This window comes from Streptomyces sp. NPDC093568, from assembly GCF_044764945.1.
Lineage (GTDB): Bacteria > Actinomycetota > Actinomycetes > Streptomycetales > Streptomycetaceae > Streptomyces.
The window spans coordinates 1-56,314 of sequence record NZ_JBIWJD010000017.1; the positions used below are offsets into that span (position 1 = coordinate 1).

General features: G+C 71.7%; 50 protein-coding genes and 2 pseudogenes (1 of these 52 cut by a window edge). 18 read left to right on the top strand and 34 right to left on the bottom strand.

All coding sequences use genetic code 11. The features are described 5' to 3' along the window. Nucleotides 1-492 precede the first annotated feature (492 nt). The gene (locus ACIRD7_RS38990; protein WP_403460739.1) at nt 493-681 is read right to left on the bottom strand and encodes a hypothetical protein; all 189 of its coding nucleotides are present in this window, start codon (nt 679-681) and stop codon (nt 493-495) included. A gap of 266 nt (nt 682-947) precedes the next feature. On the opposite strand from ACIRD7_RS38990, the gene ACIRD7_RS38995 reads away from it, so the two are divergent. Further along, nucleotides 948-2,432, top strand: coding sequence for an alpha/beta hydrolase (locus ACIRD7_RS38995; RefSeq protein ID WP_403460741.1), 1,485 nt, complete (start codon nt 948-950; stop codon nt 2,430-2,432). A gap of 31 nt (nt 2,433-2,463) precedes the next feature. Here ACIRD7_RS38995 and ACIRD7_RS39000 read toward each other — a convergent pair whose 3' ends face one another. Further along, nucleotides 2,464-2,781 carry an ankyrin repeat domain-containing protein gene (locus ACIRD7_RS39000; protein WP_403460824.1) on the bottom strand — a complete coding sequence of 106 codons (318 nt, stop codon included), beginning with the start codon at nt 2,779-2,781 and terminating at the stop codon, nt 2,464-2,466. Between the two features lie 218 nt (nt 2,782-2,999). Between ACIRD7_RS39000 and ACIRD7_RS39005 the strand changes: the two genes are divergently transcribed. Together ACIRD7_RS39005 and ACIRD7_RS39010 are read left to right on the top strand one after the other, a co-directional pair. After that, nucleotides 3,000-3,188 carry a hypothetical protein gene (locus ACIRD7_RS39005; RefSeq protein ID WP_403460742.1) on the top strand — a complete coding sequence of 63 codons (189 nt, stop codon included), beginning with the start codon at nt 3,000-3,002 and terminating at the stop codon, nt 3,186-3,188. Nucleotides 3,189-3,503: 315 nt separating this feature from the next. Further along, a complete protein-coding gene (locus tag ACIRD7_RS39010) occupies nt 3,504-4,049 on the top strand; it encodes a hypothetical protein (RefSeq protein WP_403460743.1) in 546 nt (181 codons plus the stop codon). A gap of 9 nt (nt 4,050-4,058) precedes the next feature. On the opposite strand, the gene ACIRD7_RS39015 is transcribed toward ACIRD7_RS39010, so the two are convergent. Further along, entirely contained in the window at nt 4,059-5,063 is a 1,005-nt protein-coding gene (locus tag ACIRD7_RS39015) for a LacI family DNA-binding transcriptional regulator (protein WP_403460825.1), read from the bottom strand. A gap of 179 nt (nt 5,064-5,242) precedes the next feature. Between ACIRD7_RS39015 and ACIRD7_RS39020 the strand changes: the two are divergent. The 3 genes and pseudogenes from ACIRD7_RS39020 to ACIRD7_RS39030 all read left to right on the top strand — a co-directional run. Continuing rightward, a pseudogene (locus ACIRD7_RS39020) lies at nt 5,243-5,419 on the top strand (MFS transporter); the annotation flags it as partial. Between the two features lie 13 nt (nt 5,420-5,432). Then, nucleotides 5,433-6,449, top strand: coding sequence for a Gfo/Idh/MocA family oxidoreductase (locus ACIRD7_RS39025; protein ID WP_403460744.1), 1,017 nt, complete (start codon nt 5,433-5,435; stop codon nt 6,447-6,449). After that, nucleotides 6,446-7,315 carry a sugar phosphate isomerase/epimerase family protein gene (locus ACIRD7_RS39030; RefSeq protein ID WP_403460746.1) on the top strand — a complete coding sequence of 290 codons (870 nt, stop codon included), beginning with the start codon at nt 6,446-6,448 and terminating at the stop codon, nt 7,313-7,315. The genes ACIRD7_RS39025 and ACIRD7_RS39030 overlap by 4 nt, the downstream gene beginning before the upstream one ends. Before the next feature lie 24 nt (nt 7,316-7,339). Here the strand turns inward: ACIRD7_RS39030 and ACIRD7_RS39035 are convergent, their stop codons facing one another. From ACIRD7_RS39035 to ACIRD7_RS39130, 20 genes are all read right to left on the bottom strand, one after another. Then, nucleotides 7,340-7,516, bottom strand: a complete 177-nt coding sequence (locus ACIRD7_RS39035) for a hypothetical protein (RefSeq protein WP_403460747.1) — start codon at nt 7,514-7,516, stop codon at nt 7,340-7,342. A gap of 43 nt (nt 7,517-7,559) precedes the next feature. Beyond that, nucleotides 7,560-8,516 carry an ATP-grasp ribosomal peptide maturase gene (gene tgmB, locus ACIRD7_RS39040; protein WP_403460748.1) on the bottom strand — a complete coding sequence of 319 codons (957 nt, stop codon included), beginning with the start codon at nt 8,514-8,516 and terminating at the stop codon, nt 7,560-7,562. A 13-nt stretch (nt 8,517-8,529) separates the two neighbouring features. Next, nucleotides 8,530-8,721: a putative ATP-grasp-modified RiPP gene (tgmA, locus tag ACIRD7_RS39045; RefSeq protein ID WP_403460749.1), complete on the bottom strand. Its 192-nt coding sequence runs from the start codon at nt 8,719-8,721 to the stop codon at nt 8,530-8,532. Nucleotides 8,722-8,947: 226 nt separating this feature from the next. Beyond that, complete coding sequence (locus ACIRD7_RS39050) at nt 8,948-10,141, bottom strand: esterase-like activity of phytase family protein (protein WP_403460750.1); 1,194 nt, start codon at nt 10,139-10,141, stop codon at nt 8,948-8,950. A 53-nt stretch (nt 10,142-10,194) separates the two neighbouring features. After that, nucleotides 10,195-11,673 carry an MFS transporter gene (locus ACIRD7_RS39055; RefSeq protein ID WP_403460827.1) on the bottom strand — a complete coding sequence of 493 codons (1,479 nt, stop codon included), beginning with the start codon at nt 11,671-11,673 and terminating at the stop codon, nt 10,195-10,197. Between the two features lie 212 nt (nt 11,674-11,885). Further along, complete coding sequence (locus ACIRD7_RS39060; RefSeq protein ID WP_403460751.1) at nt 11,886-13,307, bottom strand: cytochrome; 1,422 nt, start codon at nt 13,305-13,307, stop codon at nt 11,886-11,888. 113 nt (nt 13,308-13,420) lie between these two features. Continuing rightward, on the bottom strand, nt 13,421-14,818 hold the full coding sequence (locus ACIRD7_RS39065; protein ID WP_403460752.1) for an FAD-binding oxidoreductase: 1,398 nt from the start codon (nt 14,816-14,818) through the stop codon (nt 13,421-13,423). 219 nt (nt 14,819-15,037) lie between these two features. Continuing rightward, complete coding sequence (locus ACIRD7_RS39070) at nt 15,038-15,679, bottom strand: ankyrin repeat domain-containing protein (RefSeq protein ID WP_403460754.1); 642 nt, start codon at nt 15,677-15,679, stop codon at nt 15,038-15,040. A 24-nt stretch (nt 15,680-15,703) separates the two neighbouring features. Beyond that, nucleotides 15,704-16,693 (bottom strand): L-tyrosine/L-tryptophan isonitrile synthase family protein, encoded by a 990-nt coding sequence (locus ACIRD7_RS39075; protein WP_403460755.1) that lies wholly within the window; start codon nt 16,691-16,693, stop codon nt 15,704-15,706. Nucleotides 16,694-16,836: 143 nt separating this feature from the next. Next, the gene (locus tag ACIRD7_RS39080; protein ID WP_403460756.1) at nt 16,837-18,099 is read right to left on the bottom strand and encodes a cytochrome P450; all 1,263 of its coding nucleotides are present in this window, start codon (nt 18,097-18,099) and stop codon (nt 16,837-16,839) included. A 12-nt stretch (nt 18,100-18,111) separates the two neighbouring features. Beyond that, on the bottom strand, nt 18,112-19,938 hold the full coding sequence (asnB, locus tag ACIRD7_RS39085) for an asparagine synthase (glutamine-hydrolyzing) (protein WP_403460757.1): 1,827 nt from the start codon (nt 19,936-19,938) through the stop codon (nt 18,112-18,114). A 17-nt stretch (nt 19,939-19,955) separates the two neighbouring features. After that, entirely contained in the window at nt 19,956-20,771 is an 816-nt protein-coding gene (locus tag ACIRD7_RS39090; RefSeq protein WP_403460758.1) for an ABC transporter ATP-binding protein, read from the bottom strand. Nucleotides 20,772-20,838: 67 nt separating this feature from the next. Beyond that, on the bottom strand, nt 20,839-21,912 hold the full coding sequence (locus ACIRD7_RS39095; RefSeq protein WP_403460828.1) for a FecCD family ABC transporter permease: 1,074 nt from the start codon (nt 21,910-21,912) through the stop codon (nt 20,839-20,841). Between the two features lie 14 nt (nt 21,913-21,926). Then, nucleotides 21,927-22,988, bottom strand: coding sequence for an ABC transporter substrate-binding protein (locus ACIRD7_RS39100; protein WP_403460759.1), 1,062 nt, complete (start codon nt 22,986-22,988; stop codon nt 21,927-21,929). A 115-nt stretch (nt 22,989-23,103) separates the two neighbouring features. Beyond that, nucleotides 23,104-23,745 (bottom strand): sigma-70 family RNA polymerase sigma factor, encoded by a 642-nt coding sequence (locus tag ACIRD7_RS39105; RefSeq protein WP_403460761.1) that lies wholly within the window; start codon nt 23,743-23,745, stop codon nt 23,104-23,106. A gap of 225 nt (nt 23,746-23,970) precedes the next feature. Beyond that, the gene (locus tag ACIRD7_RS39110) at nt 23,971-24,681 is read right to left on the bottom strand and encodes a hypothetical protein (protein ID WP_403460763.1); all 711 of its coding nucleotides are present in this window, start codon (nt 24,679-24,681) and stop codon (nt 23,971-23,973) included. Between the two features lie 159 nt (nt 24,682-24,840). Next, the gene (locus ACIRD7_RS39115; protein WP_403460764.1) at nt 24,841-25,407 is read right to left on the bottom strand and encodes a copper chaperone PCu(A)C; all 567 of its coding nucleotides are present in this window, start codon (nt 25,405-25,407) and stop codon (nt 24,841-24,843) included. Continuing rightward, nucleotides 25,404-27,686 (bottom strand): heavy metal translocating P-type ATPase, encoded by a 2,283-nt coding sequence (locus ACIRD7_RS39120; protein WP_403460766.1) that lies wholly within the window; start codon nt 27,684-27,686, stop codon nt 25,404-25,406. The genes ACIRD7_RS39115 and ACIRD7_RS39120 overlap by 4 nt, the downstream gene beginning before the upstream one ends. Next, entirely contained in the window at nt 27,686-27,892 is a 207-nt protein-coding gene (locus tag ACIRD7_RS39125; protein WP_403460767.1) for a hypothetical protein, read from the bottom strand. Before ACIRD7_RS39125 ends, ACIRD7_RS39120 begins: the two co-directional genes overlap by 1 nt. Nucleotides 27,893-27,957: 65 nt before the next feature. Further along, complete coding sequence (locus tag ACIRD7_RS39130) at nt 27,958-28,572, bottom strand: DUF998 domain-containing protein (protein ID WP_403460769.1); 615 nt, start codon at nt 28,570-28,572, stop codon at nt 27,958-27,960. Between the two features lie 222 nt (nt 28,573-28,794). On the opposite strand from ACIRD7_RS39130, the gene ACIRD7_RS39135 reads away from it, so the two are divergent. After that, nucleotides 28,795-29,250, top strand: a complete 456-nt coding sequence (locus tag ACIRD7_RS39135; RefSeq protein ID WP_403460770.1) for a hypothetical protein — start codon at nt 28,795-28,797, stop codon at nt 29,248-29,250. Here the strand turns inward: ACIRD7_RS39135 and ACIRD7_RS39140 are convergent. Beyond that, nucleotides 29,240-29,617 carry a hypothetical protein gene (locus tag ACIRD7_RS39140; RefSeq protein WP_403460772.1) on the bottom strand — a complete coding sequence of 126 codons (378 nt, stop codon included), beginning with the start codon at nt 29,615-29,617 and terminating at the stop codon, nt 29,240-29,242. The genes ACIRD7_RS39135 and ACIRD7_RS39140 overlap by 11 nt on opposite strands. Nucleotides 29,618-29,758: 141 nt before the next feature. On the opposite strand from ACIRD7_RS39140, the gene ACIRD7_RS39145 reads away from it, so the two are divergent. Then, the gene (locus ACIRD7_RS39145) at nt 29,759-29,914 is read left to right on the top strand and encodes a hypothetical protein (protein ID WP_403460773.1); all 156 of its coding nucleotides are present in this window, start codon (nt 29,759-29,761) and stop codon (nt 29,912-29,914) included. Nucleotides 29,915-29,926: 12 nt separating this feature from the next. Here the strand turns inward: ACIRD7_RS39145 and ACIRD7_RS39150 are convergent, their stop codons facing one another. After that, entirely contained in the window at nt 29,927-31,150 is a 1,224-nt protein-coding gene (locus ACIRD7_RS39150) for a PP2C family protein-serine/threonine phosphatase (RefSeq protein WP_403460774.1), read from the bottom strand. A 375-nt stretch (nt 31,151-31,525) separates the two neighbouring features. Here ACIRD7_RS39150 and ACIRD7_RS39155 point away from each other — a divergent pair, with 375 nt between their 5' ends. Further along, a complete protein-coding gene (locus ACIRD7_RS39155) occupies nt 31,526-32,077 on the top strand; it encodes a hypothetical protein (RefSeq protein ID WP_403460775.1) in 552 nt (183 codons plus the stop codon). Nucleotides 32,078-32,105: 28 nt separating this feature from the next. Further along, nucleotides 32,106-32,237: a hypothetical protein gene (locus tag ACIRD7_RS39160; RefSeq protein WP_403460776.1), complete on the top strand. Its 132-nt coding sequence runs from the start codon at nt 32,106-32,108 to the stop codon at nt 32,235-32,237. Nucleotides 32,238-32,407: 170 nt separating this feature from the next. Here ACIRD7_RS39160 and ACIRD7_RS39165 read toward each other — a convergent pair whose 3' ends face one another. Next, a complete protein-coding gene (locus ACIRD7_RS39165; protein ID WP_403460777.1) occupies nt 32,408-33,070 on the bottom strand; it encodes an SDR family oxidoreductase in 663 nt (220 codons plus the stop codon). A gap of 796 nt (nt 33,071-33,866) precedes the next feature. Between ACIRD7_RS39165 and ACIRD7_RS39170 the strand changes: the two genes are divergently transcribed. The 3 genes from ACIRD7_RS39170 to ACIRD7_RS39180 all read left to right on the top strand — a co-directional run bounded on the left by ACIRD7_RS39170 (nt 33,867) and on the right by ACIRD7_RS39180 (nt 38,973). Next, nucleotides 33,867-36,401, top strand: a complete 2,535-nt coding sequence (locus tag ACIRD7_RS39170) for a SpoIIE family protein phosphatase (protein WP_403460778.1) — start codon at nt 33,867-33,869, stop codon at nt 36,399-36,401. 113 nt (nt 36,402-36,514) lie between these two features. Next, entirely contained in the window at nt 36,515-36,736 is a 222-nt protein-coding gene (locus ACIRD7_RS39175; RefSeq protein WP_403460829.1) for a hypothetical protein, read from the top strand. 86 nt (nt 36,737-36,822) lie between these two features. Continuing rightward, entirely contained in the window at nt 36,823-38,973 is a 2,151-nt protein-coding gene (locus tag ACIRD7_RS39180) for an MMPL family transporter (protein ID WP_403460779.1), read from the top strand. A gap of 302 nt (nt 38,974-39,275) precedes the next feature. Here ACIRD7_RS39180 and ACIRD7_RS39185 read toward each other — a convergent pair whose 3' ends face one another. Together ACIRD7_RS39185 and ACIRD7_RS39190 are read right to left on the bottom strand one after the other, a co-directional pair. Beyond that, nucleotides 39,276-40,727, bottom strand: coding sequence for an ATP-binding protein (locus tag ACIRD7_RS39185; RefSeq protein WP_403460780.1), 1,452 nt, complete (start codon nt 40,725-40,727; stop codon nt 39,276-39,278). Then, entirely contained in the window at nt 40,724-41,416 is a 693-nt protein-coding gene (locus ACIRD7_RS39190) for a response regulator transcription factor (protein ID WP_403460781.1), read from the bottom strand. The genes ACIRD7_RS39185 and ACIRD7_RS39190 overlap by 4 nt, the downstream gene beginning before the upstream one ends. A gap of 1,042 nt (nt 41,417-42,458) precedes the next feature. On the opposite strand from ACIRD7_RS39190, the gene ACIRD7_RS39195 reads away from it, so the two are divergent. Beyond that, nucleotides 42,459-43,556, top strand: coding sequence for a hypothetical protein (locus ACIRD7_RS39195; RefSeq protein ID WP_403460782.1), 1,098 nt, complete (start codon nt 42,459-42,461; stop codon nt 43,554-43,556). Nucleotides 43,557-43,567: 11 nt separating this feature from the next. Here ACIRD7_RS39195 and ACIRD7_RS39200 read toward each other — a convergent pair. The 6 genes and pseudogenes from ACIRD7_RS39200 to ACIRD7_RS39225 all read right to left on the bottom strand — a co-directional run. Then, nucleotides 43,568-43,727, bottom strand: a pseudogene (locus tag ACIRD7_RS39200) (alkaline phosphatase family protein); the annotation flags it as partial. A gap of 281 nt (nt 43,728-44,008) precedes the next feature. Beyond that, entirely contained in the window at nt 44,009-44,824 is an 816-nt protein-coding gene (locus ACIRD7_RS39205) for a BTAD domain-containing putative transcriptional regulator (protein WP_403460783.1), read from the bottom strand. Nucleotides 44,825-45,154: 330 nt separating this feature from the next. Next, complete coding sequence (locus ACIRD7_RS39210; RefSeq protein ID WP_403460784.1) at nt 45,155-46,369, bottom strand: alpha/beta hydrolase family protein; 1,215 nt, start codon at nt 46,367-46,369, stop codon at nt 45,155-45,157. Continuing rightward, nucleotides 46,366-47,052 carry a TetR/AcrR family transcriptional regulator gene (locus tag ACIRD7_RS39215; RefSeq protein WP_403460785.1) on the bottom strand — a complete coding sequence of 229 codons (687 nt, stop codon included), beginning with the start codon at nt 47,050-47,052 and terminating at the stop codon, nt 46,366-46,368. Before ACIRD7_RS39215 ends, ACIRD7_RS39210 begins: the two co-directional genes overlap by 4 nt. Before the next feature lie 5 nt (nt 47,053-47,057). Continuing rightward, the gene (locus tag ACIRD7_RS39220; protein ID WP_403460786.1) at nt 47,058-48,665 is read right to left on the bottom strand and encodes a DHA2 family efflux MFS transporter permease subunit; all 1,608 of its coding nucleotides are present in this window, start codon (nt 48,663-48,665) and stop codon (nt 47,058-47,060) included. Nucleotides 48,666-49,019: 354 nt separating this feature from the next. Continuing rightward, nucleotides 49,020-49,712 (bottom strand): 4'-phosphopantetheinyl transferase family protein, encoded by a 693-nt coding sequence (locus ACIRD7_RS39225; protein ID WP_403460787.1) that lies wholly within the window; start codon nt 49,710-49,712, stop codon nt 49,020-49,022. Between the two features lie 357 nt (nt 49,713-50,069). On the opposite strand from ACIRD7_RS39225, the gene ACIRD7_RS39230 reads away from it, so the two are divergent. The 4 genes in view from ACIRD7_RS39230 to ACIRD7_RS39245 are tightly spaced (at most 35 nt apart) and all read left to right on the top strand, a layout consistent with a single transcriptional unit that may run on beyond the window. Next, the gene (locus tag ACIRD7_RS39230) at nt 50,070-51,887 is read left to right on the top strand and encodes a fatty acyl-AMP ligase (protein ID WP_403460788.1); all 1,818 of its coding nucleotides are present in this window, start codon (nt 50,070-50,072) and stop codon (nt 51,885-51,887) included. 35 nt (nt 51,888-51,922) lie between these two features. Further along, nucleotides 51,923-52,255, top strand: coding sequence for an acyl carrier protein (locus ACIRD7_RS39235; protein ID WP_403460789.1), 333 nt, complete (start codon nt 51,923-51,925; stop codon nt 52,253-52,255). Next, complete coding sequence (locus ACIRD7_RS39240) at nt 52,252-55,308, top strand: type I polyketide synthase (RefSeq protein WP_403460790.1); 3,057 nt, start codon at nt 52,252-52,254, stop codon at nt 55,306-55,308. The genes ACIRD7_RS39235 and ACIRD7_RS39240 overlap by 4 nt, the downstream gene beginning before the upstream one ends. Continuing rightward, a protein-coding gene (locus ACIRD7_RS39245) for a 3-oxoacyl-ACP synthase III family protein (RefSeq protein WP_403460791.1) crosses the window boundary here: on the top strand, nt 55,308-56,314 show its 5' portion. It continues 16 nt past the right edge of the window; only the first 1,007 of its 1,023 coding nucleotides appear in the window; it begins with the start codon at nt 55,308-55,310; the stop codon falls past the right edge of the window. Before ACIRD7_RS39240 ends, ACIRD7_RS39245 begins: the two co-directional genes overlap by 1 nt.

Genomic DNA, 56,314 nt, shown 5'->3' on the forward strand with positions numbered 1-56,314 from the left:
TGCACACCTACAACCACCACCGCTGCCACACCGCACTCGCAGGCCAGCCACCCATCAGCCGCGTGAACAACGCTGCGGGTCAATACAGCTAGGCGCGTGCCGGGACAGGCGGGGTCGGCCGTGGCCGCGACGGGACACGGCCGGCCCCGCCGCCGGTCGGGCCCACTCGCGCGGTCATGCCGAGGTCATTACCTGTCACCTTCTGATAGAAGTTCCGGGCCCGTTCTGTTGGTCGCAGGCCAGGACCATGTGGTGCGGGGCGCCTGCAAGGCGGGGCGGGAACTTCCACCCGCTGAACCCACGGGATTGCCACAGGGAGAAGGCGGCACCACCGGGTCGATCAACGTCGCGGTGCGGCCCTGATCGCCCGCGTCAAACGGAGGCACGACAAGACGCGCGCCGTTCGCTGTCGCGGCTTTGGCGCGGCGGTCGACGTCGTCGACGGCCACGTAGTAGGCAACGTGGGCGGCCGTGTCCGGCGGATAGATCGGGTTAGCGAGGTCGCTGACGCTGCCGATCTGGGTAACCATCGATGATCACCTTGGTCACCCGTCGCCAATCCGCCTCATCCACCGCGAATTGCCAGCCCAGGGCCTGCGATAAGAAAGCGGCGGTGCCGGACTGGTCACGGATTTTCAGGTCCATCCAGCAGAACTCGTTCAACGAACCGAGGGTGGTCATCGTGTCCTCCTAGTCGTCTTACGAGTGCTGGGCACGGACTCGCAGGGCGACTGCGTAAGCGGGTTTCACCTGCCACCAAGCGTGCGTGGAACTGAGCGAGGGACTGAGATTCCCCTGCGCCTCAATCGCCCCTGACAGGTCCCCGATCTGCCCCTGAAAGGCCCCTGACAGCGACACCACATAGGCGACAGAGCGCCTAACGTGACGACGGTGCCCCGGCCGGGTCCGCACGTCTGACACATCCACTCTCTTCACGAGGAGGATCCATGCCGTTAGCGGGCAGATCCGCACTGCGGCGCATCGCCGCACGGGGTACGGCCATGGCCATAGGAGCCGCAATGGCCGTCATCGCCGGCCTCTCCGCCGCTCCCTCGGTCCACGCGTCGCCGTCTGCCACAGGGGCCCTGCGGTGGGCACCGTGTGACGACCCGGCGCAGCCGGGAGCCGAGTGCGCCACCCTTTCGGTGCCGGTCGACTGGGCCCACCCGGGCGGGCCGAGACTCGACCTGGCGGTGGCCCGCCGCAAGGCCACCGACCCCGGCGCACGCGTCGGCTCGATGGTCTTCGGCCCCGGCGGGCCCGGCGACTCGGGTGTGGACATGGTGGTGGGCCGCATCAGCCGGTTCAGCCCCGAGGTCCGCCGCAGGTTCGACATCGTCAGCTTCGACCCGCGTGGCGTGGGCCGCAGCAACCCGGTGACCTGCTCCGACGACCTGCTCGCCGAGCGGCCGTCACCGGAGCTGACGAGTCAGGCGGACTTCGACGCCACCATGGCGTACAACAGGCGGCTCCGTGCCGACTGCCGGGCCCGTACCGGCCCGGTGTTCGACCACCTTGACACCGCCCAGACGGTCCGGGACCTGGACGCCCTCCGGGCCGCCCTCGGCGAGCGGAAACTTACCTTCCACGGCAGCTCGTACGGCACGCTGCTCGGCGCGCAGTACGCCGAGACCTACCCGCGCCGCTTGCGCGCCTTGGTGCTGGAGAGCGTCATGGACCACAGCGTCCGGTCCACGCGTGACTTCCTGCAGTCCGAGGCGGCCACGGCAGAGGATTCATTCCAGGAGTTCGTGAAGTGGTGCGACGGTGCCGCGGACTGCGCGCTGCACCGCCGCGACGTCCGCACTGTCTGGCAGCGCCTATTGGCCCAGGCTGGGCGCGGCGAACTGGAGAACCCGTCGAAGCCGGGCACCTCGCTGTCGTCTTCGGACCTGGTCAACAAGATCGCGTTCCGCAAGTTCTACCAGGCCGACTACGCGGGCCTGGCCACGGCGATCGCCGAGATGGACGCGAGCAAACCAATGCCCGCGTCACCCATCTCGATAGCGCCACTACCTCCGGCAACCCCGGTCTTCTGCTCGGACTGGCACCTGCCGGTGCGCGACTATCAGGAGTACGCCTCGCTCGTCGCCATGATGAACACGACCGCACCTGACCTGCCTTACCTGCTGCCGATACACATGACAGCGGCGTGCCTGGGCGCGCCGACCGCCAACCCGCAGCACCGCCTGAAGGCACGGGGTGCCCCACCAATCCTGCTATCCAACGCGCTGCACGACCCTGCCACCGGCTACTCGTGGGCGGTCTCGGTGGCCCGGCAGCTCGGCCGTAGCGGCGTGCTCCTCACCTACGAGGGCCACGGCCACGGCAGCGTCACCAACGGCCCATGCATGGAGAACGCCGTGGACAGGTACCTCACCGACCTGGCGGTCCCCCCACCGGGCACCAGATGCCCCGCCGTGCCGTCCTGAACACTGCCCGCCGTCATCTGCCTGCGCAGCCTCACGATCTGATGTGCCGCCGCAACAGCTCGACTGCCAGGTCATGCCCGTAGTGCAGGGCGAGGTCCATGGGCGTTTGGCCGTCAGGATCCGCGAGTTGGGGATCAGCACCGAAGGCGAGGAGCACAGCGGTGGTATGCACGGTCAGCGGGCGGCCACTCTGCAGGGCGCCATCACCCTCGGCGTCAATGGCATGCGTGAGTAGCGTCATGTTGTCGCATACCTCGTCAGGGGAGACTCCGTCGGCCAGCAGCTGAGCCAACGTCTCCGCGTCCTCGTTCTCCACCGCCTGATGGGCCGGCGCGCAAGTGTTCTCCACGGCAGCATTCAACCGTTGTCGACGACCCGAGGCGACCAAAGCCCCACACATGACCCGGTCGCCACTGCCCGCATACATCACCGTTCCCGAATGCGCCACCACCAGCGCCCCGCCGTCCACCCGCTCACCCAACCCGGGTTCGGAAGAGTCCGACGTTCGAACTCCACGTCAATTCGTTCCACCAAGCGGCCCAGATCAGCTCGGGCTCCCCTGGGAAGATGACGCAGCGCTACATCAAGGTCATCTCGGCCGTCTTCGATCTCGATGCCTGGGCTCTCGTAAGGGCCAGTCAGATATCGCCCTGGCTGCTTGAAAGCCCACTCGTACCGACTGAGAGCCACAGCAACCGCGTCCGGCCACAGGTGTTCGGCTTCAACACGTCGCACAGCCGCCCGAGTTCGAGCTGAAACACCCGCGATCCGACGGACCGGCAGGTACTTGGGTGGCCGCCACCGCTCGGCGCGGACGGCCTTCGGACGCCTACGCGGCATCGCCCTTTCGGATCAGAATCATGTCGGCATTCTGCCACGGCCCGCATCCACAACGAGGTCTTAACGAAATGATCTGCTCATTGCCTGGTTCCCCGTGTCCGACTGTGACCTTGACGGTCCTCACCAACGGTCTTCGTGACGATGACCAGCCGCGCCGCGTCCAGTCAATCATCCATAATCGCCTGGTGGATGGCAGCGGTCGGCTAGCCAATCCCTTCGCGAAAGACTCCGATGACCCACGACGACGCCCTCGATCAACTCAGACGTCTAGCGCATGCGAGAGCATCTGGCAGGCACGTCGGATCTGACCGACTCATTCAGGCAGGGCTGGACGCGCTGCTCGCCGGCGTGGACAGCCCGTCCCTCGCCATGCTGGCCGGCCTCCTCCGCAGCGAGGAGCCCGAGGCGCCCGCGCTCTTCGACCAGGTGCTGGAGGAGCTGGGGCTGCTCTTTCACCCGCCCGCGGACCCCCGCGACGCAAGGTGGGCGATGGCCTACTGGATCGCCGGTCAAATCGCCGACGGGTCCCTGGATCCTGCCGCAGGCACTCATCTCATCTGGGCAGACATCGCCTATGACCTCGGCTATCCCGAGGAGCTCGAACGACTTGTGCACTGCGCGCACAACTTGGACGGCTGGGAGGAGAGCTGGGGCGTCTCCTTCGAATCACTCAGCCAGGAAGCGATCGAGGCAGCGAAGCAGTTCTTGAACGAGCACCCGGCAGCAAGAGACCGACAGCTTGCACTCGACACCGAGAGTGGGCCGTCTCCCATCTGAAGCCCTGCCTCAGCGGGCCGCTTCCCCCGGCGGCGGCCCGCTGGTGCCCCGGACAACGAGCTTCGGGTCCAACACAGCCTCCCGAGGCTCCAGTTCCGGGTTCTCCAGCCGCTCCACCGCGTAGCGGACGGCGTGCTCGGCCAGGAGGACGGCGTCCTGGCGGACGGTGGTCAGGCCGATCGGCATCAGGTGGGAGAGATGGCTGTCGTCGTAGCCGACCACCGACACGTCGCGCGGGACCTCGACGCCGGCCCGGGTCAGGGTCATCAGCAGGCCCATCGCGCACCGGTCGTTGCCCGCGACGACCGCCGTGGGCAGCGGCAGCCCCTGGTCCCGCTCCGCGAGCAGCATGCGACCGGTCTCGATGCCGGACTCCTCGGTGTGCGTGCCGGGGATCACCCGCAGCTCGGCCTCCAGACCGTGTCTGCGCATCGCGGCCCGGTAGGCGCGGCGCCGCTCGGCCGAGCCCGGGCCGCGTCCGCCGTCGATGTGCACGATCCGGCGATGGCCCAGCTCGACGAGATGCTCCATGGCCTGCCGCAGCCCCTTGCCCTCGGCGCTGTGCACGAAGTCCACCAGGGCGCCGGGCGCGCGACGGCCGACGGACACGGTCGCCGCACGGTGTCCGAGTTCGTCGAGGTAGGCCGGATCGGCGTCGGGCGCGAGCAGGATCAGTCCCTCGCAGCGGTGACCGAGCAGGGCCTCGATCGCCTTGGCCTCGCCTCGGCCCGGGGTCGTCCCGGAGAGCAGCACGTCGTAGCCGAGCCGCTCGGCCTCGGGGTAGATGCCCGCGATGAGGTCGGTGTGGAAGGTCTGGTGGACGATGAACATCACGCCGAGCGTGCGGCTGCGGCTGCGGGCGAGCAGCCTGGCGGCGTTGTCCGGGCGGTAGCCGATCTCGTCGGCGACACGCAGCACCCGTTCGCGGGTCGCGCTGCCGGCGCCCGGCAGATCCCGGAAGACGATCGAGACGAGCGCCCGGGAGACGCCCGCCTTCTCGGCGACGTCCGCCATCGTGGGCCGCTGACGGCCTGCCGCATCCACCTGTGCACCCACCCTTCTACGCCGCTCACCTTAGCGAGATCTCGAAATCCCCCAGCAACAAGCTATTGACATGACATTTGGACCAGGGTCATCGTACTCGCACTAGAGCGCGCTAGTAGAGCGCGATAGATGATTCAAGGACTTGTCATGGCAACGCCTGCCCGTCGCTGGTCCCCGGCATCGGGATCTCCAACACCTTCTCCCTGTTCGTGGTGGCGGGCCTGTTCTCGCTCACCTTCGTGAAGCTCCGCGTCCCCGGCGTCCCCGAGACGAAGGGCCGCTCGCTGGTACCCCTCGAAGCCGAACTCCGAGCGCGCTTCTCCTAGTTAGGAACTGATCATGACTGTTCGTGTTGGCGTCATCGGCGCCGGCTGGATCGGCAAGGAGCACATCCGGCGGCTGACCGGCACCGTCACCGGCGCCCGGGTCACCGCGGTCACCGACCTCGACGCCGCCCGTGCCGCCGAGGCGGCGGCCCCGGTCGGCGCCCGCGTGCTGTCCGACGGTGCCGCGGTGATCGCGGCGGACGACGTCGACGCCGTCCTGGTGACGTCCTGGGGGCCGACCCACGCCGAGCACGTGCTGGGCGCCATCGCCGCCGGGAAGCCGGTGTTCTGCGAGAAGCCGCTGGCCACGACCGCCGAGGACTGCCTGCGGATCGTCGAGGCCGAGGCCGCGCACGGCCGCCGCCTGGTCCAGGTCGGCTTCATGCGCCGCTGCGACGCCGGCTACCGGCAGATGAAGCAGGTCATCGACGCCGGGCGGATCGGCGAGCCGCTGATCGTGCACTGCGCCCACCGCAACCCGACCGTCCCGGAGTCGTACACCTCCGCCATGGCCGCCCTCGACACCGCGGTGCACGAGGTGGACGTACTGCGCTGGCTGCTCGACGACGAGATCGTGTCCACCCAGGTGATCACCCCGCGTGCCACGAGCAAGCGGTTCGGACACCTCAAGGACCCGCAGATCATGCTCTTCGAGACCGCCAAGGGCGTCCGGATCGACCTGGAGGTCTTCGTCAACTGCCAGTACGGCTACGACATCCAGTGCGAGGCCGTCGGCGAGGAGGGGCTGGTCCGGCTGCCCGACCCCGCGTCCGTCGGCGTACGCACCGCCGCTCAGCACAGCACGGAGGTGCTCACCGACTGGGTGGGCCGCTTCCGGCAGGCCTTCGACACCGAGTTCCGCGAGTGGATCGCGGGCCTCGCCACGGGCGACGGGCCCACCGGGCCATCCGCCTGGGACGGTTACGCCGCCACCGTCATCACCGCCGCGACGGTCGAGGCCCTGGAGTCGGGCCGGGTCGTAGCCACCGACATCAAGCCCCGTCCCGCCTTCTACGGAGGTGCCGCATGAAGATCGCCCTCGACCCGTACATGCTGCGTGCGCTGCCCATCGACGAGATGGTGCGCACGGTCGCCGAACTCGGCTACGACTACATCGAGTTGTCGCCGCGCGACGACTTCATGCCGTTCTTCCTGCACCCGCGCGCGGACGACGAGCGGATCGCGGAGCTGAGGAACGCGCTGCGCACGCACGGCGTCCAGCTGTCCTCCGTGCTGCCGCTGTACAAGTGGTCCTCGCCGGACGAGACGGAGCGGCAGGCGGCCGTGCGCTACTGGAAGCGGATGATCGAGATCACCGCCGCCCTCGAATGCCCGCTCATGAACAGCGAGTTCAACGGCCGCCCGGACCGCGCCGCCGAGAGCGAGGCCGCCTTCTGGCGCTCGATGGAGGAGCTGTTGCCGCTGTTCGAGCGCGAGGGCATCGCGCTGAACCTGGAGGCGCACCCGGACGACTTCTGCGAGGAGAACACGCCCGCGGTGAACCTGGTCCGCGCGATCGACCGGCCCTGGGTGAACTACCTCTACTGCGCCCCGCACTCCTTCCACCTCTCGGGCGCCTCGGAGGCCGGCGCCGACATCGCCGCGATGATGCGCTACGCCGGGGACAAGCTGCGGCACGTGCACATCGCGGACTCCTTCAACCACAAGGGCTCCTCCGGCCTGCGCTACATCCTCAACCCGCCCGGCACCCCGGCCCGGATCCACCAGCACTTGGACATCGGCCAGGGCGAGGTCGACTGGGACGCCTTCTTCGGCACGCTGCGCGAGATGGACTTCGACGGCGTCGCCACGGCCTGCGTCTTCGCCTGGGAGGAGCGGGCCAGGGAGTCCTCGGCGTTCATGCTGGACCGCATCCGCAAGGAGCTGGCCGCCTGAGCCGTACGGCGGTTCAGGCGGGCTTCAGCGCGAGCGGCGGGCGCTGAGGCCGCCGAGGAAGTCGCGCCACACGGCGGACAGATCGCTTTCGGCGTGCAGCCGTGGACCGGCCAGGTTCAGCGTGTCGAGTTTCTCCGGCGCGATCGGCCGCCGCGTGATGATCGTGCTCCCTCCCCCGAGGGCGGGTCCCGTGCTCCTCAACGCAGTCGGGCGGAGCTCGCGCCGCGCGGCGGCCCGGCCCGTGTCACCGGTGGCCGTCGAGGCCCCTGCGCTCCGCGCCGCGTCCTGCCAGCCACCGGGCGACCGCCTCCGCGATGGGCTGCCCGGTCTCCAGCTCGACGAAGCCGAACTGGCCGCCCTGATTGCACTCCAGGAACCACCAGATGCCGTCCTCGTCCTCGGCGAAGTCGAAGGCGGCGTACGCCAGTCCGGCCAGAGTGACGTACTCGTGCACCGACTTGCCGATGCGGTCCGGGACCTGGACCGGTTCCCAGGCGTGCCCGGTGTCGCCGTAGCGACCGTCGATCTGGTCGGGCGCGGCGGTCTTGCGCGCGGCGAACAGGCGGGTGCCGACGCAGGTCAGACGGATGTCGGCCCGCTTGGGAACGTACCGCTGGAGCAGCGCCGGTCCGGCAGCGACGGCGGAGAAGTCCGCGTCCGGGCCGATCAGGGTGGTGGGCAGGGCCAGCGAGGGCTCGCCGGGCGGTGGCCCCGAGGCGGACTTCACCACCACCTCGCGGTGCTCCTCGGCGAACTCCCGGGCCAGCCTGGGTGCCGTGGTGAAGACCGTCGGCGGCACGGCGAAGCCGCTCAGGTGGGCGACCCGCAACTGCCAGGGCTTCAGCCGGGCCTGATCGGCGTTGCGCGGATGGTTCATCCACCGTGCGCCGGCGGAGTGGAGCATCCCGTACAGCGCCTGCCGGGTCTCGGCGGTCAGCCACGGTGAGGGTTCGGCCGCGTTCGCGGCCGGTTCGCCGGGCCTGCGCACCCAGATGGAGCGCAGGCCGCCCATGCTGAGCACATGCCCGTTGACCGACAGATGGCCGTCGAAGTCGCCGTGGGCGTAGTCGACGGACAGTACGGCCTTGCCCGGCAGGTCGGCGGGGTCCAGACGCATCACGGGCGTCCCCGTGGCATGCAGTGCGGCCACCACCATGTCGGCGGTCACGTCCTCCTCGGACGTGAGGATCAGAACCGTCATGCGGCCCGGTCCGTCAGTCGTCGAAGTGGGTCGCGGACCCCGCGGTGGACGTCGTCGTGCCGGCCGCGAGCATCAGGTCCGGGTCACTGACGGCGGGCCGGCCGTCGGGCAGGATGTTCAGCTGCCGGGCCGGGTCGAAGTGATAGGGCGTCACCCCGCTCGGAAGCCCTCTGGAAATTGCGTAGTTGAGTGTGAACGGTCGCACTCGAAACCTCCACCTACGTTGTCTGCGTTACCGTCCTTTACGCGTAACTTGCGTAAGGAATTCATCACTTTCCGCCACGTCGGGGTGAACGTGGTCACACACCAGGGGCACCAGTCGCTTGCGCCTTCCCCACAAGTCACTCATCGGATGCGGCGCGAGAACTGTCACCCCTGACGGCGCGTGCCGGACCGATCACCCCCTCGACCGGTCCGGCCGCGACGCCGTGTCAGCGGAAGGCGCGCTTGTCGGCGTGCAGCCGCTGCGCGAGCCGGATGGTGATGAACTCGTTGTTGTCCGCCTTGCCGGCCATACGGCCCGACGAGAACGGGAAGTTGTTGTCGTTGAGGACCGCGAGCGTCCGGTCGTCGACGAGGTTCACGTCCTCGATCGTCTGGAACGGGAAGCGGAACGTCTTGTCGAAGCCGCCGAGGCCCTTGGGGTTGGCGATGTCGAGCAGGTCGGCGACCAGGGTCTTGTCCATCAGGCCGTCGCCGTCGCGGTCGCGGGTGTCGGCCAGGTAGATCCGCTTGAACTTGGCCGTGTCGCCCTGCCCGCCGTCCCGCTCGATGACCAGGAAGCGGTGCCGGTCGACGGCGATGGCGTCACCGATGGCGTTCGCGGTCGACTCCAGGCGGTAGACGAAACGCTTCCCCGTGTACGCGCGCTCGCGCAGATCGAACTCGCTGAACCGCAGGTCACCGGGGGTGTCGCCGTTCACCGTGCCTTCGAGGAGCGGGTAGAGGTGCCGGCCGTCCACGGAGCGGACCAGGCCCTCGAAGCCCTTGCTGCTGCCTATGTTGGGCTGGGCGCCGTTCAGGTAGGGGTTCTCCGGCGCCTTCACCCCGTCGAGCGCGATGGGCGCCTCCAGGAGGCGGCCCTTCGCGGAGAAGTGCAGCAGCCAGGGGCCGAACTCGTCGCCCAGCCAGTACGTGCCGTCCGGCATCCGCTGGATCGACTCGACGTCGAAGTCGGCGCCGGTGAGCACCCGGTCGGCCCGCGTCAGCGGGAACGGCACGTGGTGGTGGGGGTCGCTCAGGTTGAACCCGCCGAGCACCTTGACCTCGCCGGTCCGCGTGTCCGGCTTGATGCGGTGGACGCGCAGCAGGAAGTCGGCACTGTTGGCCTTGTTGCCGTAGCCGTTGTCCGACAGCACCTCGAAGGTGCCGTCACGCCGGTTCACGACACCGCTGAAGCCCTGCACCGGCTGGTGCGCGAACGGCGCCGCGATCCCGTTGAAGGGGCCCGCGCCGATGGCGGAGCCGGACGGCTCGCTGCCCGGCACGAACGTCTCGGCGGGCAGGGACGCGAAGCCGGTCAGGGCGGCCCGGCCGAAGTCCTGCGCGTCGCGGTCGGCCACGGCGGGGGAGGCCAGTCCGACGGTCAGCGCCGCGGCACTGACCATGATCGTCATTCTTCTCATGGCGCGCACAGTAAGAGCGTCGGGTGACGGGGGCCCCAACGAAAGGCGTCCAGTCAGGGCGTCGGCATCCCGCCGCCCTGGAGCCGCTCCAGGTCCGAGGGGCGGACCTGGATGACGAGCAGGGCGATGACCGCCGCGATGCCGGTGAAGATCGCGGCCACGACGAAGGCGGCGGAGACACCGGAGGTGAGGATCTCGTCGGCGTACTGCGAGGGGAGCTGGCCGGTGCGTTCGAAGCGCAGCCGTTCCAGCGGGGTCGCCTGGGACAGGAACGCGGGTATCTGTTTGTCGGCCTCGTTGTTGCTGGCCGTACCGAACGTCGTGACCAGGATGGACAGGCCGAGTGAGCCGCCCACCTGCTGGGTGGCGTTGAGCAGTCCCGACGCCGCGCCGGTCTCCGCGGGGGTCACGTTGGACAGGGCCATCAGGGTCAGGGACACGAACTCCATACCCATGCCGAGACTGAAGACGAGCATCGGGCCCAGGATGCTGCCCAGGTAGGTGGAGTGGACGTCGGTGAGGGTCAGCCAGGACAGACCCGCGGCGGCCAGGATCGCGCCCGTCACCATGAACGGCTTGGGCCCGTACTTCGGCAGCAGCTGCGAGGCGATCCCCGCACCCACCGCGATGACCGCGCTCACCGGCAGGAAGGCGAGGCCGGCCTCCAGCGGGCTGAAGTTCAGCACGTCCTGCACGAAGAGCGTGAGGAAGAAGAACATGCCGAAGATCGCGGCGGCCAGGCTAAGCATGATGCCGTACGTGCCCGCCCGGTTGCGGTCGGCGAACATGTGCAGCGGGGTGATGGGCTGTCTGGAGCGCTGTTCGACCAGGACGAACAGCAGCAGGAAGACGACGGCGGCGCCGAACGCCCCCAGCGTGAGCGCGTCCCGCCAGCCGTCCTGCGCGGCCCGGATGAACCCGTACACCAGCAGCACCATGCCGATCGTGGAGGTCAGCGCGCCCGCTATGTCGAAGTGCCCGGCATGGCGCTCGGACTCCCGGATCCAGCGTGGGGTGGCGAGCACGATCAGCAGCCCGATCGGCACGTTGACGAAGAGCACCCAGCGCCAGTTGAGCCACTCGACGAGCATGCCGCCGGCCAGCAGCCCGATCGCGCCGCCGCCCGCCGAGACCGCGGCGAAGACGCCGAACGCCCTGTTGCGTTCAGGCCCTTCACGGAAGGTCGTGCTGATCAGGGCGAGGGAGGTGGGGGACGCGATGGCGCCGCCGACCCCCTGCAGGGCTCGGGCGGCGAGGAGTTGCCAGGAGTTCTGGGACAGTCCGCCGAGCAGGGAGGCGAGGACGAAGAGCAGGACGCCGAAGACGAACACCCGCCGTCTGCCGAGGATGTCGCCCATCCTGCCGCCGAGCAGCAGCAGCCCGCCGAAGGTGAGCGTGTAGGCGTTGACCACCCAGGACAGGCTCGTGGTGGAGAAGTCGAGCGAGCTCTGGATGTGCGGAAGGGCGATGTTCACGATGGTGATGTCGAGCACCACCATCAGCTGGCAGGAGGCGATGACGAACAGCGCCATACCGCTGCCGCGGCCGTTGCCCCGCTCCGTCTCCTGCGGGGTGGCCTGCGCTTCGGGGGTCGGCTCGGGAGTGCTCATGGCATCGCGCCGTGGCGGGGGTTCAGGTGGCTGGTGCCCGCCACCATTCGACGGTACGCCCGTGCCGGGCGGGCCTCCAGTCGATCACGGGAGCCTCGGGCCGCGGCCGCCGGGCAGCGACGCGCGGCCCGGGATCAGCGGCCACCGCGGATCAGGCCCGTGAGATAGCGCCACAGGGAGGAGCGCTGCCGCGCGGACCGGTCCGGCAGCACCGGCTCCGTGCCCTCCTGTGCCGGCCGTGGGAGCGCCGGTCGCCCGGGCGCCGCGGCCCGCTCCGGTTCCGGGGCGAGGGCGTAGTGCACCGGCAGCGACCGCAGACCGCGCATGAACGGAGACGAACGCCAGGGCAGTTGGTCGGCGGGCAGGGCGAGCTCCAGATCGGAGAACCGCTCGAAGAGCCGGCCCACGCCGACCGCCGCGACGGTGGACGCCAGCTCGCGGGCCGGGCACTGGCGGCGGCCCGCGCCCCAGGACAGGTGCGCGCGGGTGCTGATCGTGCTGCTCGGGGCGACATGGTCGGCGAACAGCGGGTCGGCGTGCGCGGCGGCGGCGGAGACCCACACCGGGTCGCCGGCGCGGATCGTGTAGATGCCGAGCGGGGTGTCCTCGGCGGCGAAGCGCGGGACGAAGTTCACCAGCGGCGGCTTGCGCATCACGACCCGGTTCATGGTCTCCCGGATCATCCCGGCGGAGAGGCTGGCCCGGACGCCGCCGCCGTCGCCGGAGATGACCTCGACCACGGTGTTCGAGATGAGGATGCCGACGTGGTCGGAGGTCATGCCCAGCAGCATGAACAGCTCGCGGGCCAGCTCGTCGAGGGAGAGCCCGGGATGCGCGGCGAGCAGGTAGGAGGGGAAGTCGTCGCCGGGTTCCTTCAGCTTCACGGCGGCGAGTTCCGCGAGGGTCGCCAGCAGCCGCTCCAGGGCGGGTTCGGCGTCGGGGCCCGCGTCGAGGACCCGCCACATGTCCATCAGGGCGTCGTCGCCCTGTGAGCCGGGGAAGCCGAGGAGGTGGCTGGCCACCATCAGCGGCAGCGGCCGGGAGAACTGCGCGGACAGGTCCGCGACGCCCGTGCCGCCGCCCTGCCCGACCAGGGTGATCAGCTCGTCGGCGTAGGCGGCGACGGCCGCCTTGAGCCGCTTCGCCTGCGGGTGGCCGGGGTCCTGGAACGGCTTGAGCGCCGCGTCCCAGGCGGTTCGCAGCGCCCCGTAGCCGGGGCCGCCCTGGATCAGGACGTGGTTGACCTCCAGGGACGGCCCGAGCGGCCAGTCGGCGGGCACTTCGCCGTCGGTGCGGGCCCGCCAGTTCTCCAGCCCCTTCGGCCAGCCCTCGTCGTCCTGGAGCACCTGGAGCGCCTCCCGGTAGCCGAGCACCAGCCAGGCGGGAACGCCCAGCAGGTCGACCGGGGCGACGGGGCCGTGCCGCTGGCGCAGCCGCTCGTACACGAGCGAGGGGCGTGTCTCGTAGTCACGGGTCAGCAGTGGCTCAAGCGTCAAGTCCTCCAGGCGCGTGCCGTCGGTCTGCACGGATCCGCTCTCGCCCACCTGGGACTCCATCGCCCTGCCGCCCTCCGACACTCCCCGCACCGGCGCACTACCAGTGAGTAACCGAACACCCGTGGGGACCCTACCCCAGGCGGTGCTCCGGGGTGAACGAAGGTGCGAGGACGTCAGCCGGTGGCCGGCGGGATGTTCTGGTTGGCGTGGAAGAAGTTGTCCGGGTCGTAGGTGTGCTTGGTCGCGGCCAGCCGGTCGTAGTGGCCGCGGTAGGTGGCCCGGACGCGGTCCGTGCTCTCGCCCTCGCCGATGAAGTTGATGTAGGAGCCGCCCATGGAGTGCGGGTGCAGATCGCTCCAGTAGTCGACGCTCCACTGCCGGATCACCTCGGCGTTGGCGGGGTCCGGGTCGACCCCGGCGATCACCGCGGACCACACGGCGTCCCGGTAGGCCCAGGCCGTGTCGTCGGTGCCGAGCCGGTGGGCCGCGGCGTCCACGGGATACAGGTGCATCAGGGACAGTTCGGTGGGGAGGTTCTCGCCGTACTTGCGGTGCACGTCGATCGCGGCGTCGGAGATCTGGTCGAAGAAGTCGCCGCGCCAGTACCACTGGTAACCCTTCGGGATCAGTTCGTCGAACATGCCCTGCAGGGCGGGGTAGGGCATCGGCGTGGTGAAGTGGAAGGCGGACGGCGCCGGTTCGTTGACCGGGGTCAGCGCCTGTTCCAGGCCGCCGCCCGCCAGGTCGCCGGTGTAGCACCAGACGATGCCGCACATCTTCTGCCCGTGGATCGGCTCGGGGAACGGCGGTCCGGGCGGGATGGTGAACAGGGTGAAGAAGCCGTTGAGGTCGGGTGGAGCGGCGGGCAGGAACTCCCGGTACCAGCGCAGCACTTCGGGGGTGCGGTCGACCGGCCACACCGTGACCGCGACACCGACCGTGCCCACCGGGTGCAGCCGGAAGGTGAACGACGTGACGACGCCGAAGTTCCCGCCGCCGCCCCGCAGCGCCCAGAACAGCTCGGGGTGCTCGTCCGCGGAGGCGGTGACGAAGGTCCCGTCGGCGAGGACGACGTCGGCGGACAGCAGGCTGTCGACGGTCAGTCCGTACTTGCGGGTCAGATGACCGTGGCCGCCGCCGAGGGTGAGGCCGCCCACGCCGGTCATCGAGATGATGCCGGTGGGCACCCCCAGGTCGAAGGTGTGGGCCGCGTGGTCCAGGTCGCCGAGCTGTGCTCCGCCGGCCACCTGCGCGGTCTTCGCACCCGGGTCCACGCGCACTCCGCGCATGGTCGACAGGTCGAGGACGAGGGCGTCGTCGACGAGGCACAGTCCGGGGCCGCTGTGGCCGCCGCCGCGCACCGCGAGTTCCACTCCGGTGTCCCTGGCGACGGAGATCACGGTCCGTACGTCCGCCACGTCCACGCACTGCGCGATGGCCGCGGGGCGCCGGTCGATCATGGCGTTGTAGAGGCTGCGGGCCTCGTCGTAGCCGGGGTCGTTCGGCGTGATGACGGGCCCTCGCATCGCCTCGCGCAGGCCTTCCAGTGCTGTTCCGTTGATGCCGCCCATGGCCGGCTCCCTCCGTGTGCGGACGGTGAGCCGCGTACGGATGAGGCGCCTGACGTCCGGGCGGGTTTGCGGGGGCGTGGTGCGCGAATCCGTTCGCACCTCGTGTCGATGTGTCGACCTGTCGATGTCGGCAGGGCGCAGCGGCCCCGCCGGGTCCCAGTCTTCACCCCTGCCGGAGCGAGCGCACCTCGGCGGGCGGCACGAGCCGGTCCGGCTGGATCAGACCAACTCCCCGGCGGACTTGGCGCCGTGCTCGCGCAGCCATCCGACCAGCGTGTGGTGGCCCGCGCGGTCGGCGGCGTCCAGCGCGGTGAGCCGGTCGTAGCCGATCCAGTTGACGTCACCGCCCCTGCGCAGCAGGTAGTCGGCCATCGGCTGCTGCCCGCCGTGGCAGGCGCACCACAGCGCGGCCGTGATGTCCTCGGGGGCGGGCCGGCCGGTGCCGGAGGTGAAACAGGCGGTGACGCGGTCGGCCTCGCCGAGGGCGGCGGCCTGCCACAGGGTGGTGCGGGCACCGCGCTCCAGCAGCCGCCGGGCGCACTTCCACTGCCCGAAGGCCACCGCGTCCGCCAGCGGCGTGCCGTCGCCGATCACGCCGCCGTCGGCCTCGATGTCCGCGCCGAGATCGAGCAGGGTGTCCAGCACGGGTACGTCGTCGCAGCCGGCCGCCCAGTGCAGCGGGGTCTCGCGGTGTGCGCCGGTGAACCGGGCGGAAGTTGCCGGGCCAGTCGGTGGCGATGTGCAGCAGGGTCCGCGTGGTCTTCGTGTCGCCCACCCGTGCCGTGGCCAGCCCCGGATGCGCGGTGAGCAGGTCGCCCAGCGCTCCCACGTCACCGGTCCGGATCGCCTCCCCCACGGCACGGGCCAGCGGAGCGGTCGTATCGATCAGCATCCAGTCACCTCCCGGTCCCCACCTGGGTAACACAGCCCACTGACAACGCCGGGCCGCTCGAAGTGGCTCGGTCTGCCCTCGCGGTGGACGAGGCGGCCGAGTCTCTCGGCCCGCGCGCGGGGCAGCAGGGTCCAGCGGCCGTCGGGCTCCCGCAGGGCGGCGGAGTGCCAGGGCGTGGCCCAGACGTCCGGGGCGTCCAGGAGGCGGATGCCGAACTTGGGGGCGCCGGCCGGCTGCGGGTGGATCGACAGCCGTACGGCACTCGGGTGCCGGCCGGCGATCAGCGCACCCCACGCCCGGCTGCGCTGGATGACGCCGTACGCCCGCCTGCGGCACTCGCGTTGGAGGGCGGAGCGGGTGCCGGTGAAGTCGGCCGTGTCCTCGACCAGGAAACGCGTGATGCCCCGGTACAGCGCGAGAGTGGGGGCGTCGTCGCGGACCTCGGCGCGCAGCGCGTCCAGGCTGGGGGCGTGGCGGTGGTGGACCTCGGCGCGCTTGACGTCGTGCGGGAGGTCCCCGAGGACGTCGCGCAGGTCGAAGACGGAGAGGCGGTCCAGGTCCGACTCCCGTATGAGCGCGCGCAGTTCGTCCGCGTAGGCGTCGATGTGGTGGTCGGGGACGCGGATCAGGTCGCCGAAGACATGACCGTCGGAGCAGATGACGACCCTGGCGCCGGGTGGGTAGATCCGCTCGATGTCCGTGCAGAGCGACTGCAAGAACCGCAGTGAGAGGCGTTCGCCCTGGTCGGGGAGGTGGCCCAGCACCTTCGCCGGGTTGGGCGACTTGCAGGGGAAGCCGGGCAGCGTGAACACGACGGGCTCGCCCTCCCGCACGAACCCGGCGATCCGGCGCAGCTGGTGGCCGAAGGCGTCCGGGGTGGCGGGAGCCGGGCCGGTCGTGCGGTGGTACGGCAGCAGCCGTTCCAGGATGGAGGCGCTGACGTGGCTCGTGGCGCGCGTGTCCGGTGCGGTCGTCATGGGCATGGGGGCCTCCGTGCAGGCAAGCGGGCATGGCGGGCCGGCGTCCCGGTCTCGGTGCCGGACGCCGCTCGCGGGGCGGGGGGGCGGCCAGGGCGTGGGGCGGGTGGTGAACGGGACCCGGGTTGCGACGTGTTCGGTGGTCGGTGTCAGACGCGTCGGTCGTAGCCGACCGGCAGCCGGTTGGTGCCGCGGCCCAGGACGGACGGGATCCACTCGATGTCCTCGTCGCCGATCGCGAGGTGCAGACCGGGCAGCCGCGCGAGCAGGGTGCCCAGGGCGATGCGCAGTTCGGCGCGGGCCAGTGCGGCGCCCGGGCAGAAGTGGATGCCGTGGCCGAAGGCGAGGTGGGGGTTGGGGCTGCGGTCGAGGTCGAGGGCGTCGGGGTCGGGGAAGCGGCGCGGGTCCCGGTTGGCGGCGCACAGGGAGATGATCACTGAGTCGCCGGCCGGGACCCCGGTGCCGTGCAGATCGCTGTCCCGGTCGAAGAAGCGCCAGGTGGTCAGCTCGAAGGCGCTGTCGTGGCGCAGCAGTTCCTCGACCGCGCGGGGCAGCAGGGCCGGGTCGTCGCGCAGCCGGGCGAGCTGGTCGGGGTGGCGGAACAGGGCGATCAGGGCCGTGGTGATCTGGTTCGTGACCGGTTCCTGGCCCGCCACCAGCAGCTGGAAGATCATCGAGTCCAGCTCCTCCTGGGTCAGTTCACCCCGGTCGCGGGCCTCGACGAGCCGGCCGAGCAGGTCGTCGTCGCCGTGCTCCCGTTTGCGGGCGACGACCTCGGCGATGTAGCTCTCCAGGCCGTGCAGCCGCGCCTCGTACAGCGCTCGCCCCGGGTCCGCCGGGCCGACCGGCTGGACGACCTTGCCCCAGTCGCGGTCGAAGCGCTCGGCCAGCTCGGCCGGCAGGCCGATGACTTCGGCGAGGACCTGGAAGGGGAAGTGGGCGGCGAAGCCGGTGACCAGGTCGGCGGGTCCGGCCTCCGGGAGGGAGTCGACGAGCCGGTCGGCCAACTCCTGGAACCGGGGCAGCAGTCGCTCGATCCGCCGCGGTGCGAAGGCGTCGGCGACGAAGCGCCGCATGTGCGTGTGCTTCGGCGGGTCCTGGTGCAGGAGGTGGACCTGGAGCCGGGAGTGCTGCGGTTCGGGCATGATCGAGGCGCGGGCGCGCCAGCTGTCGTTGCCACGGTCGTGGCTCTTGCCGAGGCGGTCGTCGTTCAGGGCGGCGTGCGCGGCGTCGTAGCCGGTCACGAGCCAGGCCCGGACACCGCTGGGAAAGAGGACACGATGCACCGGGCCCGCCTCCCGCATCCGCTCGTAGAGGGGGTAGGGGTCGCTCTTGTAGGGGCAGCCCATCAGCGGGACCGGGTCGGGGAGCGGCTCCGGGTCCATCGCCGGGAGGGGTTCCTGGAGGGTCATGTACGGGGCTCCTCAGAGAGCGAGTTCGGGCTTGTGGTGGTCCAGCCACAGGGCGAGGTCGACGACGCGTTCGAGGCGCAGCCGGTGGCCCCACTCCAGCCGCTCCGGCGGGGTGTCGAGGCAGGGCTTGACGCGGGTCTCGTCGGCGAGCGCGCGGACCTGTTCGACGGCGAGGGCCTCGCGGGCCAGGTCCTGCAGGCCGCGGTTGTAGTCGGGGTGATGGGTGGCCGGGTAGTGGTTCTTGGGGCGGTGCAGCACCGACTCGGGCGCCAGCCCGGCTCCGGCGGCGCGCAGCAGGCTCTTCTCCCGGCCGTCGAAACTCTTCAGCGCCCAGGGGATGTCGAAGGCGTACTGGACGAGCCGGTGGTCGCAGTACGGAACGCGGACCTCCAGCCCCCGGGCCATGCTCAACCGGTCCTTGCGGTGCAGGAGTTGCCGCAGCCAGCGGGTCAGGGACAGGTGCTGCATCTCGCGTTGCCGGTACTCGACGGGGCTCTCGCCGTCGAGGTGCGGTACGGCGGCGAGAGCACTGCGGTAGATGTCAGCCCTGAACTCACCTACCCGCAGGTCGAGTTCGAGGTTGAGAGGCATCGCGGCCTCGTCTCCGGTGACCAGCAGCCAGGGGAAGGTGTCGGCGGCCAGCGCCTTGGGACTGTGGAACCAGGGATAGCCGCCGAACACCTCGTCGGCGGCCTCGCCGGACAGGGCGACGGTGGAGTGCCGCCGTATCTCCCCGAACAGCAGATACAGCGAGGTGTCCATGTCGCCGACGCCGATCGGCGAGTCGCGGGCCACGACGACGGCCCTGCGGTGCTCCAGGTCGAGCAGGTCACGCGGGTCCAGTACGACCGTGCTGTGGTCGGTGCCGATGAACGCGCCCGCCTCGGTGGCGTACGGGGTGTCGTGGCCGGTGCGCAGGACATCCCCGGTGAACCGCTCGGCCTGGTCGCTGTAGTCGACCGCGTAGGAGCGGATGCGGGCGTCCGGGCCCTCGCGCAGGCGGAGTTCGTCGGCGAGCAGGGCGGTCAGGACGGTGGAGTCGATGCCGCCGGACAGCAGGCTGCACAGCGGGACGTCGGCCTCCAGCTGGCCCCGGGCCGCCGTGCCGACGAGAGCGGCGACCCGCTCCACGGTGGTGTCCCGGTCGTCCTCGTGCGCACCGGCCTCCAGCTGCCAGTAGCGGCGCTCGCGGACGCCGTCCCGGTCCAGGACGAGCAGGCCGCCCGGCTCGACCTCGCGTACGCCGGACCACACCGTCGGCCCCGTGTTGAACAGCAGGCTGTACGCCTCCCGCAGCCCGTCCGCGTCCACCCTGGGCCGTAGCTCGGGGTGGGCGAAGAGCGCCTTGGGCTCGGAGGCGAAGGCGAGTCCACCGTCGACCGCCGCCCAGAACAGCGGTTTGACGCCGAGCCGGTCGCGGACGAGCAGCAGCCGCTCGGCGCGCTCGTCCCAGACGGCGAAGGCGTACATGCCCTCCAGGTGGTCGGCGACTCCGTCGCCCCACTCGGCGTAGGCGCGCAGCACGACCTCGGTGTCGCTGCGGGTGCGGAAGCGGTGTCCGCGACCGCGCAGTTCGGCGCGCAGCTCGTGGTGGTTGTAGACCTCGCCGCTGTAACTGAGCACGACCGTGGGCTCGTACGGCCGGTCGGTCATGGGCTGCCGGCCGCCGTCGAGGTCGATGACGGCGAGGCGTCGGTGGCCGATCGCGGCCCGCTCCCCCAGCCACACGCCCCCGGCGTCGGGGCCGCGCGGGGCGATCCGCTCGGTCATGGCCTCGATGACCGGGGCCTGGGTGCGGGCGTCGCCGTGGAAGGACGCCCAGCCGGTGATTCCGCACATGCAGAGGACTCCTCAGCTCAGCTCGGGACGGTGTCGGTGGACCGTTCGGGGACGGTGGCGGCCGCGGGCGTCCGGTGGTCGAAGGCGATCAGCGGGTCGCCGGTGAGCGGGTGGTCGACCACGGTCGCCCGTACGCCGAAGACCTCGGCCAGCAGATCGGGCCGCAGCACCTCGCGGGGCGGACCCGAGGCGACCACCCGGCCGCCGTGCAGGACGTGCAGCCGGTCGCAGACGGAGGCGGCGGCGTTGAGGTCGTGCAGCGACACCAGGGTCGTGCGGCGCCCCGCCCGCAGCAGCGCGAGGAGTTCCACCTGGTGCCGGATGTCGAGGTGGTTGGTGGGCTCGTCCAGGACCAGGACGTCCGGCTGCTGGGCGAAGGCACGGGCCAGCAGGACGCGTTGGCGCTCCCCGCCGGACAGTTCGGTGAACCGGCGTCCAGCGTGCCGCGCCATGCCGACGTCCGCGAGAGCGCGGGCGACGACGTCCCGGTCGGTGGCGTCCTCGCCCGCGAAGGCCCGCTTGTAGGGCGTACGGCCCATGGCGACGACCTCGCGGACGGTCAGTTCGAAGTCGCCGCCCCGCTCCTGCGGGAGCGCGGCGATGTGCCGGGCCGCCTCGACAGGGCTGAGCCGGCGCAGGTCCGTGCCGGACAGCAGGACCCGGCCCGCGGCCGGCTTCAGGTGCCGGTAGACCGTGCGCAGCAAGGTGGACTTGCCACTGCCGTTCGGCCCGACGAGGCCGGTGATCTCGCCCTCGGCGGCGACGATCCGGGCGCCGGCGACGACCGTACGGCCGTCGTAGGCGACGTGCAGGTTCTCGATGTCGATCCTCATCGCCGGCTCCCCCTGGCCTTCATCGTCAGCGCCCCCCTGGTCCTCGTCGTCGGCTCCCCCGCGATCCTCAATGTCCGCTCCCCAGGCGTCGGTCCAGCAGATACAGCAGTGCCGGTGCGCCGATCAGCGAGGTGACGACTCCGACCGGCAGCTCCTGGGTGTCCATGGCCGTACGGCAGACGATGTCGACCACGACCAGGAGCAGCGCCCCGAACAGCGCCGAGACGGGCAGCAGACGGCGGTGGTCGCCGCCGACCAGCAGGCGGCAGACGTGCGGCACCATGAGCGCGACGAAGGCGATCGCGCCGGAGACGGCGACGAGGACGCCGGTCAGCAGGCTGGTGAGCGTGAACAGTTCCCGGCGCAGCCGGGTGGCGTCGACGCCGAGTCCGGCCGCGGTCTCGTCGCCCATGAGCAGGGCGTTGAGTCCCCGCGCGCGGGCCAGCAGCCACAGCAGCGCCCCGGGCACGGCGACGGCGGGAGCGGCCAGCAGCGGCCAACCCGCGCCGCCGAGGCTGCCCATGAGCCAGAACAGCACACTGCGGGTCTGCTGCTCGTCCCCGGCCTGGAGCACCAGATAGCTGGTGAACCCGGACAGGAACTGCCCGATCGCCACCCCGGCCAGCACCAGCCTCAGCGGCGCGAACCCCCCGCGGCGCCGGGCCACCGTCCACACCAGCGCGAAGGTGGCGAGGGCGCCCGCGAACGCCGCGCCGGACAGGCCGAGCCCGAGCGCGCCGCCCGCGCCGAGGCCGAGCACGATCGCGGCGACCGCGCCGAGGGAGGCGCCGTTGGAGATGCCGAGGAAGTACGGGTCGGCCAGCGGGTTGCGCACCAGGGCCTGCGTCGCCGTACCGCACAGTCCGAGGCCGGCGCCGACGAGGGCCGCCAACAGGGCGCGGGGCACCCGGAGTTGCCACACGATCAGGTCGTCGGTGCCGGGGCGGGGTGCCGCGCCGGACAGCCGGCGCCCCACCACCGCCCACACCTCGCCCGCCGGGATGGACGTGGAGCCCCAGGACACCGCCGCGGTGAGGGCGGCCAGCAGGGCCAGGACGAGGACGAGGGCCAGTGGCCCGGCGGGCACGGTGCGCGTCCGGGCGCGCTCCTGCGGATCCGCCGGGCCGGTCCGGCTACCCAGACTGTCGGTCACGGTCAGCGGACCTTGCCCGGGTACAGCGTCCTGGCGATCTCCTCGACGGTGTCGGCGTTGGCGACACCGCCGATCGTGGTCCGCTCCGAGCCGATGCGCAGGAAGTGGCCCTCCTTGACGGCCTTGAGGCCCTTGGTGGCGGAGTTCGACTCCAGCCACTTCTGAGCCTCGTCGAAGGCCCGGTCGTTCGCGGCCCGGCTGCCCCGGTTGCGCACGCCGAGCTGGATCCAGTCCGGGTTCTTCGCGATCACGTCCTCCCAGCCGACCTGCTTGTAGTCGCCGTCGCAGTCGGCGAAGACGTTGCGGGCCCCGGCGAGGCTGATGACCGCGTTGGCGACCTGGCGGTTGCAGACGGCGATGGGCTGCTTGGTGCCGGCGTCGTAGTCGAAGAAGAAGTACGCGGGCCGCTCGTCCTCGGCGGTGCCGCCCACCGCCTCGCGGACGGCGTCCACCTTCTCGCGCATCCCGTCGACGAGTTCCTTCGCCTTCGCGCGCATCCCCGTGACCGCCCCGAGGGAGGTGATGTCGTCCTGGACGGCGGAGAGGTCGGTGACCGGGCTCTCGCTCATGGCGGCGCAGGCGGTGGACTTCAGGAAGGTGTGCTTGATGCCGGCCGCCTTGAACTCCTCCTCGCTCGGCGTCTCCCCCATCCCCGCGCCCATGTCCATCGAGGCGAAGGTGTCGATGTAGAGATCGGCGCCGGAGCCGAGGAGCTTCTCCTTGGGGATGACGTGCTCGCCGAGCACCTTCACCCGCTGGGCCTGGTCGTCGAGCGCGCCCGGCAGGGTGCCCTTTCCGGGCGGGAAGCCGGTGCCGAGCACCTTGTCCCCGGCGCCCAGGCGCAGCAGCAGTTCCAGGCTGGAGGCGTTGCTGGTGACGATGTTCCGCGGGGCCGAGGTGAACGTCGTCCTGGCGCCCGCGCAGTCGGTCACGGTGACCGGGTAGCCGGCTGAGCCCTTGCCGGCGGCCGGACCGGCGTCGCCGTCGCCCCCGCTGCCGCAGCCCGCCGCCAACAGGCCGCCGAACGCCACGGCCGTCGTCGCCCGCCACCTACGAGAACGCATCGAAACAACTCCCCTGGATCCACTGGTTACTCGGGCGGATCTCCGCCGCCCGATCCAGTAGTCGGGGCGAACCCGGTGTCAGTTCCCGGCGGGGAGACCGACACCGGGTTCCCGGTCAGGCGGCCGCGGCTTCGACGTCCGCCTCCGCCTCGGCGAGCAGTTCGACGAGGGTCGCCCTGGCGCGGGCCACGCGGGAGCGGACCGTCCCGACGGGGCAGTCGCTCATCTCGGCGGCCTCCGCGTACGGAAGGCCCACCAGCTGGGTCAGGACGAACGCCTCACGGCGCTCGTCGGGCAGCGTGTCCAGCAGGTCGAGCAGCGCGATGCCGTCGTCGAAGCCGGGCAGGCCGGTCGGCTGGGCGCGCTCCGCCGTCAGCGTCCAGTCGTCGGTGTCGCACAGCCGGGGCCGGGCGGCGGCGTACCGGTGGCTGTCGATGACCGCGCGACGCGCGATGGACAGCAGCCATGCGCGCGCCGAGGAGCGGCCCTCGAACCGGTGCAGGCTGCCGAGCGCGCGCAGGAACGTGTCCTGCGCCAGGTCGTCGGCGGCCTGCGGATCGGCGGACAGATGCGCCACGTACCGCACGACGTCACGGTGCAGGGAGCGGACGAAACGGTCGGCGGCGTCCGGGTCGCCGCCGCCGGCGGCCAGCGCCCACGCGGTCGCCGACTCGTCGCCGGTGACCGCTTGCGCGGTGTCGTCCGCCATCGCGTGCCTCACGCGTTCCGCGCGTGAGGGCAGGACAGGAGTGATCACCTGAGTCCTTCTCGGGTAGACCGGACTCCGGTACGGCGGCGGACGCGGCGGCGTCACACCGGGCATCGAGGCTCGGGAACGCGCGACGTACCGGGCACGCCGTACCGGACAAGTCCGGGAAGCAAGGGACACGGCCGTACGACAGGTACGGCCGGGGGCCCGAGGGCACGGTCTGCGTCGACGACTCGACGTCCGCGGCCGTGCGGCCTCGGGGAACCGGCTGTCTCAGACGACAGCGGTCCCCGCCGGAGGCCCCCGAGAGGTGATCGTGTGGACGAGCGGAAGCAGCCGTGGCGCCCGGTCGGAGCGAGAGCGCCGAGGCCTGAGGCGCGGGCGGTGCGGCGGTACGGGCAGGGTGAGCGACAGCCGCAGCGGGGCGGCCAGCCAGCCCGCGACGGCCCGCAGGATCCGGAACGCGGCGCGCTCGCCGTGCGCCAGCCACAGGCCGCACAGCAGCGCGGCGAGGGTGTGCGCGGCAAGCATGCCGAGCGAGGACATGCCGGCCATGTCGTGGGCCATGCCTGTGGGTCCGGCATCCATATGGGCCGTGCCTGTGTGGCCGGCGCCCATGTGGGCCATGTCCATGTGTCCCGCGCCCATAGCCCCCATGGAACCCATGGAGTCCGTGGAACCCATGTGGGCGGACATGGTGTTGCCCGTGCCGTCGTGCCCGGTGGCCGCGGAGGACTGCGCGAACTCGAAGGCCGCGTGCAGGCCGCCCTGGGCGGCGACCACGACGGACACGACCAGCGCGAGCCCCCGTTCCCGGCCGGCCAGACACCAGCCCGCGGCGCCCGTGGCGAGCGCGCCGGCCGCGAGCGTCCACCACGGGACGGCCGCACCCGACATGAGCACGTGACCGAGGGCCGCGAGCAGCACACAGACGGACGCGAACACCGCGGCCCGTATCGTGCGCACACCCCACCCAGCAGTCATGACGGCCCTCATCCTCGCATCCTGGGCCCACTCGTCACGGGTGGGTACGCACAACACCCCTGTCCCGCACTCAAGCCCAGAAGAGTGATACAGGACACATCGACGTGAGGGAACCGGGCGCGCGCGCCAGCCGACTTCTAGGGGAGTGGGGTGATGCGCTCACCCACTCCCGCCGGGGCGGATCACGACCGCCTGCACCTCGATCCGCCCGGCCCGCTCGAAGTGCAGCGTGAAGGGCACATAGGTGCCCTCCTGCCACTCCGGCTCCGCCCGCAGCGTCACGTCCAGGCCGAACGGCGACATGGCGAGAGCGCCGCCGGCCGGGACGCGGGCCGAGTCCACCGTCTCCGCGGACGCCGCGGTCTCACCGATCATGCGGTGCCGGCTGAGTGCCAAGTCACCACCCACCGCGGACGAGGTCACCTTCAGCAGCCGGTCGTCCGCGCCGCCGGAGTTGCCGATCCGGAAGAACGCCGCGGTGTCGCGGACATCGCCGTAGGGCAGGAAGACCCGCCCGTCGCGGACCGTGATCCGCGCCGGGCTGCCCGCGTTGCCCGAAGTCACCCACGTGGTCAGACCGCCGAGGGCAAGACTGCAGGCGGCGATCGGAGCGAGTGCGGCGAGGAGTCCGTCGGTGACGCGGCGACGGGTCGGGCGCCAGGCGCGGGCGGCGGCCGCTTCGTCGTGCCGCCGGACCGCGGCCGGCTCGGCCGTGCTCGGGCTCATCGGGCGCTCCCCTTTTCCGTGTACCGGCGGCCCCCGGCGGGCGCCGGCTGCCAGGCCCGCAGCCGCAGGCTGTTGCCCACCACGAGCAACGAGCTCACCGACATGGCGACCGCGGCGACCATCGGGTTGAGCAGGCCGACCATGGCGAGCGGCACGGTCACCGCGTTGTAGCCGAAGGCCCACAGCAGGTTGGCGCGGATGGTGCCGAGGGTGCGCCGGGCGAGCCGTACGGCGTCCCCGAGCGCCTCGATGTCGCCGCGCACCAGGGTCACGTCGGCGGCGCCGATCGCGACGTCCGTGCCGCTGCCCATGGCGATGCCGAGGTCGGCGCCGGCCAGCGCGGCGGCGTCGTTGACGCCGTCGCCGACGACCGCGACCCGGCAGCCCCGCGCTCTCAGTTCCCGTACCAGGTCGGCCTTGTCCTCGGGGGTGCGGCGGGCGTGCACCTCCTCGATGCCGAGGGCGGACGCGACCGCCCGCGCCGGTGCCTCCCGGTCGCCGGTGGCGAGCACGGGGCGGACGCCGAGGCGCCGCAGCCGGTCCACGGCCCGGTAGCTGCCGGGGCGTACGACGTCCCCGATCTCGATCAGCGCCTGGGCCGTGCCGTCGACGCGTACGAGGACCGGGGTGTGCGCGGCGGCCTCCGCGGCCGGCAGGGCCTTGGCCAGCGCGGTGGGCAGTTCGTCGTCCGGCGCGAGGACCTCGACCAGATGGCCCTCGACCTGGCCCTGCACGCCCCGGCCCGGCTCCGCGTGGAAGTCCCGTACCTCGGGCAGCGGCGCCTGTTCGGGCAGGGTCCTGCGGGCGTGGGCGACGACGGCTCGGCCCAGCGGGTGCTCCGAACCCTGCTCCACGGCACCGGCCAGCCGCAGCACGGTTTCCTGGCCGAGCCCGTCGGGTACGGCCGTGACGCGGGCGACGCTCATGTGCCCGGAGGTGAGCGTGCCGGTCTTGTCCAGGACGACCGTGTCGATGTGCTGGAGTCCCTCCAGGGCCTGCGGTCCCCGGACGAGGACGCCGAGTTGGGCGCCGCGTCCGGTGGCGGCCATGAGGGCGGTCGGGGTGGCCAGGCCCAGCGCGCAGGGGCAGGCCACGACCAGGACGGCCACGCACGCGGTGATCGCCGCCTGCGGATCGGCCCCGGCCCCGAGCCAGAACCCGAGGACGGTGGCGGCCAGGGCCAGCACCACGGGTACGAACACCCCCGCCACGGCGTCGGCGAGCCGCTGGGCACGCGCCTTGCCGGCCTGGGCCTCGGTCACCAGGCGGGTGATCCGCGCGAGCCGGGTGTCCGCGCCCACGGCCGTCGCCCGCACCAGCAGCAGCCCGCCCGCGTTGACGGCGCCGCCCACCACGGCCGAGCCGGGGCCGACCTCGATCGGCTCGCTCTCGCCGGTGACGAGCGACAGGTCGACGGCCGAGTTGCCCTCCACCACCTCGCCGTCGGTGGCGACCCGCTCGCCGGGCCGTACGACGAAGGTCCGTCCGATCGTCAACTCCTCGACCGGGACGAGGCGTTCACGGCCGTCGTCCTCACGGACCGACACCTCCCGGACGGTGAGCCGGGCGAGGGACCGCAGGGCCGCCCCGGTGCCGTGCCGGGCCCGTGCCTCCAGCAGGCGGCCGGCCAGCACGAACAGCGGGACACCGACCGCCGCTTCGAGATAGACGTGGGCCACGCCGTCCGGCGCGGACGGCAGCAGGCTGAACGGCATCCGCATGCCGGGCTCCCCCGCGCCACCGAGGAACAGCGCGTACGCCGACCAGGAGAAGGAGGCCAGCACGCCCAGCGAGACCAGCGTGTCCATGGTGGCCGTGGAGTGCCGCAGCCCGCGCAGCGCCCGTACGTGGAACGGCCAGGCGCTCCAGACGGCGACCGGCGCGGCCAGCACGAAGCACAGCCACTGCCAGTTGCGGAACTGCCAGGCGGGCACCATCGACAGCACGAGCACCGGCACCGCGAGCAGTGCGGTCACCAGCAGCCTCGTGCGCTCCGGGCGGCCGTCCTCGGCGGCCTCGGCGTCGTGGCGCTCCCGTGCGCGCGGCGGCTCGGGCAGCGCGGCGGTGTATCCCGCCTGCTCGACGGTCTCGACGAGTTCCTCGGGGCGGACGTGCGGCGGATGGCTGACCCGGGCGCGCCCGGTGGCCAGGTTGACCGTCGCGGTGACGCCGTCCAGCTTCGCGAGCTTCTTCTCCACGCGCCGTACGCAGGCGGCGCAGGTCATCCCGCCGACGGTCAGGTCCGTGACCGTGATCGGGGGTGCGGGTTCGGTGGTCATCAGCCGCCGCTCCCGTGCCGCATGTTCCCCATCTCGCCGTTCTCCCCGGTGTCTGTGCCGCCGCCCTCACCGCCGGTTCCGGAGCGGTGCATACCGGGCGCGACGGGCCCGGCGGCCGCTCCGACGGCATACGACACCGTGAAGATCACGGCGAGGAGCAGCAGAAACCCGCAGAGGGCGGGCGGGACAAGTGGGGGTGTTCTCATCGACGGCCTCCAGACGCACGTACCGCTTCATGAGTCGGGCCCGGCACCCGGGGAGTTCCCGGGCCCTACGTGCCGTTCGGATCGGTCGACGGGTCGTCGCCGTAGCGATGGCGCAGGCAGGAGGCGACGACCACGAACGGCCACAGGGACTGAATGGCAGTCACAAGGCGTTCGGCGGCGCCCGCGGGGCCGTCCTGGTGCATCTCGAACAGGAACCAGGCGGCGCTGAGGAGCATCAGAACGGTCGCCGTGACGGACGGCGCGAGCCGCAGACCCCAGGGTGCGACGCCTCGTCGATCGGCGGCCAGGACCGGCCACAGGGCGAGGAAGGCGAAGCCGACCCCGGCGACCGCTCCGTGGCGCAGAGACCCACCGCTGCTCGGCGGCGGGATCATCGCCACCACGCAGGCCGTCACGCCCCCGGCGCCCAGCGCCACCCGCCCGGGGAGCGCGGCGGCGCGCAGCCCCAGGGCGGTGAGCAGGTGGCAGACGCCCAGGGCGGCCAGGGCCGCGGTCATCACCCAGAATCCCGCGGCGCCGTAGGACGCCAGGGCGCTGATCGTCTGTCTGGCCGGGTCGTAGGCGGGCCCTTCGAGCTGCGCCGCGATCGCCCAGCCCGCGATCAGGAAGACAGGCGCACATCCCGACGAGAGCAGGGCCCATCTAGGCACTAGTCGCATTAAACCACCGTAAAGCGCACGAAACAGATGACGCGTCAGCTACACACGGCGAGGCAGGCGGCAGGACCTCGCCGGAGCCGAACAGCCCTGCGAAGTGCGTACGAATCACCTGCAAACGCCAGGCCGCGCCACCCCTTCCGGCGCATAGAAATATCCACCAGCATGAGGGGCCCTGAACGGGCCGGAGCACAGATCGCTGGGGGTAGGGACATGCAGCGCGCCATGGGGAAGCAGGCCGTCGAGTGGCTCGCGGCGGCCGCGGCGGATCCTCGCTCGTGCAAACGGCAGTGGGACGGAGGCGCGGACGCGGTGCTGCTGGAGGCCGGCCGACTGTGGGACGTGCTGAGCGTCCCCGAGCATCTCGGCCTGAGGACCCTGGAGTTCCTCGATCGCGCGCGACGGCGGGCGTGCGGGCCGGTCCTGATGAACAGCGGCGCCCGGCGGGTCGGGTTCTTCATCCCGCCGGCCGCGGCCGGTGAGTGGTCCGGACGCGGAGTCCGCCATGTCGGCCGGGGGGCGTGGGTCGCCGTACCGCCGCCGTACCAGTCCGGTGGATGGCGGCTGGAGTGGCTGTGGCCGCCGGACGGTACCGGCGCCCTGTACGACCCGGACGTCGTGCGGCTGGCGCTGCGCGAGGCCGGTGGCGCGCTCGCCGCCCCGGCGCCGGTCAGTCGGTGAGCGGATCGGCGACGCCGACACGACCGCGGCTCGCGCTGCCCTCCCACACGAACATCGGCCCCGGCAGGCCCCGCGGCACGAGCACGGCCGGTACGGAGGCGGGCGCGGGCTCGGCGACGTACCGGTCCTCCGCCGGGGCGAGGCCGGCACACCGGCCGACCGCCCAGGAGGTCACCGCCTGGCCCTGGCTGTCGGCGGCCGCGACGCCGTCCCGGCGCCCTGGAACCGTACGGCCCTTGGCACGCCACTCGGCGACCAGCGCCGCGTAGATCGACGGCTGGCCCAGGACGCCGGCGGCCGGTACGACGTACGACGCGGGTGCGGCATCGCCTCCCAGGACGCGACGCACGGATTCACTGCTGTCCATGCCGGAGCAACGCCGAGGCGTGCGCCGGTGGTACGCCGACCGCCCCCGCTACCACCCGGTCGGGTGAGCCGGTCCCCCGGATGGAGTCATGCCGTGCCCGACCCACACCGCCCGCTCTCGAACCAGAGAGGATCCGCTCGCATGGACCGGAACGACAGTGAGGAAACCAACGACTGCCCGTGGTGCGAGGCCCTGCTGGAGGCGAGCCTGCCACCGACGGCGGAGCCGGCCGACCGGCCGGGACGACGACACGACCCCTATGTCTCGGGAGCCCAGTACGACGCCGACGACTGGTGAGCGGGCCGCGGCTCAAGGGTCCTGGCCGTCGCCGCGCGGCACGCGCTGGTGCAGTTGGGCGGCGAGTACGGCGACGTCGTCCTCCGCGTTCCGGGCGTCGAGCCGGGCGAGAACGGTGTCGAGGACGTCCTCGACGTCCGCGCCTGCCTGGAAGCCGACGCCGGCCAGCCGGTCCAGGGACTGGTCGATGTCCTCGCCGCGGTGCTCGACGAGCCCGTCGGTGAACAGCACCAGCGTCTGCGCCGGGTCGAGCCGGTAGGTAGCCGGCTCGTAGCCGCCGAGGCCCGTGCCGAGCGGCGGCCCGACCGGCACGGGCAGCAGTGAGGTGCGGCCCCGGCCGTCGATCACGGCCGGGGGCAGATGGCCGGCGCTGGCCAGGGTCACCTGGCCCCGGTCGGGGTCGACGCGGGCGATCAGGCAGGTGGCGGGCCGGCGCTCCGGCTCCGCGGAGGCGCTGTCGTCGAGCTGGCGCAGCACGCGGTGCGGCGGCAGGTCGGCGGAGGCGATGTAGCGCAGCGAGGAGCGGTACGCGGTCATGTCGACGGCGGCTTCGAGGCCGTGGCCCATCACGTCGCCGACGACGAGCAGGGTGCGGCCGAAGTGCAGACGGACGGTCTCGCACCAGTCGCCGCCCACGAGGGCGCTCTGCCCGACGGGCATGTAGCGGATGGCGACGTCCAGGTTCGGGTGCGGGCGGCCGGGCTCGGCGAGCAGGGCGCGCTGCAGGTTGCCGACGATCCCCCGGACCCGCTCGTGTTCCCGGCCGTGCCGGATGTGGGACGCGGCACGTTCGGCGAGGACTCCCAGCAGCTCGGATTCCGCCGGGGTGAACGGTCCGCGGTCGCGGGCGCAGACCAGCACGCCGTAGGTGCGTCCGCCGGTGCTCAGTGGAACGCACAGGGCCGGTCGGCCGCCGTCGGCGGAGACGTGGGCGATGGGGGTCGCGGCCTCCCCGAGCGTGCTCGTCTCCCGGGCGGCGGCGGTGGCCCACGCGACGCCGGGCAGCAGTGCCGGGTCGCCGCTGACCGCCTCGTACTCCGGCTCGGCCTCGGTGTCGAGGCGCAGCACCGCCGCCGCGCCGCCTACCTGCCGGACCGCCTCCCGGGTCAGCTCGGCGCGCGTGGCGTTCTCGTCCAGGGTGGTGCCGATCCTGGCCAGTGCGGTGCGCAGCGCTGCGAGCCGCGACGGTGCGGCCAGGTCCTGCTCGGGTACGCCGCCGGACGCGACGGGTCCCACCGTCGACGGCCTATGAAACGACTGGAACCAGCGCACCACACCAAACACCCTAAAACGGTGACAAACCTCCACAGGCGGCGCACGCAGTGCCCGGCGCCCCACATGTGCCCGCCAGGAGCGCCCCGCGCGGCCCGAGCACGGACGGCGTACGGCTGGTGACACCGCGGGCAGGAGCGGCGCCGGGCGCGCCCGGCGCCCGCCACCGGCTACGGCGTACAACGTCACCGAGGGGGCGCACGCCCTGCTACCTGCCCGTTTGGCGCGCGGGCGCTCGCCCCATACGGGGAATTGAGCTCCCGCCGTATGGCCGCGGCACCGGGCACCCGGTGCACTAAGGCGACAACCGGGCGTCAGCGCACCACAGGGAGGCTCTTTATGGCACTCACGGAGTGGACGAGGTCGATGGAGTGGCTGGCCGCGGCGTCGGAGGACCCCGGCGCCTGCAAGGAGGAGTGGCAGAACGGCAGCACGGGCATCGCGCTCCTGGAGGCCGGACGGTTCTGGGACGTGCTCGTCGTGCCGGAGGAGCTCGGGTTGCGGGTCGCCGACCTCCTGGAGGAGTTGCCGCTGCTCGACCCGGGCCCCTGCCTGCTGGACGCACGGCGCCGCCACGTGGGCTTCCTGCTGCCGCCGGAGCCGCAGACCGTGTGGATCGGCACCGGCATGCGTCTGCTCGGCGCCGGCACCTGGATCGCCGCCCCCGCCCCGCACTGCCGCTGGGGCGCCCTGCGCTGGCTGGTCCCGCCGGACGGCACCGGCACCCTGCACTTGCCGGAGGTCCTGGAAGTGGCCCTGCAGCGCTGCGCGGACGAGCTGTCCCGCCTCCAGGGGCGCTGCACGAACGCCACGCACAGCCCGACCACGCCGGCCGGCGGCCTCCAGCTGGTGCGTCAGTGCGCGGCGGCGGGGGAACGCGTAGGGCCCTGACGGAGGCCTGACGCGTACGGTCGGCGCGGTGGGCGTGCCCTTGCCTCAGCCCAGGAAGCTCAAGGGGGACGTCGGGGTGCTGTTCCGTTGCGGTCCGCTCGCCCGTCTCGTCCGCTCGCCCTCGGCCTGCGAGGGCGTGCGCGAGTACCAGGCGTCGTAATCAGGGGCTCCGGATTTCATGACGGGCCTTTCGGAGAAGGGCCGCACGTCGAGGAGGCCCCGGATGTCCCTCAGCTTGCGGAACACCGGGTCGGCCTCGCTGCGCTGGGCCTCTTGCCAGCGCCCGGTTGTGAGTCATTACCCGCACCCGGGCGAAGTCGGAGTGCGGCGTCAGCCGCCGGCCACGGCGCGCACCGCCTCCTCGACCGGGGTGGAGCCGCTGATCAGCTCGAGGATGCGCCCGGCGGTCCCGGGCTCGTGGAGCAGGGCGGCGAGCACCGCAGCCACGTCATCGCGCGGCACCCGGCCGCGGCCGGTGTGCTCGGCGAGCGTGACACGGCCGCTACCGGGGTCGTCGGTCAGCGTCCCCGGGCGCACAATCGTCCAGTCCAGTCCCGGACGGGAGGCGATGTCGGCGTCCGCCTCGCCCTTGGCCTTCAGGTAGGCGGCAAACACCGGGTCGGTGCCGGGCGGCGGCGGGCTGTCCACGCCCATCGCGGAGATCACCAGGAAGCGGCGCGTCCCGGCGCGCTCGGCCGCATCCGCGAGGAGGATGGCCGCGTTCCGGTCCACCGTCTGCTTGCGGGCCGCGCCGCTGCCCGGTCCGGCGCCCGCGGCGAACAGCGCCGCGTCGGCGCCGCCAAGGGGGCCGGCCACCTCGTCCACCGAGGCGTGCTCCAGGTCGCACACCACCGGTTCCGCACCGTCCGCGCGCAGGTCGTCGGCGTGGTCCGGGTTGCGAATCAACCCTGTGACGTTGTCGCCGCGCGCCGAGAGCACCCGGGTCAGCCGGCGCGCGATCTTTCCGTGTCCACCCGCGATCACAATGTGCATGGGGGTCATTCTTGCCACACGCGACCGCTCACGCCGGGCTGCGGGACTGCCGCGCAGGTCGGGTCCCGCGGTTGCCGCAAAGTCGGCCTGCGTGTGCACCGCGCTGGTGCGCGGGACCACCCGGCCACCGGGTCGCGCCGCAGGTGCTCGGGGATTCGCGATCGCGATTCTGTCGTCAGGAGCGCGCGAGCCGGGCCGCGAGATAGGGCGCGGTGGCGCTGCGGCGGGCCCTGGCCACCTTGGCCGGCGGGCCCGCCGCGACCACCCGTCCACCCGCGTCACCGCCGCCCGGCCCAAGGTCGATGACCCAGTCGGCGGTGCCGTCACCGGGCCCCGCTCACACGAGCACTCGCAGAAATCCCGGTCTTGCTGCGGACCGTCTTCGAACAGCCCGACGCCGACGCCGAGGCCGTCCAGGCCCAGATGTGGCACGTACTGGACGCTGTGGAGGCCAAGTCCCCAAAGCCGCAGCCCATTTGGGCACCGCCCAGCACAACGCCAGTTCAGTAAGCGTTCCTCGGTCCTTTCGGGCGGGTGCCGGGCCCTCAGAATCCGACTGCATCGCGCGAGCCGTGGCGGGCAGGTTCTCCGACCGGTCGATCCCGATCGGGTGGACCCCTGCTCTGGCCAGCCAGGCCGAAACGTAGGCGCTGACCGCTCGGTCCGTGGGCGCTGGACAGCCTCCCCGGCCCGGCACCCGGCACCCGTCCACGGGGAGCTGTGGACCGTCCTAAAATGGAACAAATTATCCACCGAGATCGAGGGCAACGTGTCGGCCAACGGTGTGGCATCGGACATGTACCCGTTCGGCGCCGCAGGTGTCGGCGAAGCGCCCGAGCGCGACGACGCGCTGGTCAGTGCCGTCGTCGGTGCCGTGGAGCTGACCGGAGCGCATACCGGAAGCGTGTTTCTGCTCTCCGGCGACCGCCGCTCGCTCGTAGTGGCCGCTTCGTGCGGGTCGCCGCCCTCCCTGCTCAGCGGGTGGCGCCGGATCCCGGTGAACAGCGGTCTGCCGGTGGCGGAGGCGTACCGCTCCGGGTGCATGGTCCATCTGGCCGACGCGGAGGAGACGATGCGGCGCTTCCCGCAGCTCTCGGTCGCCCTGCCCTACCCGTTCGGCTCTGCGTCGGTCCCCGTACGGGCGGGCGAGCGGACCTTCGGCACCATCGCCGTGGTGTGGACGGCCAGGCCGGACGGGACAGGGCTGTCGAGGACGCAGCGCCGGAAGCTGCGCTCCGCCGCCGACCGGCTGGGCACCACCCTCGCCGGGCTGCGGGCCCGCGGCGCGCTCGGTGAGTACGACGAACGGATGGCTCCGGTAGTGGTCCCGCTGCCATCCGCCCCGGTGATCCGGGTGGGTCTGTTCGACTGGAATCTCGACACCGGAGCCCTCACCGCCGACGACGAGCTGTGCGCGATCTTCGGAATGCCGCCCCGCGAGTTCGACGGACGGGCGGCCACCCTGGCGGCCATGATCGAGCCCGCGGATCTGCCCGGCTTCCGGTCCGCCGCCCGTGCCGCGGTCCAGGAACGCCACGTACTGGCACACTGCCTGCGCATCCGGGACGGCGGCGGAGGCCACCACACCGTCGAGCTGTGGGGCCGGGTGCCCGAGAGCCCTGACGACCTGGGGGCCTCGGCCCATCTGGTCGGCGCCGTACTCGATTCCGGGAGCCGCATGGCCGCCGTGGCGGCGATCGAGCGACTCGCGGACGGCTTCTTCGCGCTCTCGCCCGACGGACGCGTCGCCTACGCCAACCCCAGCCTGGAGAATCTGCTGCGGGTCCGCCAGGACCAGCTGCTCGGCCGACGCCCCTGGGACGTCCTGCCCTGGCTGGCCGATCCCGTGTACGAGGACCGCTACCGGGCCGCCCTGGTCTCCCAGCAACCGGTCTCCTTCCTGGTCCGCCGCCCGCCGGCCACATGGCTGGTCTTCTCCCTCCACCCGGGAGCTCAGGGCGTGACGGGGTGGGTGGCACCCCTGCGACAGCCCGTACCGGCCGACACCGGACCCGGGGCGACCCTCGCGGATAGGGGGCCGCCCGCCTCCTGGTCTCCTCCACCCGCGGCCCCGCGCGTGGGTTCCCTCTACCGGGTGCTCACGCTGGGCAGCGCGCTCACCGAGGCGGTCACCGCGCACGAGGTGTTCGAGGCCGTCGCCGAGCAGCTGCTGCCCGCTTTCGGCGGTCAGAAGCTGGCGATCGCCGTGGTGGAGGAGCGCCGCCTGCGCCTGCTCGATCAGCGGGGCTACTCGAGGCGCTTCCTCGCCCGGTTCGAAGGCACTCCGCTGCATGCCCGGCTGCCCGTGACGGACGCGCTGACCTCCGGGGCCCCGCTGTTCGTCGAGTCCCGTGAGGAGCTTCTCGAGACCTACCCCGGGATCATGGTCAGTCAGTCCAACTCCTGGGCGTTCCTGCCCTTGATCGCCTCGAACCGCCCTGTCGGCGTCTGCCTGCTCGGCTTCGACGAAGTCCACCGATTTCCCGACGAGGAGCGCGGAGTCCTCACCGCACTGGGCGGCCTGATCGCCCAGGCCCTGGAACGCGCCAGGCTCTACGACGCCGAATTCGCCCTCGCCCGCGGCCTGCAGAACGCCCTCCTGCCGCACCGGCTGCCCACACTGCCGGGCCTTGATGTCACCGGGCGCTATCTCCCGGGCACCCGAGGGATGGACATCGGCGGCGACTGGTACGACGTCATCCCCACCGGCGACGAGGTCGCGCTGATCGTCGGGGACGTCGAGGGGCACAACGTCGCCGCCGCGGCCGCCATGGGCCAGCTGCGCAGCGCGGTGCGGGCCTTCGCCACCGCCGGCCACCGGCCGGGCGACGTCGTCGCCAACACCAACCGGCTCCACATGGACCTCGACCCGGAGCTGCTCGCAAGCTGCTGCTACGCCCGCCTCCATCCTCGTTCGGGGGTCGTGCGCATCGTCCGTGCCGGCCACCCCCCGCCCTTGCTGCGCCTGCCCGACGGGCAGGCCGAAGTCCTGGATGTGCCCGGCGGCCCCCTGCTCGGTATCGACACGGCGGCACACTTTCCGGAGTCCGAGCTGCGCCTCGTACCCGGGTCGATCCTGGCCCTGTACACGGACGGACTGATCGAGAAGCGTCACTCGGACATCGATTCCGACGTCGACCGGCTCCGGGCGTCACTGGCCCGCACGGGCGGGGGCCGTCTGGAGGATCTGGCCGACGCGCTGCTGCGGGACGCCCGCCGGTCCGCCGACAGGGCGGACGACATCGCCCTCCTGCTCACCGAGTACGCCACGCCACCGCAGACGGCGACACAGCCGACGTCCGCACACGCCGGCTCCGGCCCGTCGCCATGAGGCAGCGGGCTCTCCGACGCCGCTGTCCCCTGCCCCAGATCCTCCGGTACGCCGCCTGGTAGCCCAATGGGTGCCCAGGTCCTGGCGCTGCCCCTGTTGAACTCGTCGACGGTCTGACACCGGCCGCCGCGGCCTCCCCGCTCGTCGCCGCGGACGCCCGCGGCGCGTGGACCGGACGGGTCAACACCGTCACCGCCCGCACGGACCGGGTGGACGTCGACGCGTTGCTCATCCGGCCCGACGGCTGTGTCGCCCGGGCCTTGCCCACCGGGCAGGACCTCGACGCCACCACGCTGGTGCGTGCGCTGGGCACATGGTTCGGCCAACCGGCCTGAGCAGCGCATTAACAGTCGCCTCAGGTTCGCTCGCTAGGAAGTCGGCGTCCAGACAAGCGATGCAACCCGTATGTAGGAGGCTAGTGATGGCAGTCGACGCAGCGCCGTCCGGGGAAGCGCCGGCCGGCCGGTTGGCCGGCCGGTGGGTGCCCTGGTTGGTGATTGGCCTATGGCTGGTGCTGGCGGCGGGCATGGTGCCGCTGAGCGGGAAGTTGAGCTCGGTCACCACCGACAGCGCCGTGGACACCCTGCCGGCCAGTGCGGAGTCCACCAAGGTGGCGGTGCTGGACGACAGTCTCCCCGGCGGTGACAACAACACGTTCGTCTTCGTGTACCACCGCGCCGGCGGCATGACCGACGCCGACCGCGCGACGGTCGAACGCCACTACGACACCCTTGCCAAGCGGTACCCGCCGAAGGCGACGGCGGCGGCCGGCGAGGACGACGAGGGCTCACCGACGAGCCCCTCCACCAACGGCAAGGCGATGATGTTCACCCTCGAGGTGAGCACGACCTACGGCGCACCGGAGGAGATCGTCGGCCCGTTGCGTGACGCCGCGAAGGACCGCCCCTCCGGCCTGGAACTCGACGTGACCGGCCCAGGCGCGATCGACGGCGACATGGACGCCGTCTTCGACGGCATCGACGTGCAGGTCCTCCTCACCACCATCGTCGTCGTCACGCTCCTGCTCATCCTCACCTACCGCAGCCCGGTGTTGTGGATCATCCCGCTGGTGGCCGTCGGCGCGGCCGCACTGACCGCGATGGGGACCGTCTACCTGCTCGTCAAGGGCTTCGGCATCGTGGTCAACGACCAGAACTCGGCGCTGCTGACGATCCTGGTATTCGGCGTCGGCACGGACTACGCGCTGTTGCTCATCGCTCGATATCGGGAGGCACTGCACCACCATGAGAACGTCCGGGTCGCGATGGTCCACGCGCTACGCGGCGCGGCGCCGGCCATCGTCGCGTCCGCGGCCACCGTGGTCGCCGGCCTGCTCTGCCTGCTCGTCGCGGACCTGAACAGCACCAGCGGGTTGGGCCCGATCGGTGCGGCCGGCATCCTGTGCGCGCTGGTAGCCATGCTGACGCTCTTCCCGGCGGTCCTCGTGGTGCTCGGCAGGCGGATCTTCTGGCCTGCCATCCCGCGGTTCAGCACGGCCGCGGAGGAGAAGCCGGGGCTGTGGCGACGACTCGGCACCGCCATCAGCCGCCGCCGGTGGGTGGCGACGCTCGGCTCGCTCGGAGTCCTCGGCGTGCTCGCCCTCGGGCTGGCGGGCAACACCGGCGCCCTGCGGGAGCAGGACCAGTTCCTGTCCGCGCCGGAGTCGGTCACCGGCTTCACCGTTCTCCGCCAGCACTTCCCGGAGCTCGGCGGCCAGCCGATGACGATCTTCACGCGGCCGGCGCACCAGGAGCGGGTGCTCGACATCGTCGAGGACACTCGCGGTGTGGCCCTGGCCATCCCGGAGCAGACCAGCGGTGGCTGGGCCAACATCTCCGTGTTCCCGAAGGACGCGCCGGACACCGCCGCGGAGTACGACACGATCAAGCGGGTGCGCACCGCCGTGCACGCGGTGCGCGGGGCGGAGGCGATCGTCGGCGGGCCGAGTGCGGAGAACCTCGACACCGAGGAGACCACCAGCCGCGACGAGAAGCTGGTGATCCCGCTGGTGCTCGTCGTCGTCCTGATCGTCCTCGGGCTGCTGCTGCGCGCGATCCTGGCCCCGCTGGTTCTGATGGCCACCGTGATCGTCTCGTTCGCCGCGGCCTTCGGCGGCAGCGTGTTCGTCTTCGACACGATCCTCGGGTTCAAGGGTGTCGACTATTCGGTGCCGCTGCTGGCATTCCTGTTCCTGGTGGCGCTCGGCGTCGACTACAACATCTTCCTGGCCAGCCGGGCCCGGGAGGAGACCGTGCGTCTCGGCACCGGAGAGGGCATGCTCAAAGCCCTCTCCGCCACCGGTGGCGTCATCACCTCGGCAGGCCTGGTCCTGGCGGCCACGTTCGCGGTCCTCGTCACACTTCCGCTGGTGATGCTGATCGAGGTCGGGTTCCTGGTGGCCTTCGGCGTGCTGCTCGACGCCCTGCTGGTGCGGTCGGTCCTGGTGCCCGCCCTCACCCTGCTGATCGGCCGGCGGATCTGGTGGCCGAGCCGACTGTCCCGTCCAGCGGCGGAGCCGCCGGACGGTCAACAGTCACTCGCCGACGGCGAGGAGCCCGCGCTGCAACGGTGAGCGCGGCGGCACGGACAAGATCCGGGACGGGGCCCCAGGCCCGTCCCGGATCTTTTCATGGGCCCGACGGCCGCCGCCCTTTGGTCCTGCGCCGCGCCGCCGGGGCTGGGGTCGGCGCACCGCGTGTCCTGCCCCGGCGTTGAGCCGCGCGCGGCCATGCCCGACGGCCACCGCCCCCTTGTCCTGCGCCGCGCCCCCCGGGGCGGGTCAGCGCACCGCAGTGTCATCCCCGGCGTTGAGCCGCGCGCGGCCATACCCGACGGCCACCGCCCCTTCTCCTGCCCCGCCGCCCCCGGGGCGGGTCAGTGCACCGCGCTGTCATCCCCGACGGTGAGCTGGGCGATCGGGGCGGGCGGGGCCGCGGCCGGAAGGTCGATCCGAAGCAGCGCGCCACCGCGTGCGGAGCGGCCGACGGTGGCCCGGCCGCCGTGGGCGTCGACGACCCGCTGCACGATCGACAGCCCCAGACCGGATCCCGGCAACGCCCGGGCGCTGTCGGCACGGTAGAACCGGTCGAACACCCGCGGTACGTCGGCGGCGTCGATGCCCGGCCCGGCGTCGTCGACCTCGAGCACCGCCGACGCGCCCTCGGCACGGAGCCGGACCTGGACCGGCTGATCCGCGGGGGACCACTTGCCGGCGTTGTCGATGAGGTTGAGCACCGCCCGCTCGAGCGCAGCGGGACGCCCGCTCACCCACACGGAGGTCACGTCGAGAGCGACCTCGATGTCAGGCGCGCGGGAAGCCGCCCGGGTCGCGGCGGCCACCACCACGTCGGCGAGGTCGAGCACCTCGGTGCTCTCGTCGCTGACGTCACCGCGCGCCAGGTCGGTCAGCTCGGCGGCAAGGGTGCTCAACTCGGCCACCTGGGCGCCGAGATCGTTGAGCAGCCGGGTCCGGCTCTCCGCCGGCAGTGCGCTGTTCAGGGTGCCGCGCCGATCGAGCCGTATCAGCAGTTCGACGTTGAGGCGCAGGCTGGTGAGCGGGGTCTTGAGCTCATGGGCGGCGTCCTCGGCGAGCAGCCGCTGGGCCCGCCGGGAGTCCCGGAGCGCGGCGAGCATCTCGTTGATCGACTGGATCAGCCGCCGGATCTCCCCACCGCCCTCATCCGGGATGTCGGCATCGAGATCCCGGGTGCGCGCGACACGTACCGCGGCGGCGGTCAGCCGGTCGATCGGTGCCAGTCCGGTCCGCGCCACGGTCCGCCCCACAAGAGCGCCGCCGACCACGCAGAGCAGCCCGATCAGCAGCATGCCGAACCCGAACCGGTTGACCGGGCTGTCGTCGACGAAGCGGGCCACCTGGACCGCGCCGTCGCCCGCCCGCAGCGTGTAGATGAGGTAGCCGTCTTCGTCGCTGTCGTTCGACTCCATCAGGTCGGCCGACGCGCCCTGCGCCACGCGCCCGGCCTGCTCGCTGACCGGGGGCAGCGCGGGTTGGCCGGCCGGCGTCCGGATCGAGCCGTCGGGCAGGATGACCCGCACCAGCCGACCGGATCCGGGATACGGCGGTAGCTGGACCTGCGCCAGACCGGCGAGCTCCGCGTTCGTCGCCAGGACACGGGAGTCGGCGCGCAGCTGATTCTCGGCGGTCTTCTGCAGCTCCCGGCCCAGTAGCTCGCTGGCCACCTGGAAGGCCATGAACACGCTGACCGCGATGGCCGTCGCCGCGATCACCGTCACCCTGGCCCGCAGGGACCGTCGGCGCCACCATCGAATGAGCCGGCGCGGTTGCCGTCCGGCGGGCCCGCTCACGGAGGAGTCTCCCGCAACGTGTATCCCAGGCCGCGCAGCGTGTAGATCAATCGCGGCTCACCCTCGGCCTCCATCTTGCGGCGCAGATAGCTCACGTATACCTGGAGGTTGTTGGCGGTGGAGCTCATGCCGAAGCCCCAGATCGCCTCGAACAGCGCGTCGCGGGTCAAGACCCGGGTCGCGTTGCTCATGAGGGCCTGCAGGAGGGAGAACTCGGTCCGGGTCAGGCGCAGCGGCCGCCCGCCACGCCACGCCTCGAACCTGTCGGGATCGAGCCGGATGTCGGCGAACGACAGGATCTGCGACTCCTCGTCGGTCGGCGTGCGCCGGCGCAGCAGGGCCCGCACCCGGGCCAGCAACTCCTCGGTGGCGAACGGCTTGGGCAGGTAGTCGTCGGCGCCCGCGTCCAGCCCCGCGACCCGGTCGGAGACCTGGTCACGGGCGGTCAGCATCAGCACCGGCAGATCCCGACCCGCGGCCCGCAACCGCCGGCAGGTCTCCAACCCGCCGAGGCGGGGCATCATCACGTCGAGGATCAGCAGATCCAGCGTGTCACCGCCGGCCCCACCGACCCCGTCGAGTACGGCGAGACCGTTGGCGACGGTGCTGGTGTCGTAACCCTCGACCTGGAGCACCCGCTCCAGCGAATCCCGGATGGCCGCTTCATCATCCGCGATCATGATCCGCACGCCGGCCCGCCCCCTTCCAGTCGATGTTTTTGCCGCTCATTGTCCCCGATCAACCTGAGGCCAGGATTAGAGCGTCGCTGGGAACCGCGCTCTTACGGATACCTGAGAGGGCGGTATGAGATCCGGTCGGTGATTTGTCGTCGCATGAACGTGTGGGACTGCGGCATCTCAGCCGGTCGGCGGGCTCGGGCGTGCAGGGCTGGACACGCGTGAGTGTCCGATGGGCAGTGGGCGCTGATCAAGTCGGTGATCACCGCATGGAAGGCCGCACACCCCTCGATCAGCGACCACCAGGGCCGGTACGAGATGCGCGCTCCTCCACCAGGGCCGCACCGGCTGCCAGTGGGACCTGCTCCCGCACGATTGCCGCCGCGCGGCGCGGTGATGTACTACTTCGCCAAGTGGCGCGGCGACGGCACCGACCAGAGCCGGTCACAGCGCTGTTGGCCCCCGCAGACCTCCTGGCCTTCGAACTCACGGCCGACGGATTATGAGTCCGCCGCACTACGTCCAGCCCATCTGAACCATGGCCGATCAGAGACAAGGCCCGCTGCCAGGACGACACAGCAGCACCCCCGCCTTCGGCTTCATCGTTCGCCGCATCGCTCGATGTCAGCTGCGGGTGCACTGCAGAGTGCGAGCCGGACTCGTTTGGTTCCGTCGTACTTCAGACCCACAGTCGGCACCCTCGTCACGCAAGGAACGACAACCGCACCTGCCGACGAGGATTGTTCTTGTTCGTGTCCGCCAACCTCGCGGATGCCAGGACAAGCCCGACCCTATCGACACGCCTCCCGGGGCTGTCTTCGAGGTCTCGCAGGAGCCGGCGGCTGCGGGATCACCCCACTGCGCTCTCGGTCCGGCGCGTGATGCCCTCGAAGGCGTCGAGTGGCTTCCGGTCAGGTTGGGGCAAGGCGGCCCCCGCCACGATCTGGTGCCCCCGCGCGGACTGCTCCTTCATCCGGCTACGCAGCCCGGCTGCCCAGCGGCCCGCCGGGGCGCGCATCATCAAAGGAGGGGAGACCATCGACGAGGAGTTGCGATGAGGTTGTCGTTCCTTGACCCCCTCTACGCGGAGCCGGGCCCGTTCGCCTCCGTGTACCTGGACACCTCCCGAAACGTCGCCCATCCCGAGCGGGCGATCGCGCTGCGCTGGCGGCGACTGCGCGAGAGTCTGTCCCATCAGGGCTCGGACCGGGCGCTGCTGAACGTACTGGAGGAGGTGGTCGGCGCCGACACAGAGGTGCCGGGGGTGCACGGTCAGGCCGTCTTCGCCACCCACGGCACGGTCGTCCTGGCCGGGGAGCTGCCCAGGCCGCCCGAGCACGACTCCGCGCGCTACAGCACCCTGCCGCACGCGATACCCCTGGTCACCCAGCACCTTCCGGAGATCCCCTACATGGCCGTAGTCGTCCACTACGGCGGCCTTCCGACCGCCGAGACCCACGGCTGGGTGACTCTGGAGGCGGAAACCGGCACCTGGCCCGCCTCCACCGTCACGCCGGGTGAGCGGCTGCACCGCAGGGTCGCGGTGGCGACCTGGCACCGCACCTGCCTCCGGCTCGGCCACCGGCTGGACGAACGGGCGCGGCGCGCCCATGCCGACGCCGTCGTCGTGGGCGGGGACGAGTGGGCGTGCAACGTACTGATCCGCCGCCTGCCGCACACCCTGCGGGACAAGGTCGTACGCGTGGGCGGCCGGACCCCCACCGACACCGGACGCGCCCTGTTGGAGCAGCAGCTCGATGGCGTCTTCCGCGGCCGCATGGCCGCGCACGACCGGGAACTCGTGGACATCTTCATCGGCCGGCGTGCCCTGGCCGGACCCATGACGGAGGGGCTGGCCGCCACCGTCGCCGCCCTCCAGCGTGGCCAGGTCGCGGCACTGCTGCTGAACCGGCCACCAGGATCTTCGCTACAGCTCTGGGCGGGCTCCCAGCCCACTCAGCTCGCCCTGACCGAGGCGGAGCTGATGTCCTTCGGCGTGCGGGCCCCGCGCGAGGAACGCGCCGACGAGGCCCTCGTCCGGGCCCTCGTCGGCACCGGTGCCGAGCTGGTCGTCGTACCGGAGAGCGAGCTGAGGCTGTACGAGGGCGTGGGCGCCCTGCTGCGGTACGCCGACCCGGGGACCCCGTCCTGACGCCGACGCTGCGCCACTACGAGCATCGGCACACGCCGGCCGAGTCCGTACGGTCCGGCCGTGCCGACTCGCATCGCCCTGGCAGAGGTCCGGGCCGACATCAACCGTGGACTTGCCCTGCACCGCGGACCGCGGCGGGAACGGCGGCACGAGGTGGTCGAAGAAGCCGGCGTCGGCGCGGTGGGTGGCGAGAAACGCGTTCGGGTGAGGGCGTGACGTGATCAAGGGCTGGAACGGGGGCAATGGCGGGCTGCGCGGAGTGGGTTCGACGGACTTCCGAGACCAGCACCAGGGCCACGGTCACGGCACCGTGGCCGGTGCCGGCTCGTACACGGCCGAGCACGGCATCCCAGCTCCCCCCGCTGGCGCGGGGGTCAACTGCACGCTATCCGTGGGCAGTTAAGCGACTGCAAATGCCGTATAAAGCACGCACGGGTGCGCGGCCCCGCGTTTCAGCGGATGGCGGGGATGACGCCGGCGGCCTCCAAGCGTGCCGGATCCGCCCGGAGTATGGCCTCGTGGGCGAGGCGCAGGGTGGGCCCCGGCTCGACGCCGAGCTCCTCTCTGATCATCCGGCGGGCGCCGCGGTATGTCTCCAGCGCGTCCCCCTGACGGCCCGCCCGGTACAGGGCGACCATCAACTGGCGGTAGAAGGGCTCCCGCAGCGGATGCCTGACGAGGAGGCCCTTCAGGTCCTCGATCACCTCGTGATGGCAACCGAGTGCCAGCGTGGAGTCGATGCTCAGCTCGGTGCAATTCAGCCGCTTTTCCTCGTGCACGGCCGCGAACGATTCGATGTCCAAAGACCCTTGAATTCCCTCCAGAATAGGCCCCCGCCACAGCGACGACGCCCTGCGGAGAAGTTGGGAGGCATGCAGAAAATCGGCCGCGCCGTATCGTTCTCGGCCACGAGTGTAGAGCGCTTCGAATTCTTGGAAATCTGTTGTGGCGCCGCTCACATCGAGGATGTATCCCGGCGATGTCGTGACGATCGGAGACGTTCCTCCGGGTCCGTTCAGGATTTTCCGCAACTGTGAGACGTACACGCGCAGACTCGCGAAGGCGCAGCGCGGCGGACCCTGCTCCCAGAGTTCCGCCACGAGCTTCTCCCCCGGTACGGTCTTGCCCGCCCTGATCAGCAGCAGGGCGAGCAGTTTGGTGAGCTTGGGCTGCTCGGGCGTCAGGTCGACTCCGCCACGGGTGACCCGCAGCCGCCCCAGCAGCTCGTAGCGGAGCGCAAGGTCGGCCTGTAAACAGGGCACGGACACGACAACCCCCCGAATGCGCGAAACGCATTCAATTAAGATTCCGGTTCCCCCGCTCGACCCCAGGCATGGGGCCCCATATGGGACAGCAGATTCCTGCTATGCCGTGCAGCATATGCGAGGTCGTTGCATGGTGCCAGTGCGTTCCGTTACACAACCATTAAGGAGAATGAAAATCTGATGGCCCGGATACGGGTGGCCGGAGAAATATCCACCGCCACCTACCGGTGGCCGAACGATATTCAGCCAAGAGCCCGGCCCGCCGGTGAGCGGGCCGGGCTGTCCGGGCCGAGAGCATGCTCGCGTCTGCGCCGCCGGTCGGGCGGCCGCCGGTCAGGCCGCCGCCGGCCGTTCCGCGCCGAGTGTCTCCATCAGCCAGGTGAAGAGCCGCTCGTGGAACAGCCGCATCGCACCCGAGTGGCAGTGCGCCCCACCCCCCTCGTCGGCCGTGAACACATGCAACGTCTTGGGCGAGTTGAGCCCTGTGTACACCTTCTTCGCGTGCTCCAGACCGGCGAAGAACAAGTCCTCCTCCGCGTCGAGGACGAGCACGGGGCTGCGTACTTGGCCGATCACCTCCGACAGACCGAACGCGGTCAGCCTGCGCAGCAGTTGGGACGGAGTGTCGGCGCCGAAGGTCCACAGCGTCTGCCGCAGGAGCCAGCGGGTGAAGGTCTGCCGGGCGGCGATCCCCCACATCACCGGGTCGGCGAAGTCGTCGCATCCCTGCTCGACCCACTCCAGGACAAACGGCGGCAGCCCCACGACGTCGCCCAGCTGCCAGACCGCGTCATGGGCGACGCAGCCGGCCAGCCGGTGCTCGAACGCCGCGGCCCGCACCGCGAGCAGGCCGCCGAGGCTGGTGCCCATCAGCGTCAGACGGTCGGGGTCCACGCCGGGCAGGGACAGTGCGTGGTCCACGACCGGCGTGACCACCTTCTCCCAGTCGGGGCGGAAGACCAGCCCCTGCTCGCGCAGGACCGACCCCTGCCCGGGCCCCTCGAAGCACAGACAGTGGTACCCGCGGGCGAGGGCCGCCGCCGCCACGAAGAAGTAGCCCTCCTCGACGGTGGAGTCGAGGCCGCCGTGGTGGATGATGGTCGGCCTGGGCTCGCCCGAGTCGTCCGCCCGGTAGAAGTAGGCGGGCAGTGACGTGTCCTCGTAGGGGATGCGGACGAACTCGGGCGGCCGGTCCATGAGTTCGGTCGCGTCGGCGAAGGTCTCCCGGGACAGCCGCATCAGTCGCAGGGCCTCCGGGTCCCCTGGTTGCTCGCGCTGGAAGAACTCGGCGGTCCGGTAATAGTTGTGCGCCCGCAGCAGGGCGGAGCGGGCGTCGACGGTGCGGCCCTCGTCGCGGGCTGCGGTGCCCAGCCGGTGCACGCGTTCGGCGAGCGTGGCCCATGCCTGCCGCCAGGCTTCGGTGTCGCCGTCGGGGATCTGTGCGGCGACTGCGATGACCTCGCCGAGCTGCGCACCGCCGTAATCGGCGTAACCGGCGGTGCGCAGCGCCTGGTAGTCGAAGGCCGGGTCGTCGAAGAGGAACTTCATAACTGCGGCTCCTGTGGTGGTGGGAGGTGATCCTGTGCCGTGCCGGGGCCTGTCCCGGCACGGGTGGTGCGGGTTCCGTTCAGAAACGTGTCGACGATCGACTCGGCGAACGCCACTGATTCCACGGGGCGTTGACGAAGGATCAGTCGAGCGGCCATCGGACCGGTGAGCAGTTCGACCGCGTCGTTCAGGTCGAGGTCGGCGCGCAGCTCACCGCTCGCGACGCCGTCCCGCAGCGCCCGCAGCATGGCTTCGCGTCGTGCGGCGACGACGGTGTCCTCGAACCTCTCGACCAGCTGCGGGCGGCGCACCGCCTCACCGAGCAGGCTGCCGATCAGGCGGTGCAGGTTGGTGTCCTGGCCTCGGTGGCGCAGTTGGTCCACCAGGGCCACCAGCCGGTCCCGCAGGCCGAGCCCTTCCAGCGGCGGCACGGGGAGATCGAGGGTGCTCAGCGCGGCCAGCACCAGCTCCTCCTTGTTGCGCCAGCGGCGGTAGATGGTGGCCCGGGCGACACCGGCGCGTTGGGCGACCAGGTCCATGGACAGGTCGCCGAAGCTGCATCCCTCGCTGAGCAGGCCGAGCGTGCTGTCCAGGATCGCCCGGTCGGCGGCGGGGTCGCGCCGGCGGCCGCCCCGGGGAGTTTGTCCCGGGGCGGCCGCCGGACGGTCGACGTGTGGCGGCATGCGGTTCAGACCTCCGTGGTGTGGATCTCTTTGTCGGCGATCGGCTCGTCGGCGCCGGGCGTCCCGGCTGTCGTACGGGAAGGCAGGAGCAGCAGGCAGACGAGGGCGCCGAGGAAGGTGACGCCGGCGGCGACGAGGGCCGTCAGGTGCATCGCGGACACGAACGCGTCGACGGCGCGGGCCGCGAGCGCGGAGCCGGGTGCCCCCAGCTTCTCCGCGGCGGTGAGGGTGGCCGCGACGGACTCCCGCGCCGTGTCGCGGACCGGGGCGGGCAGCGGCGTCAGGTGGTCCTCGACCCGGGAGCGGTAGGCAACGGAGAGCACCGAGCCGAGGACCGCGACGCCGAGGGCGCCGCCCACTTGTCGGAAGGTGGTGCTGACCGCCGCTCCGGTACCCGCGCGGTCCCGGGCTACGGCGGACATCGCGGCGGATGTCGCGGGGGGCATGACGCAGGCGATGCCGATGCCCATGACGAAGAGGACGGACTCGATGACCCAGACCTCGGTGTGTTCGTCGATGGTGGCCACGGCGAGGAAGGCGAGCGAGGCGAGCAGCATGCCGCCGGCACACACCGGCCGGACCCCCACGCGCTTGGCGGCGAGCGTGGCCGGCGGCGAGAACGCCAACTGGGCCACGGCCAGGGGCAGCAGCAGGCAGCCGGCCTCCAGCGGGGTCCAGCCACGGACGCTCTGCAGGTAGAAGACCAGGAAGAAGGTGGCGCCGAGCAGGGCGAAGAAGACCAGGCCGATCACGGTCACGGCGGCGGAGAAGCGGCGGTTGTGGAAGAGGGCGAGGTCCAGCGCGGGGCGCGCGCTGCGGCGTTCCCAGAGAGTGAAGAGAGCCAGGACGGCGAGGCCGCCGAGCATCGGCCCCCAGACCGTGGCGTCCGCCCAGTCGTCCGACTCGCCGCCCTTGATCACGCCGTACACCAGGACGGTCAGGCCGGCCACGGAGAGGACGACGCCGAGGGGGTCGAAGCCGGTGCGCTCGGGATCGCGGGACTCGGGTACGACGAGCAGGGTGGCGACGGCGCCGATCACGACGATGGGCAGGTTGATCAGGAACACCGAGCCCCACCAGAACCGTTCGAGCAGGGCACCGCCGGTGATGGGCCCCAGCGCGACGGCGAGTCCGGCGGCGCCCGCCCAGACGCCGATGGCCTTGGCGCGTTCGGCGGGCGGGAAGACGGCCATGATGATCGCGAGGGTGGCGGGCAGTACGAGGGCGCCGCCGACGCCCAGCCCGGCCCGGGCGATGATCAGTTCGTCGGCGCTGTGGGCGTAGGCGGACCACAGCGAACAGCCGCCGAAGACGACGAGTCCGGCGAGCAGTGTGCGTTTGCGGCCGCAGCGGTCGGCGAGGACGCCGGTGGTGAAGAGCAGGGCGGCGAAGACGAGGGTGTAGGAGTCGATCGACCACTGCAGTTCGCTCTGCCTGGCCCCGAGGCCGACGGGTGCCGGCTCGGCGAGTGTCTTCAGGGCCACGTTCAGGATCGACGTGTCCAGGACGACGAGGAGGAGGCTCACCAGCAGCACCGCGAGGACGCGCCACCGGTGCGGGTGCGCGGTCTGCGGGGTGTGCTCGGCGAGCTTGAGGCGGGGCTGAGATGTCACGGATTCCGCTCCTCGAAAGGAAGAGGGGTGCGTGAGCCGAGTGCCGTTCTACTGCCGTGTGTTGTCGAGGCTAGGCCTGGCGGGCAATCGAGTCAACGGTGTATCGAAACATCGTTGACTCGATTGCCGGCTCCCCGCTGGGGCGCACTTCCGCGAGCCCTCACGAGCCGTCCGGCCCGGCGCACTGCCGAGCAACCAGCCGTTCATCCCGGCAATTGGCGAGCCACCGCCCCTCCGGGGCCGGCGCGCGGCCGGACAACCGCCGTGCGGACCGGGCGCCCTGACAGTCGGCCACCGCCTTTCGATCCCGGACCGTTGCCGAAAGACCGTCGTACGGTGAGGCGCGCAGTCGGCCTACCCGCCTTCCGGGCCCAGCGCGCCGGCGACCACAAAGCGGCCCGCGACCTGGTCGCAGCGCAGGTGCCAGCCTCCTGCCGTCCCGTCCAACCGCCAGCCGCCGTCCCGCGGTTCGGGCCGGGGGCGCAGGCGGGAGAAGTCGTGCGCCAGGCCTACGCCGAGTGCCTTCGTGTAGGCCTCCTTCAGCGTCCACAGGCGTACCAGTCTCAGGTTCCGCTCGGCCGGCGGCAACCCGCACAGTTCCGCCAGTTCTTCCGGGTGGCAGAACTTCTCGGCGAGTCCGGGGACCAGCAGGGGGCGGTCCGAGGCCTCGACGTCCACGCCGATCCGGCGGCCGCGGGCGACCCCGACCACCAGCATGCCGGCCGTGTGGCTGATGCCCACATCCAGTCCGGCGGGCCGGTGCAGGACCGGGCGCCCGTGGCCGTCACGGCCCACGACCACCCGGTCCGGTGCGGTGCCCGCCACGACGGCCACCGCGTGGCGCAGCAGCAACCGGGAGCCCAGAAGCCTTGCCCGTACGAGGGGTTCGCGGGCCGTCCGGTAGCGCGGCCAGTCCGGGCCGAGCACCTCACGCACGGCCGACACCGTCTCCCCTCCGCTTCCCCAGTCGTCCAGCCGACCGTGGCAGACCGCGAATCCGTGCCGCAGCACGGCCTCATGGACCGCGCGCCAGCCCGACTCGGGCAAAGGGCCGACGGGGAGCGGTCTCCCGTCAGTTGGGGAACCTCCGGGAAGCGGCCCCCCATCAGGTGACGAGCCCCCGGGGGCCGCCCCCTCGAATGCCGCGTCCGAACCCACCATCGTCGTCCCCTTAGTCGCCTCCGTAGACACTGCGTGCCAGCACTGACTGTGCCAGTTCGCGCACCCACCGTTGTATCCGCTCGGACAACGACCGCACCGAGGACCCCAAACCCGTGACGTGCGCGCCAATTTCCGCTTTACGTCTCCTTTTCACGGCACATCAAGGCTGATGTCACCGGGTGGCACGCGGTGCCTCCCCAAGGTTCCACACCGCACCAGTACCAACCGCGGAAAGGACAGCCTGTGCCTCACCAGCCTGACCCCCGAACCTTGACGGACGCCGTACGAGCCGGCGTGGAACGCCATCCCGACCGTGCCGCCTTCGTGTACCTGCACGAGGACGGCCTGGGGATGAGGCCCGAGGAGCTCAGTTACGCCGAACTGGACCGGCGGGCCCGCGTCGTGGCCGCCCGGCTGCGCCAAGCGTCCAAGGGCGACCCTTCTCGCCCGGTCCTGCTGCTCTACCCGCCGACCCTGGACTTCGTCACAGCCTTCCTGGGCTGCTTCTACGCCGGCCGTACGGCCATTCCGGCCCCACTGCCCGACGAGCCCGGCGAACGGCTGGCCCGGGTCAGCGGCATCCTGCGGGACGCCAAGGTGGGAGCGGTCCTGACCCTCCCCCACTACCGGCAGGCCATCAGCGCCTGGCTGGCCGCCTCGGGGGAGCAGGACGTGGTGTGCCTGTCAACCGGCGCCGACGAGGACGACGGCACCGATCCCGACCTGTGGACCCCGCCCCATGTACGCGGCACCGACGTGGCTTTCCTCCAGTACAGCTCCGGCTCCACCAGCGAGCCCAAGGGCGTGATGGTCACGCACACCAATCTCGCCGCCAACCAGGAGGCCATCCGTTCCGCCATGAAGACGCCGCAGGGTGTCGTGGCGGGCAGCTGGCTGCCGCTCTACCACGACATGGGGCTCATCGGCATGACGCTGCAGCCGCTGTGGGTGGGAGGCACCAGTGTGCAGATGTCACCGATCTCGTTCATCAAACAGCCGGGGCGCTGGCTACGCATGATCCACGACTACCGGGTGGAGGGCACCGCCTCGCCCAACTTCGGCTACGAGCTGTGCGTCCGGCGCGTCTCCGAGGAGCAGTCGGCGGGGCTGGACCTGTCCAGCCTGCGGGTGGCGCTCAACGGGGCCGAGCCCGTGCGCGCCGACACCCTGCGCGCCTTCGTCCGGCGCTTCGCCGGCAACGGACTGCGCGCCGAAGCCGTACTGCCCTGCTACGGCCTGGCCGAGAACACACTGCTGGTCTCCGGCAACGACCCCGAGTCACCGCACCTGGAACTCGCCGTCGACGCCCAGGCCCTGGAGCAGGACGAGCTGCGTCCCGCCCGCACCGACCGCCCGAGCCGCACCCTGGTCAGCTGCGGCCGCCCGAAGGACACCGAAGTGCTGATCGTGGACCCGATGACCCTGCGGGTGCTGCCCGGCGGGCAGGTCGGCGAAATCTGGCTGCGCGGACCGTCGGTGGCCGCCGGCTACTGGAACCGGAGCGAGCTCACCGCCGAGACCTTCCGGGCGGTGACGGCGGACGGCCGGGCGGGCTGCTTGCGCACCGGCGACCTCGGGGCGCTGCGCGACGGGGAGCTCTATGTCACCGGGCGGATCAAGGAGATGCTCATCCAGCACGGCCGCAACCTCTACCCGCAGGACATCGAGCAGGCCGTTCAGGAGTCCGGGGAGGCGTTCCGGCGTGGCGGCGGCGCGGTGTTCAGCGTCACCGACGCGGCGTCCGAACGCGCCCACGTGGTCGTGGTGCAGGAGCTCAGGGCCCGGGCGACCAGCGACGAGGAGGCCCTGGCCCGCCTCGCCGCCTCCGTGCAGGCGCTGCTCAGCCGCCAGTTCCAGCTGCCCGCGGTGAGCGTGGTGCTCGTACGGCCCGGGGTGATCCGCAAGACCACCAGCGGCAAGACGCAGCGCACGCTCATGCGGCGGCTCTTCCTCGACGGCGGCCTGCCCGTACTGCACCAGCGCCTGGCACCCGCGGTCGTCGCCCTGCTGCCCGCCACGGACGCGGCACCCGCGCCCGCCGCCGTGTCTCCCCGCCCCTGAGATCCGCGTCCGAGATCCCGAGAGAGAAGTACGCCATGAGCATCGCCCCCGACACGCGTACCGCCACCCCCCAATCCCTGGACCGTCCCTCGCCGCAGGGGAACGCCGCCGACCTCGAGCTGTGGCTGACCGAACGGGTGGCCTTCCACCTGCACCGGGCGTGCGACGAGATCGACCCCGACACTCCGCTCGCCGACTACGGCATCGACTCGGTCGCGGCCATCAGCATCTGCGGCGAGATCGAACAGCACTACCGGCTCGCGGTCGCCCCCACCATCGCGTACGACTTCCCGACCGTCCACGCGATCACCGGTCACCTCGCCGAGCGCCTGGCCGACAAGGCGAAGCACGACGAGGAGCCCTCATGACCGAACGCGAACCCATCGCGGTCGTCGGCCTCGACTGCCGCTTCCCCGGCGCCCGCAACGCCCAGGAGTACTGGTCGCTCCTCATGGACGGACGCGACGGCACGGACCGCGTGCCCGAACAGCGCTGGGACGCCGACCGCTACTACGCCACTCCGTCGGCCGCCCCGCAGAGCACCCGCGAGGCCCGGCCGCGGGGCCGCAGCAACTCGGTGCGCGGCGGCTTCATCGCCGACCCCGATGCCTTCGACCCCGGCTTCTTCGGGATCGCCCCGCGCGAGGCCACCGCCATGGATCCGCAGCAACGGCTGCTGCTGCAGTGCTCGTGGCGGGCCATCGAGGACGCCGCGCTCGCTCCGCAGGACCTGGCCGGCACCGAGACCGGCGTGTTCGTCGGGGTGATGGCCAACGAGTGGGCGTACCTGCAACTCGCCGACTACGACCGGATCACCGCTCGTTACGGCTCGGGCAACGGCTACTTCATGGGCGCGAACCGCGTCTCGTACCACCTCGACCTCAAGGGCCCCAGCCTGGCGGTGGACACGGCCTGCTCCTCCTCGCTCGTCGCCGTCCACCTCGCGGTGAACGCGCTGCGCGCCAAGGAGTGCGACCACGCCCTCGCGGCCGGCACCAACCTGATCATGACGCCGGTCATCAACATCTTCTACGCCCAGGCCGGCCTCTCGGCACCGGACGGCCGCTGCAAGCCGTTCAGCGCCTCCGCCGACGGGATCGGACGGGCCGAGGGCGTGGCGGTGCTGGTACTGCGCAGACTGAGCGACGCTCTGGCGGACCGCCAGCCGGTGTACGCCGTGCTGAAGGAGACCGGGATCAACCAGGACGGGCGCAGCAACGGCATCACGGCGCCCAACCGCTGGGCGCAGCAGCGGCTCATCGAGTCCGTGTGGCGGCGGGCCGGCGTCACCGCCGATGACATCCGCTTCGTGGAGGCGCACGGCACCGGGACGCTGCTGGGCGACTTCATCGAGGTCCAGGCGCTCGGCGAGCTGACCAGTCGCCGCGGCGGCGGAAGCGTCGCTCTGGGCTCGGTCAAGAGCAATTTCGGGCACGCGGAGGGCGCGGCCGGGATCGCCGGGCTCATCAAGGCCGTCCTCGCACTGCACCACCGCACGGTGCCGCCGAGTCGGTTCGCCGACCACGAGAACCCGAAACTGGATCTGGCCGGGCGCCGGCTGTCCCTGTTGAGGTCGCCGCTCAAGCTGCCGTCCGGCACCGTGCACGCCGCGGTGAGCAGTTTCGGCATGGGCGGCAGCAACGCGCACGCGGTGCTGGGCTCCGCGCCCCACGCGGTCCACCACAGCCGGCACGCGGCACCGGGCGTGTTCACCCTCTCCGCCCGCACCCCGGAGCGGCTGCGCGCGAATCTGCTGGCGCAGGCCGACGCCCTGTCCCGCCGTCCCGGGAGCCAGCTGGCGCAGCTGTGCTGGACCAGCAACCGCGTCAAGTCCCGGCTGCCACACCGCGCGGCCGTGGCAGCGGGCGAACTGCCCACGCTGGTCGCCGGGTTGCGGGAGGCCGCGGAGCGCGCCGAGGGGACCGCGCGGGGGGACGGCGGGCGGCGAGGGGTGCCGTCGGTGGCGTTCGCCTTCACGGGGCAGGGCGCCCAGCACCCTCGTATGACCGCGTCCTGGTACCGATCGTGCCCCGCCTACGCGCGCCACCTCGACGAGATCGACACGCTGCTCGCCCCGCACACCGGAGTGTCCGTGCGCGACCAGGTGCTCGACGCAGACGCGGACGTCCAGGGCGCGCGGCTGGCCCAGCCCGCGCTGTTCGCCGTGGGGTACGCGATGGCCGCCACCCTGACCGAGGCCGGGATCAGGCCGTCGTACGTGATCGGGCACAGCATCGGCGAGTTCGCCGCCGCGTGCGCGGCCGGGGCGCTGGACGTGGCGGACGCGGCGCGGCTGGTCGCCCGGCGCGGGGCGCTGATGGAGAAGCTGCCCAAGGACGGCGGGATGCTCTCGGTGGGCCTGGCCGCCACGGAGGTGGAACCGCTGCTGGTGGGGCGGGCGCGGCTGGGCGTGGCCGCGGTCAACGGCCGGCGCAGCACCGTGATCGCCGGGGACCTCGACGAACTGGCCGCGGTGGAGAAGGAGTTGGCCGAGCGCGAGGTATCGGTCCGGCGGCTCACCGTCTCGCATGCCTTCCACTCGCCGCTGATGCGGCCCGTGGTCGAGGAGTTCCGCCGGGAGTGCGCGGACGTGTCCGACCGGCGGCCGGCGCTACCGGTGTTCTCGACGGTGTACGGCCGTGAGCTGAGCGGCGAGGAGACCATGGACGCCGATTACTGGGCGCGGCAGATCACCGAGCCGGTCCGGTTCGCCGAGGCCGCGGGCGCGCTCCTCGCCACCGGCGTCACCCATGTGGTGGAGATCGGCCCGCGCGCGGTGCTCACCCCGCTGCTGTCGACGTTGCGGGCGGACGGGGACCATGCCGTGAGCCTGCACAGCGCGCACCCGGGAGAGCACGCTCCCGGACACCGCCCCCAGCAGCTGTTCGGGGAGCTGTGGTGCGCCGGTCTCACGCCGGACTGGGACCTGCTGTACGACGCGGCGGACCGGGTGCCGCGCCGACTGCCGCCGTACCTGTTCGACGAGTCGTTCCGGTCCTGGCGCTCCGGTGCCGCCCCCGGACATCCGGAACCGTCCACGCCATCAGTCCCCCCTGGCGCGGACACCGCCGCGGTACCGAGTGGCGCGGACCGCGGGGAATCGTGCCCGCCGGCCCCGGCGGGGGACCTGCCGGACTCCCTCGCCGTGCTGACACGCCGTCTGGTGTGCCGGGTCGGCGGGCACGACCCGCAGCACGTGCACGACCACGACCGGCTCCACGAGGACCTGGGCTTCGACTCGATCCGGGTCATGGAGCTGAAGACCCGAATCGAGGACGCGCTGCCGCAGCTCGGGTCGCTCCCGATCGAGGACCTGCTCGCCAGCCTGCGCACGGTGGCCGACCTGGTCGCGTACCTGCGCGGCCAACTCCCCCACGGCTCCGCCACCCCCCTTCCCATGACCATGGAAGGAACACGTTGATGGCACCTCCCACCGCGTACCTGGCCTCGGTCGGCACCTGCCTGCCCGGGGACCCGGTGGACAACGCGACCCTGGCCAAACTCGTCGGCGTCGACGAGACATGGGCCGAGATGTTCACCGGCAACATCAGCCGGTACTTGGCCGTCGACCTGGCGACCGGCCAGACACGGCACAGCCTGGCCGACATCGCGACGACCGCGGCCGACCGGGCGCTGGCGGAGGCCGGCCTGGAGCCGGGGGACGTCGACTGCGTCGTCCTGGGCACGGCAACCCCGGACCATCTGATGCCCGCCACGGTGAACCTGGTCGCGGACCGGCTCGGCGTCGACAACGTCCCCACGTACCAGCTCCAGTCCGGTTGCGCCGGTGCCGTACAGGCCCTGGACGTGGCCCGCACCCTGCTGCTGGCCGGGCGCTGCACCACCGCGCTGGTGATCGGCGGTGACGTGTGTGCCAAGCATCTTCAGACGGACTTCGACCCCGGCAGCCGTACCTCCGCCGAACTCGTCAACTACGTGCTCTTCGGCGACGGGGCCGGCGCGGCCGTGCTCAGCACCGAGGCAAGGGGCCAGGGCATCGAGATCCGGCAGGTGCTCAACCGGCTGGTGGGCCTGGGCCGGGAGCCCGGCCAGGTCATCGACTGGTTCGGGCTCGGCGACCGGCACAGCGACCGCACGGCTGTCTTCGAGGACTACAAGGCGATCGAGGAGGCGGTGCCGGTCATGGCCGGGCAGATGTTCTGGGAGCTCCTCGACGACCTCGGCTGGAGCGCCGACGCAGTGGACTTCCTGCTGCCCCCACAGCTCTCCGGCCGGATGAGCGACCGCATCTCCGCGGGCATGCCCGCCCCGGAAGCCCGGCGTGTCAACGTGGTGCGCACCGTCGGGAACAACGGCAACGCCCTGCCGTTCCTCCAGCTCGCCGAGCTGCTGCGGCAGTGGGACGGCCCCGGGCGCGCGGTCGCGGTCGCCATCGAGTCCAGCAAGTGGATCAAGTCAGGTATCGC

Bases quoted from the DNA above. Each gene is read 5' to 3' on its own strand.
- ACIRD7_RS39120 (WP_403460766.1), bottom strand. From the start codon at position 27,686: ATGACCACCGAACCCGCACCCCCGATCACGGTCACGGACCTGACCGTC.
- ACIRD7_RS39195 (WP_403460782.1), top strand. From the start codon at position 42,459: ATGAGGTTGTCGTTCCTTGACCCCCTCTACGCGGAGCCGGGCCCGTTC.
- ACIRD7_RS39115 (WP_403460764.1), bottom strand. From the start codon at position 25,407: ATGAGCCCGAGCACGGCCGAGCCGGCCGCGGTCCGGCGGCACGACGAA.
- ACIRD7_RS39170 (WP_403460778.1), top strand. From the start codon at position 33,867: ATGTACCCGTTCGGCGCCGCAGGTGTCGGCGAAGCGCCCGAGCGCGAC.
- ACIRD7_RS39140 (WP_403460772.1), bottom strand. From the start codon at position 29,617: ATGGACAGCAGTGAATCCGTGCGTCGCGTCCTGGGAGGCGATGCCGCA.
- ACIRD7_RS39125 (WP_403460767.1), bottom strand. From the start codon at position 27,892: ATGAGAACACCCCCACTTGTCCCGCCCGCCCTCTGCGGGTTTCTGCTG.
- ACIRD7_RS39065 (WP_403460752.1), bottom strand. From the start codon at position 14,818: ATGGGCGGCATCAACGGAACAGCACTGGAAGGCCTGCGCGAGGCGATG.
- ACIRD7_RS39235 (WP_403460789.1), top strand. From the start codon at position 51,923: ATGAGCATCGCCCCCGACACGCGTACCGCCACCCCCCAATCCCTGGAC.
- ACIRD7_RS39010 (WP_403460743.1), top strand. From the start codon at position 3,504: ATGACCCACGACGACGCCCTCGATCAACTCAGACGTCTAGCGCATGCG.
- ACIRD7_RS39025 (WP_403460744.1), top strand. From the start codon at position 5,433: ATGACTGTTCGTGTTGGCGTCATCGGCGCCGGCTGGATCGGCAAGGAG.
- ACIRD7_RS39135 (WP_403460770.1), top strand. From the start codon at position 28,795: ATGGGGAAGCAGGCCGTCGAGTGGCTCGCGGCGGCCGCGGCGGATCCT.
- ACIRD7_RS39015 (WP_403460825.1), bottom strand. From the start codon at position 5,063: ATGGCGGACGTCGCCGAGAAGGCGGGCGTCTCCCGGGCGCTCGTCTCG.
- ACIRD7_RS39075 (WP_403460755.1), bottom strand. From the start codon at position 16,693: ATGCCCATGACGACCGCACCGGACACGCGCGCCACGAGCCACGTCAGC.
- ACIRD7_RS39005 (WP_403460742.1), top strand. From the start codon at position 3,000: ATGACGCAGCGCTACATCAAGGTCATCTCGGCCGTCTTCGATCTCGAT.
- tgmB (WP_403460748.1), bottom strand. From the start codon at position 8,516: ATGACGGTTCTGATCCTCACGTCCGAGGAGGACGTGACCGCCGACATG.
- ACIRD7_RS39165 (WP_403460777.1), bottom strand. From the start codon at position 33,070: ATGCACATTGTGATCGCGGGTGGACACGGAAAGATCGCGCGCCGGCTG.
- ACIRD7_RS39100 (WP_403460759.1), bottom strand. From the start codon at position 22,988: ATGCGTTCTCGTAGGTGGCGGGCGACGACGGCCGTGGCGTTCGGCGGC.
- ACIRD7_RS39155 (WP_403460775.1), top strand. From the start codon at position 31,526: ATGGCACTCACGGAGTGGACGAGGTCGATGGAGTGGCTGGCCGCGGCG.
- ACIRD7_RS39050 (WP_403460750.1), bottom strand. From the start codon at position 10,141: ATGAGAAGAATGACGATCATGGTCAGTGCCGCGGCGCTGACCGTCGGA.
- asnB (WP_403460757.1), bottom strand. From the start codon at position 19,938: ATGTGCGGAATCACCGGCTGGGCGTCCTTCCACGGCGACGCCCGCACC.
- ACIRD7_RS39240 (WP_403460790.1), top strand. From the start codon at position 52,252: ATGACCGAACGCGAACCCATCGCGGTCGTCGGCCTCGACTGCCGCTTC.
- ACIRD7_RS39090 (WP_403460758.1), bottom strand. From the start codon at position 20,771: ATGAGGATCGACATCGAGAACCTGCACGTCGCCTACGACGGCCGTACG.
- ACIRD7_RS39110 (WP_403460763.1), bottom strand. From the start codon at position 24,681: ATGACTGCTGGGTGGGGTGTGCGCACGATACGGGCCGCGGTGTTCGCG.
- ACIRD7_RS39060 (WP_403460751.1), bottom strand. From the start codon at position 13,307: ATGGAGTCCCAGGTGGGCGAGAGCGGATCCGTGCAGACCGACGGCACG.
- ACIRD7_RS39215 (WP_403460785.1), bottom strand. From the start codon at position 47,052: ATGCCGCCACACGTCGACCGTCCGGCGGCCGCCCCGGGACAAACTCCC.
- ACIRD7_RS39080 (WP_403460756.1), bottom strand. From the start codon at position 18,099: ATGACCCTCCAGGAACCCCTCCCGGCGATGGACCCGGAGCCGCTCCCC.
- ACIRD7_RS39210 (WP_403460784.1), bottom strand. From the start codon at position 46,369: ATGAAGTTCCTCTTCGACGACCCGGCCTTCGACTACCAGGCGCTGCGC.
- ACIRD7_RS38995 (WP_403460741.1), top strand. From the start codon at position 948: ATGCCGTTAGCGGGCAGATCCGCACTGCGGCGCATCGCCGCACGGGGT.
- ACIRD7_RS39055 (WP_403460827.1), bottom strand. From the start codon at position 11,673: ATGGCGCTGTTCGTCATCGCCTCCTGCCAGCTGATGGTGGTGCTCGAC.
- ACIRD7_RS39145 (WP_403460773.1), top strand. From the start codon at position 29,759: ATGGACCGGAACGACAGTGAGGAAACCAACGACTGCCCGTGGTGCGAG.
- ACIRD7_RS38990 (WP_403460739.1), bottom strand. From the start codon at position 681: ATGACCACCCTCGGTTCGTTGAACGAGTTCTGCTGGATGGACCTGAAA.
- ACIRD7_RS39130 (WP_403460769.1), bottom strand. From the start codon at position 28,572: ATGCGACTAGTGCCTAGATGGGCCCTGCTCTCGTCGGGATGTGCGCCT.
- ACIRD7_RS39180 (WP_403460779.1), top strand. From the start codon at position 36,823: ATGGCAGTCGACGCAGCGCCGTCCGGGGAAGCGCCGGCCGGCCGGTTG.
- ACIRD7_RS39030 (WP_403460746.1), top strand. From the start codon at position 6,446: ATGAAGATCGCCCTCGACCCGTACATGCTGCGTGCGCTGCCCATCGAC.